39 protein-coding genes and 1 pseudogene (2 of these 40 only partly in view) are annotated in these 57,671 nt (G+C 53.7%); 15 read left to right on the forward strand and 25 right to left on the reverse strand.

Annotation, left to right across the window (positions count from 1 at the left end; genetic code table 11):
* The 4 genes from HG15A2_RS00685 to HG15A2_RS00700 form a co-directional block, all read left to right on the forward strand.
* On the forward strand, positions 1-214 hold the 3' portion of the coding sequence (locus HG15A2_RS00685; RefSeq protein ID WP_145056842.1) for a carbon storage regulator. 5 nt of this gene lie to the left of the window's left edge; the window shows 214 of its 219 coding nt (coding positions 6-219); its start codon lies beyond the left edge, outside the window; its stop codon occupies positions 212-214.
* 277 nt (positions 215-491) lie between these two features.
* Complete coding sequence (locus HG15A2_RS00690; RefSeq protein WP_145056844.1) at positions 492-1,670, forward strand: fasciclin domain-containing protein; 1,179 nt, start codon at positions 492-494, stop codon at positions 1,668-1,670.
* Positions 1,671-1,802: 132 nt separating this feature from the next.
* Entirely contained in the window at positions 1,803-3,080 is a 1,278-nt protein-coding gene (locus tag HG15A2_RS00695) for an NAD(P)/FAD-dependent oxidoreductase (RefSeq protein WP_145056846.1), read from the forward strand.
* Between the two features lie 3 nt (positions 3,081-3,083).
* Complete coding sequence (locus tag HG15A2_RS00700) at positions 3,084-4,658, forward strand: cryptochrome/photolyase family protein (protein WP_145056848.1); 1,575 nt, start codon at positions 3,084-3,086, stop codon at positions 4,656-4,658.
* 9 nt (positions 4,659-4,667) lie between these two features.
* Here HG15A2_RS00700 and HG15A2_RS00705 read toward each other — a convergent pair whose 3' ends face one another.
* The 17 genes and pseudogenes from HG15A2_RS00705 to HG15A2_RS00780 form a co-directional block, all read right to left on the reverse strand.
* Entirely contained in the window at positions 4,668-5,459 is a 792-nt protein-coding gene (locus HG15A2_RS00705) for an Fpg/Nei family DNA glycosylase (protein ID WP_145056850.1), read from the reverse strand.
* A 15-nt stretch (positions 5,460-5,474) separates the two neighbouring features.
* Positions 5,475-6,137, reverse strand: coding sequence for a PP2C family protein-serine/threonine phosphatase (locus HG15A2_RS00710; protein ID WP_218932221.1), 663 nt, complete (start codon positions 6,135-6,137; stop codon positions 5,475-5,477).
* 244 nt (positions 6,138-6,381) lie between these two features.
* On the reverse strand, positions 6,382-6,858 hold the full coding sequence (locus tag HG15A2_RS00715) for a 6-pyruvoyl trahydropterin synthase family protein (protein ID WP_145056854.1): 477 nt from the start codon (positions 6,856-6,858) through the stop codon (positions 6,382-6,384).
* Positions 6,859-6,876: 18 nt separating this feature from the next.
* A pseudogene (gene folE, locus HG15A2_RS00720) lies at positions 6,877-7,551 on the reverse strand (GTP cyclohydrolase I FolE).
* Between the two features lie 699 nt (positions 7,552-8,250).
* Positions 8,251-9,624 (reverse strand): sigma-54-dependent transcriptional regulator, encoded by a 1,374-nt coding sequence (locus HG15A2_RS00725; protein WP_145056856.1) that lies wholly within the window; start codon positions 9,622-9,624, stop codon positions 8,251-8,253.
* Positions 9,624-11,087 carry a sensor histidine kinase gene (locus tag HG15A2_RS00730; protein ID WP_145056858.1) on the reverse strand — a complete coding sequence of 488 codons (1,464 nt, stop codon included), beginning with the start codon at positions 11,085-11,087 and terminating at the stop codon, positions 9,624-9,626. Before HG15A2_RS00730 ends, HG15A2_RS00725 begins: the two co-directional genes overlap by 1 nt.
* Positions 11,088-11,187: 100 nt before the next feature.
* A complete protein-coding gene (locus HG15A2_RS23705) occupies positions 11,188-11,349 on the reverse strand; it encodes a hypothetical protein (RefSeq protein ID WP_218932222.1) in 162 nt (53 codons plus the stop codon).
* A 73-nt stretch (positions 11,350-11,422) separates the two neighbouring features.
* Entirely contained in the window at positions 11,423-13,219 is a 1,797-nt protein-coding gene (locus tag HG15A2_RS00735; RefSeq protein WP_218932223.1) for a Gfo/Idh/MocA family protein, read from the reverse strand.
* A 175-nt stretch (positions 13,220-13,394) separates the two neighbouring features.
* Positions 13,395-16,127 (reverse strand): BatD family protein, encoded by a 2,733-nt coding sequence (locus tag HG15A2_RS00740; RefSeq protein WP_218932224.1) that lies wholly within the window; start codon positions 16,125-16,127, stop codon positions 13,395-13,397.
* A 55-nt stretch (positions 16,128-16,182) separates the two neighbouring features.
* Positions 16,183-18,504 (reverse strand): VWA domain-containing protein, encoded by a 2,322-nt coding sequence (locus tag HG15A2_RS00745; RefSeq protein ID WP_145056864.1) that lies wholly within the window; start codon positions 18,502-18,504, stop codon positions 16,183-16,185.
* Positions 18,505-18,548: 44 nt separating this feature from the next.
* Positions 18,549-19,622, reverse strand: coding sequence for a vWA domain-containing protein (locus HG15A2_RS00750; RefSeq protein WP_145056866.1), 1,074 nt, complete (start codon positions 19,620-19,622; stop codon positions 18,549-18,551).
* Entirely contained in the window at positions 19,622-20,650 is a 1,029-nt protein-coding gene (locus HG15A2_RS00755) for a hypothetical protein (protein WP_145056868.1), read from the reverse strand. The genes HG15A2_RS00750 and HG15A2_RS00755 overlap by 1 nt, the downstream gene beginning before the upstream one ends.
* A complete protein-coding gene (locus tag HG15A2_RS00760; RefSeq protein ID WP_145056870.1) occupies positions 20,647-21,522 on the reverse strand; it encodes a DUF58 domain-containing protein in 876 nt (291 codons plus the stop codon). Before HG15A2_RS00760 ends, HG15A2_RS00755 begins: the two co-directional genes overlap by 4 nt.
* Positions 21,523-21,639: 117 nt before the next feature.
* Positions 21,640-22,653, reverse strand: coding sequence for an AAA family ATPase (locus HG15A2_RS00765; RefSeq protein WP_145056872.1), 1,014 nt, complete (start codon positions 22,651-22,653; stop codon positions 21,640-21,642).
* A gap of 387 nt (positions 22,654-23,040) precedes the next feature.
* Positions 23,041-23,151, reverse strand: a complete 111-nt coding sequence (locus tag HG15A2_RS24730) for a universal stress protein (protein WP_145056874.1) — start codon at positions 23,149-23,151, stop codon at positions 23,041-23,043.
* Between the two features lie 561 nt (positions 23,152-23,712).
* Complete coding sequence (locus HG15A2_RS00775) at positions 23,713-24,741, reverse strand: PEP-CTERM sorting domain-containing protein (protein WP_218932225.1); 1,029 nt, start codon at positions 24,739-24,741, stop codon at positions 23,713-23,715.
* 157 nt (positions 24,742-24,898) lie between these two features.
* Positions 24,899-25,894 carry a PEP-CTERM sorting domain-containing protein gene (locus HG15A2_RS00780; protein ID WP_145056878.1) on the reverse strand — a complete coding sequence of 332 codons (996 nt, stop codon included), beginning with the start codon at positions 25,892-25,894 and terminating at the stop codon, positions 24,899-24,901.
* A gap of 872 nt (positions 25,895-26,766) precedes the next feature.
* On the opposite strand from HG15A2_RS00780, the gene HG15A2_RS00785 reads away from it, so the two are divergent.
* From HG15A2_RS00785 to HG15A2_RS00795, 3 genes are all read left to right on the forward strand, one after another.
* On the forward strand, positions 26,767-28,719 hold the full coding sequence (locus HG15A2_RS00785) for a sodium:solute symporter family protein (RefSeq protein WP_145056880.1): 1,953 nt from the start codon (positions 26,767-26,769) through the stop codon (positions 28,717-28,719).
* Between the two features lie 594 nt (positions 28,720-29,313).
* Positions 29,314-30,345 (forward strand): NAD-dependent epimerase/dehydratase family protein, encoded by a 1,032-nt coding sequence (locus HG15A2_RS00790; protein WP_145056882.1) that lies wholly within the window; start codon positions 29,314-29,316, stop codon positions 30,343-30,345.
* Positions 30,332-31,441, forward strand: coding sequence for a dihydrodipicolinate synthase family protein (locus HG15A2_RS00795; RefSeq protein WP_246117845.1), 1,110 nt, complete (start codon positions 30,332-30,334; stop codon positions 31,439-31,441). Before HG15A2_RS00790 ends, HG15A2_RS00795 begins: the two co-directional genes overlap by 14 nt.
* Positions 31,442-31,498: 57 nt before the next feature.
* Here HG15A2_RS00795 and HG15A2_RS00800 read toward each other — a convergent pair whose 3' ends face one another.
* The 5 genes from HG15A2_RS00800 to HG15A2_RS00820 form a co-directional block, all read right to left on the reverse strand.
* A complete protein-coding gene (locus tag HG15A2_RS00800; RefSeq protein WP_218932226.1) occupies positions 31,499-32,863 on the reverse strand; it encodes a Gfo/Idh/MocA family oxidoreductase in 1,365 nt (454 codons plus the stop codon).
* Between the two features lie 63 nt (positions 32,864-32,926).
* The gene (locus HG15A2_RS00805) at positions 32,927-34,633 is read right to left on the reverse strand and encodes a right-handed parallel beta-helix repeat-containing protein (protein ID WP_145056885.1); all 1,707 of its coding nucleotides are present in this window, start codon (positions 34,631-34,633) and stop codon (positions 32,927-32,929) included.
* 33 nt (positions 34,634-34,666) lie between these two features.
* On the reverse strand, positions 34,667-35,983 hold the full coding sequence (locus HG15A2_RS00810) for a DUF5009 domain-containing protein (protein ID WP_145056887.1): 1,317 nt from the start codon (positions 35,981-35,983) through the stop codon (positions 34,667-34,669).
* Between the two features lie 58 nt (positions 35,984-36,041).
* Positions 36,042-36,491 (reverse strand): carboxypeptidase-like regulatory domain-containing protein, encoded by a 450-nt coding sequence (locus HG15A2_RS00815; protein ID WP_145056890.1) that lies wholly within the window; start codon positions 36,489-36,491, stop codon positions 36,042-36,044.
* The gene (locus HG15A2_RS00820) at positions 36,472-37,506 is read right to left on the reverse strand and encodes a DUF1559 family PulG-like putative transporter (protein WP_145056892.1); all 1,035 of its coding nucleotides are present in this window, start codon (positions 37,504-37,506) and stop codon (positions 36,472-36,474) included. Before HG15A2_RS00820 ends, HG15A2_RS00815 begins: the two co-directional genes overlap by 20 nt.
* 285 nt (positions 37,507-37,791) lie before the next feature.
* On the opposite strand from HG15A2_RS00820, the gene HG15A2_RS00825 reads away from it, so the two are divergent.
* Positions 37,792-39,567, forward strand: a complete 1,776-nt coding sequence (locus HG15A2_RS00825; protein ID WP_145056894.1) for a sodium:solute symporter family protein — start codon at positions 37,792-37,794, stop codon at positions 39,565-39,567.
* Between the two features lie 75 nt (positions 39,568-39,642).
* On the opposite strand, the gene HG15A2_RS00830 is transcribed toward HG15A2_RS00825, so the two are convergent.
* Positions 39,643-42,642 (reverse strand): GH36-type glycosyl hydrolase domain-containing protein, encoded by a 3,000-nt coding sequence (locus HG15A2_RS00830; RefSeq protein ID WP_145056896.1) that lies wholly within the window; start codon positions 42,640-42,642, stop codon positions 39,643-39,645.
* A gap of 264 nt (positions 42,643-42,906) precedes the next feature.
* Between HG15A2_RS00830 and HG15A2_RS00835 the strand changes: the two genes are divergently transcribed.
* The 6 genes from HG15A2_RS00835 (at position 42,907) to HG15A2_RS00860 (ending at position 52,324) form a co-directional block, all read left to right on the forward strand.
* Positions 42,907-44,064: an ROK family transcriptional regulator gene (locus tag HG15A2_RS00835; protein ID WP_145056898.1), complete on the forward strand. Its 1,158-nt coding sequence runs from the start codon at positions 42,907-42,909 to the stop codon at positions 44,062-44,064.
* 339 nt (positions 44,065-44,403) lie between these two features.
* Positions 44,404-45,156, forward strand: a complete 753-nt coding sequence (locus tag HG15A2_RS00840; protein WP_145056900.1) for a PEP-CTERM sorting domain-containing protein — start codon at positions 44,404-44,406, stop codon at positions 45,154-45,156.
* Between the two features lie 147 nt (positions 45,157-45,303).
* On the forward strand, positions 45,304-46,791 hold the full coding sequence (locus HG15A2_RS00845; RefSeq protein WP_145056902.1) for a hypothetical protein: 1,488 nt from the start codon (positions 45,304-45,306) through the stop codon (positions 46,789-46,791).
* A gap of 243 nt (positions 46,792-47,034) precedes the next feature.
* Positions 47,035-49,065, forward strand: a complete 2,031-nt coding sequence (locus tag HG15A2_RS00850) for a PEP-CTERM sorting domain-containing protein (protein WP_218932227.1) — start codon at positions 47,035-47,037, stop codon at positions 49,063-49,065.
* Between the two features lie 465 nt (positions 49,066-49,530).
* On the forward strand, positions 49,531-50,862 hold the full coding sequence (locus HG15A2_RS00855; RefSeq protein WP_145056906.1) for a Gfo/Idh/MocA family oxidoreductase: 1,332 nt from the start codon (positions 49,531-49,533) through the stop codon (positions 50,860-50,862).
* Between the two features lie 112 nt (positions 50,863-50,974).
* A complete protein-coding gene (locus HG15A2_RS00860) occupies positions 50,975-52,324 on the forward strand; it encodes an Nramp family divalent metal transporter (protein WP_145056908.1) in 1,350 nt (449 codons plus the stop codon).
* A 1,086-nt stretch (positions 52,325-53,410) separates the two neighbouring features.
* Here the strand turns inward: HG15A2_RS00860 and HG15A2_RS00870 are convergent.
* Complete coding sequence (locus HG15A2_RS00870; RefSeq protein WP_145056911.1) at positions 53,411-54,286, reverse strand: tetratricopeptide repeat protein; 876 nt, start codon at positions 54,284-54,286, stop codon at positions 53,411-53,413.
* Positions 54,283-56,313 (reverse strand): metallophosphoesterase, encoded by a 2,031-nt coding sequence (locus HG15A2_RS00875; protein ID WP_218932228.1) that lies wholly within the window; start codon positions 56,311-56,313, stop codon positions 54,283-54,285. The genes HG15A2_RS00870 and HG15A2_RS00875 overlap by 4 nt, the downstream gene beginning before the upstream one ends.
* A gap of 362 nt (positions 56,314-56,675) precedes the next feature.
* On the opposite strand from HG15A2_RS00875, the gene HG15A2_RS00880 reads away from it, so the two are divergent.
* On the forward strand, positions 56,676-57,671 hold the 5' portion of the coding sequence (locus tag HG15A2_RS00880; RefSeq protein WP_145056915.1) for a hypothetical protein. Its footprint extends 225 nt past the window's final position; only the first 996 of its 1,221 coding nucleotides appear in the window; the start codon lies at positions 56,676-56,678; the stop codon falls past the right edge of the window.

Here is a 57,671-nt window from a genome sequence, read left to right on the forward strand (position 1 = left end):
AGTCCTGAGTAGGAAGACAGATCAAACGATCCATATTGGGGATCAAATCAAAGTGACCATTTTGAAGATTCGGAATAACTGCGTCAAAGTTGGAGTGGAAGCACCTCAGCGTGTCAATATTCTGCGCGGTGAGTTAGAGTCCAACGAACTCGGGGAGGCCCACCCCCAAGGAAGCGATAAGGACTCGAATCGACTGCTGGTTTCTGTCAAATAGCAGTCAGGATCCACAGCCATCGATCTTGGGCTGCGAGGCATGCTGCATACCCAGTTGTCAGACGAGGGCTCTCTGCAGCAGTTGATGGCCCTTCAGTAGGCTGGGCCGGAACGCTTTGTTCTGTAAGCCCTAGATCTTTTTTGGCAGAAATCTCTAAGGATAGACTTGTCAACCAATCTCGCGACCCTTTAGTACCCGTGGTTCAGATCAGTTTGGCCAAACATCGAACCTCGTTATTTACGCAGCAATTCAAGAACAACCAAACAGGAACATCAAAATGAGCTATTTGTCCAAGCAAAGTCTAGTTTGCCTTGCGTTGGCAGCCGCGCTGGTGACTTCGAACAGCCACGCCGCTAGCAAGGACATCGTCGATACGGCCGTTGGAGCCGGTTCTTTCAAGACACTGGCAGCTGCTTTGCAAGCAGCCGATCTTGTTGGAGCACTTAAAGGGAAGGGGCCATTCACCGTTTTAGCCCCTACTGACGAGGCCTTCGCTAAGTTGCCGAAAGGTACTCTCGATACCTTACTTAAGCCTGAGAACAAGCAGAAGTTGATTGACGTGCTCACCTATCACGTCATTAAAGGCAAGGTGCCTGCCAAGCAAGTTGTCACCCTGTCAGGAGCCAAAACACTTAATGGTCAACAGGTCGATATCAAGGTGACTGATGGTAAGGTTTCCGTTGACAAAGCAAACGTCGTGAAAACAGACATCGATTGCACTAACGGTGTTATTCACGTCATCGACCAAGTGATTCTACCAGCGTCTGATAACATTCCCACCACTGCAACCAAGGCTGGAAATTTCAAGACCTTGCTAGCCGCTGCCCAAGCTGCCGGACTCGTTGACGCTCTTTCCGCTAAAGGTCCCCTGACCGTTTTTGCTCCGACTGATGAAGCCTTCGCGAACTTACCTGCCGGCACAGTAGAGTCACTTCTCAAGCCAGAGAACAAGGCGAAGCTTGTAGCAATTCTGAAGTACCACGTTGTGCCGGGGCGGGTGTACTCGTCCGACGCTCTAGCCGCTGGTTCTGCGAAGACACTCCAAGGCCAATCCGTGAACATCGCCCTGAAAGACAAAGTCGCCATGGTTAACGCTGCGAAGCTACTAGCGACTGACGTCGACGCCAGTAATGGTGTGATTCATGTGATCGATTCAGTCATCTTGCCGCCGGACGCAAAGCAGTCTGCCGTTGAGCCGCATCGTATGATTGAAACTGCAATTCACAAAGGTGCCCCGTTATTTAACGCAGGACATCCAAGTGAATGTGCCAGCGTCTATATGACCACCGTCAAAGATTTGCTGGAGATGGAAGGCCACGGGCTGTGTCCGACCACAACGCAAGCATTACAAACGGCGTTGACCCAAGCGGAGAGTACAGGCTGCAGCAACACTCAAGCCTGGACACTCCGTCACGCTTTAGACTCTGCATACAACAGCATGCAAGTCTCTCGCTAAACGGATAAGATATTTGAGTCGTTTGAAGTCGGCTTCCCATCGTTCGCGATTGGGAGCCGGCTTCTAGCATTTTATGGTAGAGTTTCGCCGTATTAGGCAAGCCCACGTTGTTCTACGAATCGAGCGCGGTCAATGGATTCGGTATTGGATGCGATTATCGTTGGCGGTGGTCTTGCTGGACTTACCTGTGCTCGCAAGCTGACGTCGGCCGGACTCTCTTGCCAGCTGCTAGAAGCAAGCGACCAGGTGGGCGGTCGCGCAAGAACAGACAATGTGGACGGATTTCTGCTTGACCGTGGATTTCAAGTTTTCTTGACTGCCTACCCAGAGGCTCAGGAGATTCTTAGCTACGACGAATTGGAGCTGAAGAGCTTCGAACCCGGCGCACTGATCCGCTTTCAAGGAAAGTTTCGGCGCCTCGCCGATCCTTGGCGAAGACCGCGACACTTTTTTTCTTCAGCGATTTCGCCAGCGATTTCGCCAGCGATTTCGCCAGTGGCTTCGCTGCGAGACAAGTTGAAGATTGCCAGTTTTCGCAGGCATACAACACACGGGAAGCTTCATGAGATTTATGGGCGACCAGAGCGCACGACGATCGACTTACTGCGAAGTCGTGGCTTCTCGGACATAGTCATTGAAAGGTTCTTCCGACCATTTCTTGGTGGCATCTTTCTAGATCGGGACTTGGCTACATCAAGCCGTATGTGTGAATTCGTCTTCCGCATGTTTTCCCTGGGCGACGCCGCTCTGCCTGCTCGGGGTATGGGAGAGATTGCTCGCCAGCTGGCCAGTCAATTACCAGCCGACGTTATAAACGTACATAGCCCCGTCGAAGCCATAGATCGACAATCCGTGGTGTTGTTATCAGGGGAAAAACTGACTACTCGAGCCGTGATCCTAGCTACCGAAGCGCCCGTTGCCAGCAAGCTCTTAGGAAACGAACTCAGGCCGACGGGGCAGAGTGTCACCAATCTCTACTTTACAGCGGACGAAGCACCAATCAAGGAACCCACCTTGGTACTCAACGGCGACGGCGAGGGGCCCATCAACAACCTGTGCGTACCAAGCATGGTGGCATGCGATTATGCCCCACCGGGCAAGTCGCTGATCTCGTTGACCTGCCTCGGCGAATACGCGGATCAGGAGATGCTCGAAGTGAAAGTACGGCTGCAACTCAGGGCGTGGTTTGGAGCAATTGTGGATAGCTGGGAGCATTTACGTAGTTATACGATACCCTACGCGCTCCCTAACCAAAAACCACCAGCACTACAGGTGCTGGAAAAACCTAGCCAGGTACGCGAGGGAGTATTTGTTTGCGGTGATTATCTTGATACGGCTTCAATCAACGGCGCAATGGCTTCAGGCCGAAGAGCCGCAGAAGCCGTGTTGAGCGATCTGCAAGAAAGGTAACCAATGGCAAAAAAACCACCAACAAAACAATGCCGCAACTTGGTGCTCGTCCTGGGTGATCAACTGAATATCGACTCCGCGGCATTCGATGGCTTTGACTGCGAGAAAGACTCCGTTTGGATGGCGGAGGTCGCCGAGGAATCAACTCATGTTTGGACACATAAAGCAAGAATCGTCATGTTCCTTGCTGCCATGCGACACTTCCGCGACGCTTTGCGCAAAAAACACATTGAAGTTCATTACCGCCAGCTCGATGATCGTGGCAAGCGAGGATCGCTCGCAGCAGAATTAGAAGCAACTATCAAGAAGCTTAAGCCGCAGCAGTTGATACTCGTCGAGCCAGGCGAGTGGCGAGTTCGAGAAAGTTTAATCAATGAAGCCGATAAACTGAATGTAGCACTTGAATTGCGCACAGATCGGCATTTTTTAAGCACAACGGAGGACTTCGCTCAGCATGCTCAAGGACGTAAGCAGCTAAGACTCGAGTACTATTACCGTGAGTTGCGTCGCAAGCACGATATTCTCATGGACGGTCGCGATCCTGTAGGCGGCAAGTGGAATTATGATCCTGACAATCGAGGTTCATTCGGGAGAAGCGGTCCAGGTGAGATTCCTGACACGAAGCGGTATAGCCTCGATGCTACAACCAGAGAAGTTATGAAACTAGTAAGCCGCAAGTTCCCAAAGCATCCTGGCAAACTAGAGCACTTTGACTGGCCCGTAACTGCCAAGCAAGCCCGTCAGGCACTCGATGATTTTGTGGCACATCGCCTACCTGAATTTGGGCAATATCAAGATGCCATGTGGAGTGACGAACCCTTCCTGTACCACTCGAGATTGTCGACCGCCCTGAATCTGAAATTAATTGACCCTCGTGAAGTGATTGACGAGGCGGTCATTGCTTATCGAACTGGCAAAGCCCCGCTCAATAGTGCCGAGGGCTTCATCCGGCAAATATTGGGATGGCGGGAATATGTACGAGGCATCTACTGGCTGTACATGCCCGGGTATCTCGAGTGCAACGAACTCGAAGCGATGCAGCCGCTGCCCGCGTTTTACTGGACCGGCGAGACCGAGATGCATTGCCTCAGCCAGGCAATCGGGCAAACACTCGACTACGGATATGCACACCACATACAGCGTTTGATGATTACCGGCCTGTTCGCCCTATTGCTAGGCGTCGATCCCCAGAAAGTCAATCAATGGTATTTGGCCATGTATGTCGATGCGGTGGAATGGGTCGAGCTGCCCAATTCCTTAGGCATGTCGCAATTCGCCGATGGCGGCGTCATGGCCAGTAAACCTTATGTCGCCACAGGCAAGTATATTCAGCGGATGAGCAACTATTGCTCGAGTTGCCGCTTTGATCCTAGTCAATCGACCGGTGAGGACGCCTGCCCCTTCACTACGCTCTATTGGGATTTTCTGGCGAGACACAAGAAACGCCTGCAGGGAAACAATCGCATGTCGATGCAACTCCGCAATCTCGATCGTAAGCAGCCGGACGAATTAAAAGCTATCCAGGAGCAGGTGGTGGAATTAAGAGCTTCGATTACTCCCGAGGATGTCACTCTCTAGAACAATTGCCTAGCGCAACTGACATTTCGGACAAGCAAAGACCTTGCGTGCTCCCAACAGCCAAGATTCGATCATCGAATTGCACTTGCTGCAGTGAGACCGTTTGTAAACGAGTAGCCGCTCCTCGCGATTCATTCTACTGCGCGGTTTGCCAATATCTTTCGGCTCCGGGATAATAATGCGATTGTACTTCACACCAATTCTGAGTAGCGACTGCAGTTTTGTCCAAAGCAAATCGACCTGTTCGCGAGCTAAGGATTGCCCAGGGATTTCTGGATGAATTCCCAGCAAGTACAAGACTTCGCTCCGGTAGATATTGCCAACTCCAGCAATGACCGACTGATTGAGCAAGAGACTGCCAATCGCCACTCGGCTGCGGCTGATCCTCTGCCAAACGAGCTCCACATCGCCATCAATACGCAACGGATCTGCTCCTAGCCGTTGCTGAACGGCGGCCCACTGCTCCTTGGTAAGGACTTCACACGTGCTTGGTCCATTGAGGTCAAAAGCCTTGTCCTTGCCTACGACACGTAAGCGGACTTGCCCGCGAGGCTCAGGGACAGGTATGGGATGTAAGCGAAACTTGCCGTAGAGCCCAAGATGAACGTGAAGAAGTTTCTCTCCCGACCAGTGATAGCACAGATGTTTACCGTGTGCTTCGACCGAGTGTAGAGTTGCGCCATCGAGTTGGCGTGCACCGTTCGCGAACCGTCCCTGCGGGGAAGATATTGCTAAGCATTGTCCACCAAACTCTTCGGTGTGATCGCGCGCAATCCGATGTAGCATATGGCCTTCAGGCATACGGTTTTTACCTCGCTAGTCCATGTATGTCTTGTCGGTTGCCCCCTGCAGGTACCTGAACGGCGCAAGTAGGTTGTCTAACCAAGGTACCGAGGTACTTGTTGCTTTACAGAGTAAAACCGTTGTATCATCGATGGCGAGATTCACAGGATCTTCGCTCTTAATTTGCTGAATAAGTCGCGCGAGGAGTTGATTTGGCTCATCAAAAGCGAGGCTTCGAACACGATCCAATAGGCCATGAATTCCAAGTGTTTGCCCTGTGGAAGTTTGGCACTGTGTGAGGGTATCACTGTAGCTCAAGATCATGTCCCCCGGCTGCAGTTTTGTTTGGAAGTGCTGGTACTCGTCGACGTTGACTACGCCCAACCATCCTGTAGTTTGCGGCGAACCGGCAGGTTTCTTTTTTAAAACAGACCACTTTTGCTCGGCAGCGCGAAACAGTAGTGGTGGTGGATGCCCGGTGTTACACAGCGAGAGAGATCGCGTCGGCGAAAAGTAAGTGCCGACCATCACCGTCGCAAAGCAACCCAGCTCCGAGCTTTCCTCTAATTGGTGGTTAATCTGCTGGACGATTCTTGTCTGCCGAATTGTGTTGATATTACGCTTCATCAATTCACGTAGCTCGTCCACCAGTTCCTCAAATTGAGAACCTTGGCTACAAATGTCTGCCATCATCATTCGCGTTACTCTTCCAGAAGAGCAAGACGAGAGCAAGTGAAGGTCACTACCTCCCGCCTCGCTATCGCTTACCGAATGACTCCGTATCCAAATGTCGAGTCCGGGCCTGGCCAGGTGATTTTCTCGGCTGCCGTGGCCTCCCCATACCTCCATGCATTTCATTTTAGAGTCGCTATTAGCCATTGAAGTCGTTGTTGACATAGTGGTCTATCTGGTTAGTGATAGGAGTAAGCGGAAGTTATGTTTAGGAGACCGATTCGCTTGGCGGTATCTGATAACTGGCAAAATATCGATTGTCGTTGACCCAATCCTCACGAGTGTAGCTGACAACCGAAGTATCAGTCTCGCGGATTTCTAAGCGGTTTAATCGAAAACCCATCTCGGTGATTTCGGTGAATAGCTGATGCGCGAGATTCTCGACGGTTGTGGGACAAGAGAAACATTTGAGCCGAAGCGTTTCGCCGGTTTCTTTCATATGCCGCAGTAAAGTTTGGTAAAGTGGGTCTTTGACATGAATCATCATCGCATGATCGTATTCTCGCTTCAGGTGGGGCTCAATACTGTCGTCGAAGTCGGCAAACAGGGTCGTAAGCGATCCGGTTCGCTCCACTTCAAAAAAACAGGTGACTCCATACCGGTGTCCATGCAAATTGCTGCATTTATCGTTTAGCTCCTCATTACGATGAGCTGCATAGAACTTGTACTGCTTTTGAATCATCATCGCGCCGACTCTGGGATTTTAGCGGTAAGAATTGGTGTCGATTAGCGACAGAAACTCGCTGCGGCTTGATAGGCTAGTTTTGAGCGTACCTCGCAGTGAGCTTGTAACTGTTGAGCTCCCATGTTTTTTTACGCCGCGAATCGACATGCAAGAGTGTTCCGCTTGAATTACCACGCCCACACCGGAGGTTTTCAGCTCTTTCTCGATGAGTTCAGCAATTGTATGCGTCATCCGTTCTTGTACCTGCGGTCGACGAGCCACTTCTTCGACCACACGAGCCAGCTAGCTCAGTCCTGTGACATGGCCTTCTGGGATGTAACTGACATGAGCAACCCCAGTGAAAGGCAACAAGTGATGCTCACACATGCTGGTAAAAGGGATATCACGAACGAGGACAAGCTCGTCATACTCTTCAGTAAAGGTGACATGCAAATGCCGTGCTGGATCGAGATGTAGCCCCGCAAACATTTCGGCATACATCTTGGCGACCCTACGTGGCGTCTCCTGCAAGCTAGGTCGCTTCGGGTCTTCGCCCGCCGCAATCAAGATGGTTTCCACCGCTGATTTGATGGCCTCAAGGGCGACTTCCTTGGTACTCCGAGATGTAGGTTGATGCGGTTGATGAGCAAGTGAGCTATGGCCTAATTGTGGTGCGTGACTGTTTGCTGCGGGCAGCTCAAGAACTGTGGACATGCTATCTGTGTCTCGCTGAGATCTAGTACGGGAGCGTATGCTGGCACTGTAGGCAAGAACTCCTTACTGACAATGAAAAAGACACCGACTTTCCACAAATTAGCTACCAATTGTCGACCGGAAGGCATGATTTCGCCAAGATGCGGCACTTGCAGACTCGAAGCAGATAGAAATGCCAGCTAGCCGTAGGCTGTTTGTGATTCCGACGGCACAGAATTTAGCCCACAGTTCTAAGTTTCAAGCATAAGAAGTGATACCGCTGCTAGGGCGGCAATCATTCCCCGGATACTCGCCTAGCTGGCTTGCCATTGAAGACTTGATCCATCGGTTGCGAAGGTTTCTAGAGCCCCGACATTCCCGGACGCGGCCACTTCCAAGGAGCGGTTTGGCCCCTCTCGTAGTATGTTTGTACTCGAAGAACTTCAGCTACGATCGGAGCAGCCAAAGAGTCGCGAATAATGTAGGCTCTTATCTTTTCCGCTATCGGTGTCCCCCTATGCCTGGGAAGACTCGCCGGAACATTTTCATAAAAGCTGCTTGACAGCCTGAGGTTTCGGATTGTTTCGAAAGTCAGCCATCAACGGTAGGTCGAGACGAGAGGGGAATTTGCAGGAGAAGTTTACCATACCGACGGTATCATGGATGTTTTGCAAAGAACGCGGTTAGTAGAATGGCCGAATGTGGCATTTTGTATTGTTATCAAGTGCGATACTCGTTCTCGATGTCATACTGCTTCAATTTCCGATATAGCGTCTTACGGTCTAGGCCCAGTGTGCGTGCTGCCAAGGTCTTGTTGTCGCCAACGACATGGAGCACGTGGGTAATGTACCGCCGTTCGACTTCCTCCATTGGCACTAGCTCGGAAGGATCTGCTCCGCCGATATAGACTTGGGCACTTTGGTAGTCACTTATTTTCTCAGGCAAATCGTCGACTGCCAATCTTTCGTACCGCGTCAAGGCGACAGCCCGCTCGATCACATTTCGCAACTCACGGACATTGCCGGGCCAACCGTAAGAGAGCAGCTTCTCCGCGGCTTGGTCAGACAGGCCTATGACCTCTTTAGTCGCTCGCTGGGCAAATTGCTGGACAAATTGCTGAGCCAACAGTAGAACGTCAGTGCCGCGACCGCGAAGGGGTGGCAGATGAAGTTGGATGACGTTGATGCGGTAGAATAGGTCTTCCCGAAAATGTTGTTCTTCTACGGCGGATTCCAGGTCTCGGTTCGTCGCGGTCAACAAACGAACATCGAACGAGACTTCTTGGTTGGCACCGACAGGTCGAACCTTGCCTTCTTCTAGTGCCCGCAGCAGCTTCGCCTGCATGGGCAGCGGCATCTCTCCGACCTCGTCCAGAAAAAGCGTTCCTCCGGACGCTTCCATAAATAAGCCTTTCCGCTCGGAGCGTGCATCGGTGAATGCTCCTTTCGCATGGCCGAACAGTTCGCTCTCTAGCAACGCCTCTGGCAGGGCCGCGCAGTTCACGGCGACAAAAGGTTGTTGCGAACGCCGGCTTCGTTTGTGAATTGATCGTGCGACGAGTTCTTTGCCGGTACCGCTCTCGCCAGTGATCAGGATCGAAGACTCTGAGTCGGCGATGCGATCAAGCTGGTCGTCGAGTTGCTGCATCGCGGGGCTCTCGCCAAGTAATTCTCCGCGCTCCGTCCTCGCCGCGAGTTGGCCAGTTAGCTTGGCGACTTGCTTTTGTAGTTGGTGATGGCTGATCGCTCGATTGAGCGTCACTGCCAGCAGATCTAGCTCCACAGGCTTCGTGACAAAGTCATATGCACCGGCGCGTATTGCACCCACCGCGGCCTCAAGACTGCCAAAAGCCGTCATCACGACCACCGGAATGTCAGGGCGATTGGCAACCACTTGTTCGCACAGTTGGAGGCCCGTTTTCTCCGGCATTTTGAGATCAGTCAGGACGACATCGAACTCATCGTCATGCAACGCGACCAAAGCTTCATCGGCAGAGGTAAACCAAGCGGAGGTGATACCGCGCTTGTCGAGGTCGGTGTGAATCAATTCACACATGCTGCGCTCGTCGTCAACGATCAAGACGTGGCCAGTCACTACTGGTTCTCCTGGGGTAAAAAGACGGTGAAACAACTGCCAGCTCCTGGCTGACTTTGCACATCAATCCAACCGTCATGCTCTTGGACAATGCCGTACGCGATAGAGAGCCCCAGCCCGGTCCCCTCGCCCACATCCTTGGTAGTAAAGAATGGCTCGAACAGATGTTCCTGGTTTTCGGCATCTACGCCAACACCATCGTCACATACTTCGACGAACGCATACTGTTTTGGGCTAGTCTCAGGTTGCTCGGGATTCACAAGTGTTCGAGTACCCATCGAGACGCTGATCCTACCCTCGGCAGCTATCGATTGAATCCCGTTCATAATGATGTTTGTTAGCACTTGTTGAATTTGCCCTTCATCAAGGTTAGCTCGCAGTGGACTAGCAGCGTCTTGTAGCTCCAACGTGACCCGATTAGACTTGGCGAACGACCGCAATAAACCAACGGTGCGCTCGACAACGGTACAGAGATCGGTCATGTGACTGTCCAGGGCGGTGCGTCGCGAAAAGTCGAGCAGTTGCCTGATGATGGCGGTAATCCGATCTGCCTCTTGTTTGATAGTCTCCGCGCTTTCATGAATCTCTTCCGAGGAAAGCCTGCCGCTGGCAATTAGGCCGGCTCGCCCAGCGACTACGTTGAGCGGGGTTCCGACTTCGTGGGCGATCCCAGCTGACAGTCTGCCGACGGTCTTCAATCGGTCTGCATGTCGTAGCTGGCTGACCGCGGCAATGCGATTGGTAGTTTCTGTCTCGATTGTTGCTTTTTGGTTCTGAATCTGGCTACTCATTTCATTCAAGGCGATTCCCAACTTCGACAGCTCATCATTGCCGCGAATTGCAATGGAATGCCCAAGATCACCCGTGCCGATCTGCTCAGTCTTTTCTACGAGCTGCTCGAGTGGCCTGCCGATGAGCCTGACGCCGGCGAACATGATCACGCCCAATGAAACTAGCGCCAATCCGGCAAGCGTGGCCAAAGTCGATCTGATCGTGTGTCGCCTTTGCTCATCGGGGAGAGACAGTGATTCGGAGAGTTCAACGCCGGTTGAAACCGGTTCATTCTCGTCGATAGGCACATAAGTGTGGAGCCATCCTTCACCGGAGTTACTTCGCGTCACAACGGACTCGATTTCACCAGTTACGACACGGCGAAGTGCCGTCTGTGAGACTTGCGGTGCGTCGGGATGACCTGATTCGACGCCGAACTCTACCCATCGCATTCTCGAATGACGCATCTCCATCGGCATGCCGGAGAGCGCATCTGCAACGCCAGGCCGACCATGCTCCTTCCACGCTTTGCTCAATTGATCTGTGATGATAGGCTTGAGGGCACGGGCTTTCTCTTCACGTTCTCTTTGGAAACTCTCGAACTGATGACGTACCGTGAGATACGCACTTGCACAGGTTAGCAAGGCTATTGCAACGAAGACAATTAATATAAGCTTGGCGGCTAACTTCATACTTCTATCATCCTACCCCGAACTTTGCCGTTTCTCGATGCTCCATAGTAATCGTTCAAAGCAGAGTGGCCCATAAGGAATTCATTGGGACCGGTCGACTCTACAAAAGAATCCGGCTACGAAACTTGAATTTCGCCGCCGGATCGAGTGCGATAGCGATTTCAATAGAACACTCCACGCCAAGGAACAGAAACCGTACCTTCTGGCGTTCCAGTTCTTTGATGATGTCAGTGAGTGTTGCGAGTTCCAGTTCCATGCCCATTGCTGTCAGGATTCTTCACGGCAACTTCGATTCTCTGCCCCTTTCTCCTTCGATGCACTTTCGCTCGACTCTCCTAACCCAGCTCGCTCGTGTCCCGTGGCGCGATACTTTCTGGCGTTTCAGGTGAGTCGATGTCAAACCACTCCGGCTTGAACTCAATTCGTCGTTGCTCTTTGATGGCGATGTTGGTCGTGAGTGCAATGATGGCGTCGGCCATGGCCACTTTGGGGCCGCACTTCACTTCGCCCTTGCCCGGGTTGCGGATGACCCAGGCCCAGTGCTCGATCTCTTCGCGATACCCACGGCTGACATCAACAGGTGTAGCCGCCGCGGCGACAGCAGCTTCTTGGCCACCGCTTTCGGTCGTGTCGAGTTGCGGACCGTCCCTGCCTTTGCCGACTTTGACGTTGGTTGCAGTGCTCGACCCCTTGTATAACATCACGTCCTTTTCTTTCTCAAGAATGAGCGTGCCTTTGGTTCCCATCACGACCTCGCCATATCCGCCGTAGCCGTTGCCGTTGATTGAGGAGTACGTTACGACGATCTTCTTGTTCGGGTCAGCAACCTCGCCGTCTTTCTGGTCGTGCTTGTAGTAACCGGGCGCGGGAAATTCGTAGGTGGCGTATACGTGATCGTCAACTTCACGATTGGGGGGGAAGATAGAACGTTGTCCCGCGGCCGTCACGTTGAGGGGATAGACCTTACCTCCACCTTCGTTTTGAGCACTGATGAAAATACTTGCCGCGTCAAGTTGATGGCTGCCGAGTTCTGCCATGAGGCCTGCTCCGGTGCGATTCCACAAACGCCAGCGAATAAGTTCTTCTAAGGCGGTGACTTTGTACCCACTGCCGTTTTCGAGTGTGTTATCCATATACCCGTAATCCTCGGCTTTCACCGGGAGGTCTTTGAGCTGCTCCCGCGCCTGTTGGGCATGTTGTTCCCAAATTTCCCGTTCGGCATAGCTGTAATTCTTAGTGTCTTTGGATTTCTTCACGAGTGAGAAATACTGTTCCAGAATCTTGTGCTCGGTGCGCAAAGCTCCTTCTGCCGCATCTCCCTGCTCCTTCTTCACTTTCCTTCTTAAATCAAGGTAAGTATTCTCTTCCATATACTCGGTCGGCATCGGCGGGCGCCAGCTGTCTTTACCGGGCATGTTGCCGCGATGCCACTGGGCGCGGATATGGTGGATGTCGCCAATGAAGCCGCGTTTGATGGTATCGACGGCGTTGGCGTAGAGGATGCTGTAGTGCCGTTGGTGGCCAGTGGCGAGGACCTTGTTCGTTTCCTTGGCAACGCGGCCCATCTCTTTGCATTGCCCCACAGTTTGGGCCATCAGCTTTTCAGTGAGCACATGCTTGCCTGCTTTCATCGCTTCAATCGATGCAACGTGGTGTAGCCACAGCGGAAGCGCAATGATCACCGCTTCGACACTGTCGTCTTCGTACATCTCTTGGTATTTGTCGGCATAGACCTTGATGTGCTTTTCCGCTTCGGTCCGATCTTTCCAGCCATACCTATCTTCATAGACCTTGAGCAGTCCTGGTCGCGCCTTCTTTGCATTGGGACTCGAAAGGTCACCATAGAATGCACGATGAAGGTTGTAAGGCCGAATATCGGCAATCGCGACGACATCGACAAAGTCGGGATTGAGCGCGCCGATCAGCACGCTCCCTTCGTCGCCAGTGCCGATAACCCCGATGCGCAACGGATCGTCGAGCTTCGCGCCGTAGTTGAAATACATCGAGCCCAGGCCAAATCCGGTAGCCCCAGCGGTGGCAACCGTCCCCACCAAGAAGTCGCGTCGAGTCGTGCCGATGACCTGGTTGAAATTGTCTTTGCCGATCTTTTTATCTTCGGGAGTGAGGTCCATGTTGATATACCCACTTGGGTTCTTGAGGGATGTCAGAAAAAATGACGTTGATATTTGAGCTTGTACTCATTCCCACAAAGGCGGGAAATCGGTTCCTTGGTGACACAGAGTGAATCCCCGCCTACGCGAGGAAGACGGGATTATTCGAACTGTGGCGAGTCATTGCTTCCTGCCGCTACGTTTCGACCACAGGTCGAACCGCAACATGCATCGCATCTCGCCCGTGAATCCATCCGCTCGTGCCCTCTGTTTGGACTTTCATCCAATCTCCGCGTTGCTCCAGCAGTTCATATCCAATGCCTTCGTGTACCACAGTATCGAGTTGCGTAAATGCTTCGCCATTCCCTTCTCGCAAATGCACCTCTGCCGTTACGACGACCACGCGGTCGTGAGGTTGAGGGCCAAACATGGGAAGGCACAGCGAAGCAACACAAACCGATGTCAGAATCACCGCAGGTACCTTAAAGGGCCTGACTCGCAGTCCACGGTGGAGAAACTGTGCACGTAACCCGAGCCAGAAAACAGCCCAGCCCATCAGTCCCAAGCCCATCATGACCGAGCGCGGCACTTGCTCATTCCAAGAGAGCAAGGCCTGAAAGAAACTTGGGGAGCCAGCGGATTGAATTGGGTTATTGGGTAGTGATTCGCGAGCTACTGCAAGATTCTGCCGAGCTGGACTGCCAGGGTTCATCGCCAGTGCGTGCTCGTAGTACGCAATAGCCAGTCCCGTGGACCCAGATTGCAAGTAGGCGTTTCCAAGGTTGAAATAGATCCGATCGTTCACAACGCCATCGTCAACCAAGGTTTGATATTTCTGAGCAGCCTGTGCGAATGCTTCCTTCGATTCCGCAGAATCGCTAGCCGCAGTAGTCTGGGCACGGGAGTAAGCAGCCTCCGCCTCAGCTAAAAGTAGTGACGACTGGTGCGGCGAAAGCTCTGCTGCGCTCGCACGGCTAGTTCCGCATAGCACCATAGTTGCAAGCACTGTAATCGCGGCAGCTTTGGCGGCTTTGCCTGTCAATCGCGGTGCAGCAAACCGATGCCCACTGTGGTGATTAGGCGCCGGCAATTCAGCGGCTAAATCTTGTAGGCAGATGGCAGCTTCATTCCTCAAAGCCGAGACATTGTTCAGATCGAGACCTGCGTAGCTTAGTTGTTCACAGCTTTGGACGATCGATTGAAATTTCGCTAGCGTTTCCGCACGAACGGTCTGATCCGCCTGTTCGATGATACGGTTCAAGTTGGGTAATGAACCATCCATACCTAGGCGTCCGGACACGAAGCTAGTCAATGCCTGAGCAATGCCGCTTGGTGACGTTGCTTTCTCTATCTGCAACTCTGCTGTCTTGAACTCGCCGCCACGTGAGATACCGAGGATGCTGCCTATTCGTCGTAGATTGCGAGTAGTTAAGGTCATGAGGAATACCAACGGTGGAAGCAACCACGCTAATGCAATTGGCCAATTCGAACTTGGCGTTTGTTGGCTCAGCACTTGTCCACCAGTGAAGTTGGTAAGGTTCAGATTGGGCGCCACCGTAGTATCGCTAGCTGAGGAGGAGTGGGTGTTGGCGGAACGCCCAACAATCGCGTCTAAAGCGAGTCGGTCGGGCGCAGCCACTTCAATCGCAACTGGCTTACTGTGAACGGTCACGAACTCTTTCGTTGCTGGATCAAAAAAGGAAAAAGGAATCGCCGGGATGTGGGTGATACCTTCTCGGCGGGGACGAATGCTTGTGGTGAACAGCTTTACGTCGTCTCGCACAATACCGGCGAGCGGTTGGTCCGCCACTTTGAAGTCAGCACTCAATTCTGGCAATTGCGACAGGGGCGGCGCTTGAACTAGGTCCATAGGACCATCGCCCTGAATTCCCAAGTGCAACGTGATTGGGTCGCCAGCTTTGACGCCGTCAGGCGTGGCTTGGCTGATGATTTGATAGTGCCCCACAGCGCCCCGGTAGTCCGCAGGCCGTCCTTCCGCGGGAATTGCCAGTACCTCAGTCGCGTTGACTTTCGCACTGGCAACAATTGGTCGAACGTCTGTAACAGATAGCCGCGAACCAAACGACGAAGGTATGCGATCTTGGAACATGCTAGTGAATCCGTTGTCGAAGAACGAGCCGAAAGGATCTCTTGTCTTGCCCAGGCGAGTCGGATAGTCCACGACAATCTGTACGGAATCACCGTCAATCTTGCCTGGGCGTTTGGGGTAAGTGTCCGCCTCAATCTCATACAAGAAATAGCGACGTTCTACGCCCGAGTCGTCGGCGCGCAGTACCTCCTCACCGCCAGGTCGCTGGCTATTGCTAGCAAGCTCGTTGATGCGGTCTTCAAACATTCCCCAACTCGACTTCGCCTGGGAGAGCATCTGCCACATGTCGCCTTCTGAAAGAGTGATATCCAAGTCACGATCCATGTAAGGTTTCACCCAAATGCGGAGCTTCAGCTTCATTGGCTGTCCGACATAGATATGGTCCTGGCTGCCGACGATTTCTGCGAAAAGCAAGTCGCCCGTCTCGCTCTTTGTAGCCGAGAAACGAAGTGGCATTGTCGTTTGCTTTTGCCCATCCACTTCGACACTGATAGGGGGAATCGTAAACACACCTTCTCGCCGGGGAATCAACTTCCAAGCGTGGGTTATCGAACTGTTTTCACTGCGGCGACCATTGATGATGGTGGTCTGAGTGCTTCGCCTGGGTGTTCCCGCGGAAATGACGTCGATTCCATCGATAGCTTGAATTTGCGGCGCATCGTGTTGGCCGGCATTCGCCACTTCGAGTCGCATCACGACCGGGTTACCAACGTACGCCTCGAGCGATGACAGCGAAGCCCTGACGCCTGCCGCCGTAGCTCCAGTAGCTAATGCGGTGAGTAGAATCGGGGTGATTGCAAGTATTCTATAGAGTTTCATAATGATTTCCTCATGGTCATGCAGGCACTTGAATGTCTCAGTAGGTGCTGCGTGGTTACCAATCTTTTGCTCCGGGAACATATTGCCTGGCGGCTCGTTGTTGTTTCTGCAAGCGACGCATCAAGTCACGGTCGCGTACCGACTGCAGCATCTTCATGGCTTCCTGCCGGGTCATTGGTTTCCCCGAGTCGATCAGGGCCGCTGCCTCAGCCCTATCAGTCGCTTGCGGAGCTTCGTCCAATTTGCCTTGAATCGATTGCGGTACCGAACCGTCGTGTTGTTCGTCCATTGGATCTTCTTTACCAGGCGATCCCGACGAATTTTCTGCCTGCGGTGGTTGCGACGCAGTTGGGCTTTGACTGTCTTGCGATGATTGCGGGTCCTGGCTGTTCTGCGTTTCGCTTTGTTCTCTCGCTTGGTTGTCCTCGTTGCTTTGTTCATTGTGGGCGCCTCCGCTGGCCTGTTGTTGTTGGGATGCATCCTCTTGCCCCGAGGCGTTTGAATCTTCGGAGTCGGACGATTCGGACTCTTTTTCTTGCTCACCAGTGTCGCCTGTCTTAGTTTCATCAGCCGATGATTCGTCCGTCTCGGTTTCAGAGGGTTCACCTTCGGACGGCTTTGGCGAACTGGTGTCCTGCGATTGAGGCTCTGAGGACTCGCCAGACGACGATTCGCCACCTTCCGGCTCTTCAGGCGGGTTTTGTGAATCTTTGCTGCCACTCTCTCCTTGTTGCTGGTCAGATTCCTCGCCTTGTGAGTCTTGTGACTGCTCAGATTCCTGCTCGCTGTTCTGTTGTTTCTGTTCTTGTTGCTGCTCCTTTTCTTGCTTTTCTTGTTCTTGCAATTGTCGTAGCAGCAATCCAGCCAGCTCGATATTTGCACGCGCATCGGCGTCGCTGGGGTTTGCAACTAGCGCGTCTCGGTAGTGAGAAATTGCCGAGCGTGCTTTTTCGGTGGCTAACTGTCGATCCTGCGTGGCTACTTGCAATGCTTCGGAATAGTCACAATTGGCCAAATTGAAACGAGCCTTTGCCTCCAAGCCGCGGTCAGAACCCGCAGCCGCGGCGAATAATTGACGCGCACCGTTCAAGTCGCCAGCGCGGTAGAGGGCTACCGCTTGGTTGTACTTCAGTTCGGCGCGATCAGGTGCTGACGTAACAGCGTGGGAGTATCGATCGGCGGCTTGCTCAAAATTTCCAGCGTCAATCGATTGATTCGCCTCAGCCGCCAACGCATACGCATTGGTTTCGTTAGCAAACGATGGCGAGGCTGCACCGAGGCTCAGGGAGAGAAAGCCAATCGCGGCGGCACTCTTGAGCACTGCCCGGCTGCCATTGGACAGAGGCAAGGTGTTCGAGGTTGCCGTCGTCTCACGCTTGCTGTCTGTCACGAGCACTTTCAAAACCGTGAGCAACAGGGCCACAGCTACGAACCACTGGTAGCGGGGCATGTAGGCGTTGATGCGAGCCGTTTCAAAGTCTTGCTGTTCGACCTGTGCTACGTAGTCGCGGTACACTTGCGCCATGTCCACTTGCTTGGTTCCTGCCGGAACATACGCTCCGTCAGTAGCCAAGGCGATGGATTTTAGCACGCTGCCGTCTAGCTTAGACCACACTTGCTCGCCTCCATATTCGAGGTAACCCTGTCCGCGTCCTGAGTTTGCCGTAGGTACGCGTGCCCCTTGGCTGGCATCGCCTAAGCCAACGGTGAAAATGCGAACACCTTCGTTTTCAAAAGCAGACTCAGCCACTTCTACCGGCTCGCTTTCGTGGTCTTCGCCATCGGTGAAGAGGACGATCGCCTTATGGTCAGCCGTTTTGGCGAGAAACGAGTCGGCAGCCACTTGAATGGCATCGCCTAAGCTGGAACCACCGTGCCGAATGTCTTGGGGCCCAACTGCGTCGAGCGAACGCTTAAAATCGTCGTAGTGGGTGGTCAGAGGAATCTTGCGTTTCGCATCGCCAGCAAACACAACCAGCCCTACGCGGTCTCCCGACAGTTCATCAACCATGTCTTTGATTTGTTGCTTGGCACGGCCAAGACGGTTTGGCACCACGTCTTCGGCGAGCATCGAGCGCGACACGTCCAGTGCGAAAACTACTTCAATCCCTTTTTGTGGCACCTCGTGCCAAGACTTTCCCCAGCGAACATCCACCAGTGCCCCGACCAGGGCGACCAGAGCGCCGAGAGACAAGACGGTTTGAATCCAGCGGCGTCTCACACTTCGTTTCGATACAAAAGCACTAAGCCTATTTTCCGTGGCAAAACGCCCCATTGCGCGGCGTTGTGCCACGATGGCGGAGCCCACCACAACCACGACGACGGCAATGAGCCACAAGTAGTTGAGATTGCTCAGGTTTCCGAAGTGCATATCCATCGTTCTCTTTCTAGATTTCTCGGGGTATGAAATGTGTTTAGCGATTAGCCAAGCTGTCGGAACGTAGTGTTAATAAGCAACTCGCGTGCCACCAACAGTAACAGGGCCAGTAAGGCCAACGGAGGCAGAGCGAAGCCGGCTACGTGAACCGGTTCGATTGCCCACTCGCGATAGTCCACATACTGCTTTTCTTCGAGGCGGCTTTTCTCTAGCTTGTCGATTTCTTGGTAAATGTTTTGCAGGGACTCGGTGTCGGTCGCACGGAAGTACTTTCCGCCCGTCACTTCGGCGACCTTCGTGAGCGTCTGCTCGTCGATCTTGACTTCCATCCAACGAACTACTTTCCGCCCGGTGAAGGGATCCACTACGGGCACCGGAGCTTGTCCATTGGTTCCCACGCCAATGGTGTAGATCTTCACGCCCAATGTTGCAGCAAGCTCCGCCGCTTGGATGGGATCGACATCACCCGCGTTGTTTTCCCCATCGGTGAGCAGGATGGCGACCTTGCTCTTGATGTTTCGGGTCTCACTATTCTCCAGAGAGGTGAGTTTCTCCACGGCTAGGCCGATCGCATCGCCGATGGCAGTCCCATCTTCGGACTGTTGTGTAACGATCTCTGATTGGTTCAATTGGCCAACGAGAAACGCATGGTCAAGCGTTGGCGGCGTCACCCCGTCGGCCTGCCCGGCAAAAGTAATCAGACCCACCAGGTCGCTCGTTCGGCCATCGAGCTTGTCACCACCGTTGACAAACTGGCCTGCCACGTTTTTGATCGCTGTGAGTCGATCGACGTGTTCGCCTTCGATCTTAAAGTCCATCGCCTGCATGCTGCCGGAGCGGTCCACCAGCAATTCGATAGCGATACCTTCGGACTCGCTGATTGTCTGCTTGCGACCTTCTTGAGGTCGGGCCAGGGCGACAATCATCAACATGATTGCCGCAAGCAGCATCGCCGGTGGCAGCCAACGTAGACGCTGTTTCCAAGTCGTTGGTAGCTTGCGGAGATTCTCTGTCGAGCTAAACGCAATCGCAGTTGTACGGCTGCGGAATAGTAGCCAGCCCAACGCGGGGACAAGCAATAGCAAGAGTAAGAACCAACTGGACGCTGTATGAAACATTATGCACTCTCCTTCAATGACGTTGCAGAACTCGCTTCGACAAAATTGCGTGCTTTGGCAATCGCTGCATCGCAGTCATTCCCTTGCGGTACCAACCCGGCAAACTTCACCATGTCAGCGGTTTCCAAGAACGATCGCAACGGTCGCAGGTACGGACTCAATTGATGATTCTGCTCGACAAGTTGAAAAAACTCAGCCGAGGTCAGTCGCGGTGCGGCAACGTCGAACCGTCGTTCAATGAAGTTCCGCACGATGTCTGTTACTTGGGTGTAGAATTCCGTGGGGCTCAGCTCAGCTGCCGAATGTTGGAGCGAGAGGCGATCCAGTTCAGCCAAAGCCCAATGGCTGGCCGACAAATCCCGATCTCGTCTCAGATAATAGGTCGCGGCAAAACCAGCACCGGCTAGCACCGAAGCTGCCACGATGCTGAGTAGTACGTAGTGGTGCTCTTGAGCAGGCGGAGAAATCTCGACGATACCCTTGATGTCGCGGAACTGCGTAGGGTCGGTTTGTCCCTCTAGCAAAGAACCGATTGAAATGCGTACCGGATCTGACATTGCTAGTTTTCGTGTATTGCTCGCCTCACGCGTGTCCAGATACGAAACTCCAACGGCGGGAACCTCCTGCTCTCCTGGGCTCAGGGATTCCAAGAAGTAGGTGCGAGTCGATTTACGCCCTTGGGCGACTGGGATGTCGAGCTGATCCTCTACTTTCCTGATATCGAAACTGCCCAACTGCTCGGTTCGTGCTGGAAAGGAAACCCGCACCCCGTCGGGTACTTCGGCTATAAGCGTAAGCTGGATCGCCTCCGCAACCTGGGCTGAATTGCGATCCACTCGTGTGGTCAATTGCACGGGGCCTTGGGTAGTGTGGAACTCTGAATGAGCTGCGGTCTTGCTCGCCTCCGTCGAAGCGGCACTACTAAACTCAACGTCAATCAAGCTCAGCAGCAGTGCGATCGCAACAACAGGAGAAAGAATGCGACAGAACCATACCGAGGCGAGCATTTTCATGTTTCGGATATTCATCTTCGTGCCTCCCGTTGGTGAAAGAATTTGCGGAGAGGATCGACAAAATCTTCGCCGGTTGAAAGCTGGATGGGGTCCATCCCTAATTTCTTAAACATTTGGTCGCGGGATTCTGCCGCCAGCTTGGCCCGCTCTTGATAAAGCCGTCGGTGCAGAGGGCTCGATGTATCGAGAAAAATCGTTTCCCCCGTTTCGCCATCTTGCAACTGCACTAGGCCGACATTGGGGATTGTCAGCTCGCGCTCATCTCCCACGACGATCGGGATCACATCGTGCCGCTGTTTGGCGAGACGAAGCGTCTGCTCGTACCCGGTGTCCTGGAAATCGCTGATCAAGAAAACAACGCTGCGGCGTTTAACGGTATTGTTGAGGTGCTGCAAAGCCTTAGTGATATCTGTACCACGACCGATCGGCTCGCAGTAAAGTAGCTCACGAATCAACCGCAACACGTGCCGCGATCCTTTGCGTGCTGGGACAGCTTTCTCAATACCATCGGTGAACAACTGCAAGCCGACCTTGTCATTGTTCTTGATTGCCGAAAAAGCCAACGTCGCTGCCAGGTCGGTAACGAGCTCTCGCTTGGTTTGGTAATGGGTGCCGAGCCCTTGCGAAGCGCTCAGGTCAACTAGCAGCAAGACTGTCAGCTCACGTTCTTCTCGGAACAACTTCACAAACGGGTCGCCGTACCGAGCCGTGACGTTCCAGTCAATCGATCGCACATCGTCGCCTACTTGGTACGGACGTACCTCCTCGAACTCGATGCCGCGACCTTTGAATGCGGAGTGGTATTGCCCGCTCAGCATGTCGTCAGCCAGGTGTGAGGTGCGTATCTGTATCCGGCGTATTTTCTTCATTAACTCTTGGGGGATCATGGTTTTGTCTCATAGGATTCGTGCTGGTATAAAAACGAGGTGCCAACGTGCCCTCCCGCTACGTGGGGCGGCGGGGAGGGCACGCGACTAGATTCGTCCAGGACACACAGACGAAGCCTAGGGCACCTCGACATGGTCGAGGATCGCCTCGACCACCTCTTCTGAACTCTTTTCTTCCGCTTCCGCTTCGTAGGTCACGATGACACGGTGGCGAAGCACATCGAGTGCAATGTCTTTCACGTCCTGCGGAGTGACGTAGCCACGTCCCTTGAGGAACGCCATCGCCTTGGCGGCCAGCGTTAGGTTGATCGTCGCACGTGGCGAACCGCCATACTGAATCAGATGACCGATTTCCAAGCCGCATGACTTGGGATCTCGCGTGGCCATCACCAGATCGACGATGTAATTGCGAACCTTGTCGTCAACATAGATTTCGTCCACGAGGCCGCGAGCCCTGACGATGTCCGCCGGAGTCATCACTGGAGTGACGCTATGTTGGGCTCCTGTTCTCGACATGCGGTCAAGGATTTGAAGCTCTTCCTCACGATTGGGATAGCCAACCACGACCTTGAGCATGAAGCGGTCCATTTGCGCTTCGGGCAACGGGTACGTGCCCTCCTGCTCAACTGGGTTTTGAGTGGCCATCACTAGAAACGGATCGTCGAGTGGAAACGTCCTCGATCCGATCGTCACTTGCCGTTCCTGCATCGCTTCCAACAGGGCACTTTGCACCTTGGCTGGAGCCCGATTGATCTCGTCCGCCAAAATGAGGTTCGAGAAAATAGGACCTTTTTGAATGACGAATTTCTGTTCTTTCGGCTGATAGATCAGCGTGCCCAGCAGATCCGCGGGCAATAGGTCGGGCGTAAACTGCAATCGCTGAAACCCGGTGTCGATACCTTTTGCCAGACTCGCCACGGCTGTTGTTTTCGCCAGACCAGGAACGCCTTCGATCAACAGATGGCCGTTGCCCAACAAGCCGACGAACATTCTCTCGATCAACTGACGCTGACCGACGATGACATGGCCAACTTCGTCGAGAAGTCTTGAGAAGGGCTGACTGCGAATTTTGATTTCTTCGGTGAGTTGGTTCACACGTTGATTCACGGTTGTCTTGGTTTCGATAGTCATCTGATTTACCTCGTTCAGTTGGATTGCTTGGAGCTGGTCGACACTTGTGTCGGGTTGAGATGTCGACAAATGACAATCGCAAGCTCCGTGCCAAAGTGCACGTCGCGACGAACCTGAGACAGTTCGTACGAGGAATCGAGGAAGAATGCTCGGGTGGCTTGTTTGCCCAGCCATGCAGCAGTTCGCTGAGTCGTGGCACCTTGCCCCACTGTGGACTTTTGCCCCACGAAAGCTCTATCAACGACGGTCCATCAATCCACTATGGCGAAGTTTGAGCGCACTTCGGTTCGCTCTAGAGGGTGTTCGGCTGGTTTGAGACTGCAATACGAGCGCCAGTCCCGCTACACGTCCGTGCGACACGCAATAGAACACACGTAGCCAACTGCACTATTCGCTTGGCCTCACAACCAAAACGGGACAGGGACTTGAACGCAGCGCGCGTTCGGTCGCACTTCCCATCAGCAGATGCTCTAAACCCGAACGACCATGAGTCGCCATGACGAGCAAGAGCGTATTTCAAAGCTTCGATTTGCTAGCTGAATGTAAGTTCGCGAGCTTTGTAGTAGTGGTCGAGCGTTGCGCCACTATCGGCTGCGTTGGAATATCAAACGCACCATCGCTCACCTGCAAAGCTTCCACAGAATCATTGTGCGGCACGAGTTCTACCAGCCGCGTTTAACTTAAGTGCCTTCGAGCACCAGGCTTCCGTTGGCTGGGTTACAGTTTCCTGCAGACATTCGACAGTGCGGCCCCATGTCGGTGCTAAGAATTGGCTGGACGGCAAAAACGGCATTAACCATTTTTCAAATAACACGGGAGTTTCGCGCTATGGCATGGTCTAGAAACCGCGTTCCCAAGTGCCGCAAGCACCGAGCTAGCGGCCAAGCAATCGTTACCCTCAGCGGTAGCGATCACTACCTAGGCCCACGCGGCACGAAAGCCAGCTGTCTTGCTTCGCTCAGGGGTTCGTCAATCCAGCCGCAGCAAGCTGAAATCTACCTAGCTCCATTTGGAGGGGATCCTGAGGAGAGACAGGCTTACCAGTGGGGGGAGGGATCTTTAGATATTCACTCGCTTCGTTTTCGCCATCCATTTTCTGACGAACACGACGCCGCCAACTAGTGCCATCATCATCCACGCGCCTGGCTCGGGGACAGCAGCGACGTAATTCACTCTTAACGTTCCGGCGCTTAAGGCGAGATCAGACCAAGTACCACTGATGTCCTGATCGTCAAGAATGAAATCACCGAGTGTCGTTCCGGAATACAGACTGCCATAAGTCAGGATTGTATACTCTCCGTCAGCTAGTGAGCCCAATGCACTTGGTCTAATCGTCATGGTAGAACCAAGCCGAAGAGTACCTACAGAGACCATATCTAAGTCACCGTCGATGGCCGCCTGGAAAGTACCACCACTACTCAAGGTGCGAAATTCGCCAATGAAATCAACCTCCGAGTTGCTTCCGCTAACACTCAGAGTCCAGTCATCATAGAGTAGGGAATTTCCGGATACTGAGAGGTTTCCGCCATTTTCTATGTGGATCTCAGAGTTTGCGGTTGTGCCTCCGCTAGAAGATCCGATTGTGAGTCCCTGGCTAGAAGAAAAACTACTGCCCGATCCAACAACCGAGAGGGAGCCTGTGGCACCAGCGAAAGGGGCAATCTGGAAACCAGTTGTTCCCGTATGAGTGTAAGTGCCACCCGTACTCACGCTCAGCACCCCTGTGCTGACATTTGCGCCTATCTTGACTTTCCCAGTGCTAGTTAGAGATCCATTCGATTCGACGTTGATGGTTCCGCTGCTGCCGGAAGATTCGCCGATGGTAATGTCCATGGTGTTCTGAGCACCTTGCGGACCGTCAACAGTCGCAATTGCTGGAGAAATACCACTGCCGGAAGTTGTGCCAACTATTGCGATATCATCTGAGTCAGGAGGCGTGTCCACAACACCACCATTGTCCCAGTTGGTTCCAACATTCCAATTGCCCGACGTATCCATCCGAACATTAACAATTACTGCCTGAGCTGAATGAGCAACAAGTCCGTAGCTCATAAGCCCCAGTACAATCACACTTAGTTGCTTTTGCATGACGTTTATCATATCGCTGAAAATGCTGCGGCGAGTTGCTCATGTCTGAGCGGAAAACCGCGTAGGCAAATGAAGTATTTAGGTCTTACTGCAAATTCAATGCTTCAAAATGAAATCCTCGGCCTACCACACAAGGTGGCGGACCGAGGAGGTTTGTCTAACGTCGCTTGCGAACCGTCAGGCCCAGGCCGGCGGCCAAGGTCAGCATGACCAAGGAGGTCGGCTCGGGTATAGTCGCCGCAGCGTAGTTTAGGACCAAGGCGTTTGAACCAACACTCTGGATGGTCCAAGTACCGCTGGGGTCGACATCGTTTAGTGCCATATCGCTGGCATCGGTACCACTGGCCAAGCTACTGTATCGCATGACGGTGTAGTCACCGCTAGCCAACGCACCCAATGCCATCGGTTCGATTGTCATCGTGTGGGCATCGAGACGCAGTGAGTTGGCCAAATCGACGTTTAGGTCTCCATCCACGCCTACCTTGTAGGTGCCGCTATTGAGAGCGCGTAACTGGCCGGCGAAATCGACATCGGCACTGCTTCCGCTCACGCTCAAGGTCCAATCGTCGTAAAGTAGCGATTGTTGGTTGACCGTCACATTGAGAGTTCCGCCGTTCTTGACTTCAACCAAGCCCGTGGCGTTGGCGCCACCAGAAGAGGAACCAATTGACACGCCCTGGGTGGTGGAAATCACGGTTCCACCATCGACAGATAGCGTGCCATTGCTGCCAGCTCCATTCCCCACGACAAATCCACCAGTTCCGCTGTGGGTGAAAGTGCCACCGGAGTACACGTTAAGCGTGCCAGTGCTCGTTGGGCCTGCAGCAATTTGCGTGCGGTTGAAGTCCGTCAGACTTCCGCCTGACTGAACATTAATGGTGCCAGTGGTGCTAGTGCTCTCTCCAAGGATGATGCGGCTAGCATCCTGAGCGTCGGTGACTTCTGCGGTAGCGGGTGAAATTCCGCCACCGGAGCTCGAACCTACATTGGCGAGATCGGAAGTGCCGTTGGTCGGTACTGCGCCACCGTCCCAGTTGGCTGCAACATTCCAGTTGCCTGAGGTGCTCATTCGCAACGTTGCTGCCTGGGAAGTCCCGGCGAGCATGCCGATAATTGCGAACCCAAAACAAATGTCTCTTAAGTGCGTTCTCATAATTTCTCCCTCAAATGATTGGTGCTGGAAAAGGAAACGTGCGTCTGTCCGAGCCCTACGCCCTGTGACGGAGGAGCAATTGGCAAATCTGCTTGCGGCCGCTCAGCAATGTCAGTCTGCTACTGAGCCGATGGATCGCGGAAGTTGACTCAAGCCTTCTGAAAAGTAAGGAAAAGGAGGCACTCCCTAGGGAGCAAAACAAGCAAGATCCCGCAGATTTGTTGGACCCGCGCCTGATCACAACTAGATAGTTAACTTACCTAACTAGAGATTTTGCTGTAATCCGCAAGCTTTGTCAATCCTTTTTGGAATTGTTTTCAGCCGTGTTTCTAGGCCTTAACGCGAGATTCGATATAAGTGCTTTTGTCACTGCAGTTTGCGGAAAGCCGCTTTCATCGGCCCACGACTTACAAACAGCTGGGGGGCAGGTTTTCTACTACGCCGACCATGTCGTGTCATATTCGGGTGCGACTGTGTCGGGAGTCGATTGGTCGAGCGTCTGGTGTTGCCTCTGGCAATTTTGATAGTTAGTCGACCTGCAAGAAAACACAGCCTTGTCGCTTCTAGGTCGAGCCAAGATCCAGAGCGAGAGCTTGCTCTGGAGAAAATGTCGACGGGGACAAGTAGCCCGATGTAGCGCTCCAGATTGTTGTGTCTGCAAGTGCAGGAACTCTGTCGTGCGTAGGCACGATCGCAATGCTCGGTCCTTGGGGATTCATGCGAGAACCTTCTCTGTCCACGGAGCCTTTACCAGATGGCTGTCATCTGGGGGCCACAGAACTCAGCAGCGGTGTTATCGTTTCCCGATTGCCCTACACTATCACGGGGCAATAGCCATTCGGACCATCCTCATTCGAAATATTGAGCACTGAATGATACTCTCACCACTGGATTGGTGCATCGTCACTGGCTTCCTGTTGCTTACCTTGGCGATTGGGGTGGGAGTCTCCAAACGTGCGGGGAAGAACACCGGCGAATTCTTTCTCTCAGGTCGGTCTATGCCGTGGTGGCTGCTCGGCATGTCTATGGTAGCCACGACATTCTCGACGGACACACCTAATCTAGTAACCGATATCGTGCGGCAAAACGGAGTCGCTGGCAATTGGACTTGGTGGGCATTTCTGCTGACTGGAATGTTGACCGTGTTTGTTTACGCCAAGTTGTGGCGTCGCACGGGCATCATGACGGATATGGAATTCTATGAGATACGATATTCTGGCAAGTCGGCTGCTTTCCTGCGTGGGTTTCGAGCCATCTACCTAGGCCTGGTCTTCAATGTGATAACGATGGCCGGAATTACGCTGGCTGCAATAAAAATGGGGGAGGTGCTCTTTGGCATGCAGCCATTGCAAACCATTCTCGTTGCTTCGATTGTCACGGTCTTTTTTACAAGTTTGGGCGGTTTTCGGGGCGTTGTACTTACCGATTGCATATTGTTTTTCACTGCGATGATCGGTTCCCTAGCGGCAGCCTACTACGCTGTGAGTGAGGAGAGCGTAGGTGGTTTGTCCGGTCTCGCTTCGAACGATTCCCTTCAATCACATCTAGCAATTCTTCCCGACCCATCTAACAAGACGCTGTTAATTGAGGCAATGATTCTCCCATTGTCCGTGCAGTGGTGGGCGAGTTGGTATCCGGGTGCGGAACCGGGCGGTGGTGGATTCATCGCTCAGCGTATGCTGGCAGCGCGCAATTCCGAACATGCGATCGCGGCTACGCTCTTCTTCAACGTGGCTCATTATGCATTACGACCTTGGCCATGGATTGTCGTAGCGCTCTCATCCCTAGTTATTTTCCCATTAGATAGTCCATCCGAGAGAGACCGTGCCCAGAACGTACTCCGTACAGAACCACTTCAGTCCCAAGTAGCAAGGTGGCAATTAGACCCAGAGTCCGTTTCTCCCGCGCTCCGTCAAGAAATCGAAGACTTAAAGATCCAGGAGCAAGGCCTGACAACCCTTCGAGCTTCCTACCAAGACGTGGCATTCGACAAGTTTGGGCATGACCTAGCTTATTCTGCGATGCTCACGAAAATACCATCGGGCTGGCGAGGAATAGTCGTTGCCTCTCTAGTGGCCGCTTACATGTCCACGATATCGACGATGCTCAATTGGGGAGCGTCGTATGCGGTGCACGACTTCTACAAGCGATTCTTGAGAGCGGAGGCATCTGAAAAGGAGCAGGTTTGGGTAGGCCGCTTGTTCACCGTTATCTTAATGGTTCTCTCGGCTACGATGGCACTCGCCTTAACCAATGCGAAGCAGTTGTTTGACATCCTTATCATGTTCGGCGCCGGGACTGGGCTGATATTCTTACTGCGATGGTTCTGGTGGAGAATCAACGCTTGGACTGAAATTGCCGGCATGGTTCTCTCGGGCGTGGTCTCTTTGGCTTTTACAGTAGGGACATTCAACGGTGAGAACCTTGGTGCAAGTCTAGGGATTTGGAAGTTCCCCACGATCGTTGCACTTACAACGCTAGGATGGCTTGCCGTAACGTGGGCCACGCCAGCGACTGACATGGGAACACTTAAGAAATTTTATGCTGGGACTCGTCCTGGGGGGCCTGGTTGGGCTCCGATTCGACAAGCACTATATCAAGAAAACGATGCGGCAGTGGGAGGTGATTCAGGACTAGGTGCTGGATTGATCTGCACATTGCTGGGCATTTCCACGGTCTACTGCGCTCTGTTTGCTACTGGCTATTGGATCTTTGGTCATTTGGTCTCGGCAGCAATCTTCACTGGTATTTCTGTTCTCTCTGCAATAGGAGTAGCCAAGTTGTGGCATGCGATGAGTCGCGAAGCAGCCGAAGAAGAAAGTTAGCGTCTTTCGCACTGGTTGAATCTAGAATTTGCCGTTGGAATTCTTCTAATTCGAATGAATGAACAATGCCAAAAGGAATGAGTTTGCGGTCGCTCAATGGCGGCCTCGCTGGTGCTCTCCCCTCTGTGCTCCCCAGGGGTATGAGAATCTCGTAGCAGTTTGTGGCCGAAACGAGATTCTCGTTGTCGGAACCCGCACGGAATAGGCCGAACAGGTAGTGAAGCTTCTCGAATAGGAATAGGCGGCGCTGACCAGCCCAGCCAGTGACGGTAGTCCCGCAGTTCTCGGTGATGGACGCCTGGTGTGGCTGAAGGTGAATTGAGATTGGTCTCAACAATCTTGGAGCCGGCTGGGGAGTAGTGATCTGACCGAAACGATGGCGAAACCCTAGTTCTAGAGAGCAAGCCACCCAGGCTAGCTGTGAAGATTGTTTGCTATTTCATTGTCTCTCGCTTGCTGATGACAGCAGAACGTTTAGAATTAGTTAATATTCTGAATTAAAGGCTCCGGACCTTTAGGTGACCCTCTGGATATTAGTTCCGATGGTGCCGGATCGCCCCGCCGTATTAGCCTAGCCTCCACTGTGAGTTTCCGATGATCTTCCCCGTCAGCAGCGTGAACCAACTTGAGCAACATGTCAGCCAACCTAGTGACGAAACGGTTGAGGCGCTGCGTTCGCTGCCCGGAGATTTGATGGTGCTAGGGGCGGGTGGGAAGATGGGTCCTACGCTTACAAGAATGGCCAGAGAGGTATGGTCCCGCCTGGGAAAGAACCGGCGCGTCTTTGCCGTGAGCCGATTTGGGGACCAACAAGCCAGGCAAACCCTGGAAGCGCTGGGGGTTGATATCTTGGCCGGTGACCTACTGGACGAGACTTTTGTGCGATCATTGCCTGAGTGTGAGAATATCATGTTCATGGCCGGGATGAAGTTTGGCACACAAGGCCAGCAGCCGACCACATGGGCGACCAATGTTTATCTGCCCGGGTTGGTTTGTGAAAAGTTTGCCAAGAGCCGAATTGCCGCCTTTTCGACCGGTAACATTTATGGGTTGGTTCCAGTCGAGGGAAATCAAGGCTCGCGCGAAGCCGACGCTCCGAACCCCTCGGGCGAGTACGCGATGAGTTGCCTGGGGCGAGAGCGCATGTTTCAGTACTTCAGCAGCAAGAATCAAACGCCCGTTTCGATCCTGCGACTCAACTACGCCAGCGAACTCCGCTATGGCGTGCTTGTAGATCTCGCCATGCAGGTGCAAGCGGAAACTCCTATTTCGCTGGCAATGGGGCACTGCAATGTCATCTGGCAAGGCGATGCCTGCGAGATGGCGCTGCGCAGCTTGCTGCACACGGAGAGTCCGGCCAGAATTTTCAACATGACCGGTCCCGAGGTGGTTTCTTGCCGAGACGTTTGCGAGCGGTTTGGCAAACTGCTGGACAAGCCCGTTCAATTCACTGAAACCGAGTCGGAAACGGCCCTGCTCAATAATTCGCATGACGCTTATGAATTGCTTGGGCGACCGCAGGTTTCCCTCGACGCGATGATTAAAGGCGTTGCGCATTGGATCGATCAGGTGGGCGACACCTGGAACAAACCAACCCATTTTGAGGTTCGCGATGGCAAATTCTGATCTTTCCAACCCATCTCAAGAGTCGCAGTCGGGACCGACGCAGCAGCAATTCCGCCAGCAGCTTCAGCGAGGCATGGCGATTCCCGCGCATCCACTAGCCCTCACGGCGGAACGAAAGTTGGATGAGCGGCGGCAGCGAGGGTTAAGCCGTTATTACATCGACAGTGGTGCCGGGGGGTTGGCAGTCGGGGTGCATACCACGCAGTTTCAAATCCACGATCCGAAGTGCGGTTTGCTAGAACCTGTCTTGGCATTGGCCGCTGAGGAGATCAGCCGCGCGAACCTCTCGCGCGAAACCCCTCTGGTGCCCATCGCTGGGATTTGCGGACCGACAGAGCAAGCCGTTCAGGAAGCTAGCCTTGCGCGGGACCTAGGGTACCGTTTTGGTTTGGTTTCCCTTGCCGCACTCAAGGGGCAAACACACGAGCAACTGATCGACCATTGCCGTGCTGTTTCAGAGGTGATCGACGTGTTCGGCTTTTACCTACAACCGAGCGTCGGCGGGATGGACCTGCCGTTTAGTTTCTGGCGAGATTTTTGCGATATCCCGAATGTCGCGGCCATCAAGATTGCTGCGTTCAATCGTTACAGTACGTCCGAGGTGATTCGCGCGGTCACGGAGAGTGGTCGCGAAGACATCGCTCTGTACACCGGCAATGACGACAACATAGTTTGCGATTTGCTCACGGAGTATCAATTTCTAGCCGACGGGAAGAACGTCTCACGCCGCTTTTGCGGAGGTCTTCTCGGCCAGTGGGCCGTTTGGACTTCGCTGGCGGTTCGCCTGCAAGCCGAGTGCCAGCAGGTCATTGATGCCCGCGAAGGTGTACCTCACGAACTGCTGGCTACCGCGACAGCATTGACCGATGCCAACGCCGCCATCTTCGATGTGGCCCATGATTTTCATGGCTGCGTACCCGGCATACACGAAGTGCTGCGCCGGCAAGGATTGCTGGAAGGTATCTGGTGCTTGGACGAGAACGAAACACTGAGCCCAGGCCAGGCGAAGCAGCTTGATCGCGTGATGCAAAGCTATCCGGAGCTCTCTGACGATGCGTTTGTTGCCGAGAACCTAGACCGTTGGCTCAGCGTTTGAGTTTGTAGAGTAGAGCCGAGCCGAGCGAGGCACTACGCAACACAATTCCGAAACCGCCTAACTCAAGTCAATCATATCCGCCACGCGCATCGTTTCGCCTGTCTCGATGGATCGGACAGCGGCGATACCCAGGATGGAAGACATGATTCCCGCACGGCTATCGGCACGCTGGCCGAGTGGGTCGGGTGTATCTGGATAGAGGACAGACCTCTTGATTGCGGGGTCGGCGCCACCGTGGCCGCCTTCGCCTTGCTCGGGGGTGAGCAGCTGCATGGCGTAAGGGTCGTTGGTGATGAGCCGTAGTTCAGTGTCCATCTCAGGATTCCAAGGCTGGCGATGATAACTGCGCAGCTCAATTCGCCCTCGACTGCCATTGAAGGCGATAATCTGTCCTTCAATCGGCGAAGTGACATTCAGTGAGTAATTGAACATCACACCATTGTCGTAGCGACACTGGACAGCCATCGTGTCGTAAATGTCGATATCTTCGCGATACAGACAAGCATCTCGCAGGTAGCCATCCGCTTGCTCGCACTGGACGTACAGCTGCATAGCACGCTTGTCCTTCGTAATATCCCAATAGAGCTCGCACTCACTCTTGTGATTGCACCCACGACAGTGAGTACTTCGGAATGGGCCATTTCTTCCGTACTTTCTAAGGTCGCCGAGTGCTGTGATTTCCACTGGCTCTGCATCGAGCCACCAGTTGACTTGGTCGAAAATGTGACTCCCCTTTTGCACCAGCAGCGTCCCCGAGTTGGCCTTGTAAGCATGCCAACGGCGGAAGTAGGAGGCCCCATGATCGAGGTCGAGCATTTCACTGCAATCGACCGAATAGATATCTCCGATCGCGCCAGCTGCGATCAGCTCCTTGATTCTGATCGTTCTAGGGGAATAACGGGCGTTAAAGGTAACAATCACCTTCTTGCCGGTCTGCTTCTCCGCGTCGTGGATCGCTTGGCAATCCTTAGCCGTGGTCGCAAGCGGTTTTTCGCAGATTACATCACAACCCAGTTGCATCGCAGCAATCGCATACTGCGCGTGCGTAGCGTCGGGCGAAGTGACGATTACGACATCCGGTTTCGTCGCCCGGATCATCGTCTCGAAATCAGTAAAGACTGCCGGAGGATCTTTGTACAAAGATTGTGCATACTCCACCCGCAGTGGGTTGATATCGCAAAGGCCAACCGTATCGACCCGATCAGGGAATTCTTGCTCGAGGGATTCCCCCCACATGTAGGTGCCTCGGCTACCCGTACCGACCAACGCGACGCGCAGTTTTTGTGAGGGAGTTGCCTCCAACGCAAGGACTTGGGGGGCGATTGCCGCGAGCGTGGCACCGACGGTCAACTTCGCCGTTGCCCCGGGTAGTGAGCTTTGGAGGAACTCGCGCCGCGACTCTTTCGTGCTGGAGGTAGGCATCGCTACTCTACGGGAGGGTTTCGGAAAGTGTGAATTTAGGTTCTGAGCCTGGACCAAGTTCATCTAGTTCTCACCGCGTAGTCGGGGGCCATAATGGGGTAGGTCACGCCCTGCTTCGTAGGCTCCGATATCTGGGGCGTCCCCTAAATAATCATCGTTGATGTTAGGGAGACGCACTCCTGCGTCTACTACCGCGGAAGCTGCCCGGGGGCGTAAGTCGGGCGCTGGCCGGCCGGGGAGCGGCGGGTAGGGAAACTCGACCTTGTTGAACACGCTCATGTCAATCTGGATACCGTGGGGTTCCACTTCTGCGAATGGTTTCCCGTCGATCTTTGCCCAGAACGGTTCTTTGTAGACGCCTACGGCGTCGTAGTCGAAGCTACTGCGCTCGCCGGGGGAGCGGATATCGGCAGCCGCCGGGGCACCTCCGCCGTAACCGCCCCATTGGTTGTCGCCGACAGGCCCACCGATACACAGGTTGTTGCGGAAGTAAGCGTGCTCCATCGGGGAGTTCCCGCCGAGTCCCGTTCCCAGTTTGATGACGGTGTTGTGGATGACTACATCGCCGACGCTGTCACGTTTCAGTTTGAAGGCCGCATGGGTGATGTTGTAAGCCACATTGCGAATGAAGTAGTTTGGCCCCCCTAGCCCAGGCTGGGAGCTGAGCGCCACGAAGCAGTTGGTCATGCGGTTTCGCATGATACGGCAATTGTGATGGCAGAAGTCGGCTTCGATGCCGTCGTCGGCTCCGGTGTAGATGTCGTTGTTGTAGATGTCGATGCAAGACTGGTCGGCGATGCGGCCTTCCATCGTCGAAATGCAATCGCGATAGCCGGTCACTCGGTTGTAGCAAATTACATTGCCGGGACCGGTGAGTTGGATTCCCTCGCCGATATTGTCACCGTGAGCCCCCATGGATTCAGCGGTCCAGGGAGTGGTGCCCTCAACGATGTTGTCCGCGATGTAGCAGGACGTCGCTCCTGGCGGCACTGGAGCGCAGATTGCATACATGGCGTTCACCTTGCAGTGCTGCACGACGCAATCGACCGCACCAACGAGATTGACTCCCTTACCGTGTTTGTCTTCGTTCTTAATCGTTAGCCCGTCTAAGTGAACGTGTTTGCGATTGACCAGTAAGATCGTCTTGAAGACCGCGTCGCCCTTCTCTGAACGATAGACAATCGGCTTACCCGGTTCGCCATCTCTGGGAGCATGAAACTCGCCATAGTTGCCTGCGGCCAACAGGAGAATTTCACCCGGCTTGGCGGTGCCGATGGTCTCGGGCGTGACTTTGCGTTGCAGCGCGTTGGGGGCGGGGCCTGGCACGGGACGCGTGCGAGCGGTGACCACTTTTTCCGCCGTGCCACCATCAGGGTCATTTAGTGTTAGCTTGATTTCATATTGGGTGTCGGGCTCCAAATGGAATAGGCTGCCAGAGTGCTTGTTTTTCCAGGCGTGGGGCACTTTTTCATGTTCGAAGTAACGCTTTTTCGCAGCCACTCGACTGAGCGGCATTGCTTCACGCCAAGTGGTTTCTCCGACGGCCCGATATTGGGTGGTGACAACGCCGTTGAGGTTGTCGTCGCCGTCGATTTCCCATTCCACTGCCAATTGGTGCAGTGTCGGGTAGGGGGTAGTCACTTCGCCGGGGGTGGTAGCGTTTCTTGGTGAGGATCCCTGCCCCCAAGCACTAGGACAGGAAAGGGATAGCACGAGCAGGCTGCCCATCAGGAGACGAAATCGCGATGCGCTACTTGGCGGTTGATTCATTGCATGCTTCTCATATTAAGTGTTCAAAAAAAGTTATAGCCTGACCCGTACGCCGTTACGAGCGAGCAGACCTGTCAGTGCGGCTACGGTAGCCACCATCAGTGTTGAACGTAGGACGCCCATCGCAGGGCTGATTTCGCCCAACCGCTGGTAACCCTCGAATCTCACGACTTCCATGACATGAATGAGAATCGGTTGCAGGAAATATGCAAGCAGGGGATTGGCCCCCACGGGTTGAAGCCAACGTGCTGGAGCGACCCAGCCTGCGAGGTCGATAGATGCGTAGAGCAACATCCAGGTAGCGGTGGTAAAGGCCATCGACCAAAGTACCCAGCTCGGAGTCGAGCGAATCTTGTTGATCCCAAATGTGCCGTCCAGCGCAAGAGCAGCCATCGCAGCGAAGAAACAAAGACTAGCTGCCCAACGCAAGCGAGGCAGCCCGGGCGGTAGTCCGACTGGGGAGGTCGCCGTTTCGGTTGGCATTGTGGTGCTCAGCATCGTCGTCCCCAACGCGGCCCCAGCCATTGTCAAGGCATAGAGGCTACCATGCCAAACCACAAACGCGTGTATTTGTGCCGAAAGCCATTGGGCGCTCTCGACCAGCGGGCTGATAGGTTCCAGCCAAGGTTTATCCGCTACCTTGGAGAAAAGCCCAACTTGATCGCCGTAGTAGCTTGCCATGCAAACCGCCGCACCCGCCAGTAGCCACTCGCGTCTAGGTCCAAAGCATTGGTAAATCAAACAACTAAAGAAATAGGCCCAGCCAATTTGCCCAAGGATACCCCACCAGCGATGCTGCAATCCTTGTCCCGTAGCGTCGCGGTAGCAAAGGGCGAGCACGACTAGCGCAAGGGCTCCACAGATTTTCACCGCCCAATAAATGCGTTTCTTTTTTTGGCCCGCGTCGTCATCATCCACCCTCGGAACCGAAACCCAAGTTGCTACAAATGCCAGCAGAAAAAGTAGCGACCAGAGACTCTCCGGCCAACCCGTTGCTTCGTGGGTCATGTTCACCATGAACAGTCCCATGACGAGCAGTGAAACGGTACGGATGGCGATATGTAGCCACTGCTGGCCAAAGGAGATACCGCGTTGGGCGCTCGCTTGGAACGCTAAAGGTATCGATACTCCGACAATGAACAGGAACGCCGGATAGACCCAATCCGCGAGCGTCATCGCGTCTTGAGATTTCTCTGCATGCAAGAACGCGTCTGGAACTCCCGGGGCAGTCCACACATCGTTGACGAAAACCATCAACAAGATGATCAAAGCCCGTAACACATCGACCGACAGAATGCGCTCGGGCGTGGTAGCTATTGGCTGATTATCTACTCGGGGAGAAGACGACACATCGAGCCTGGTGGTGGTCAGAAGAGATTGGCCCGCAATGTGGGGATGGGTGGGAGAGCTACTTCTTTCGACGCTTTTCAGCCGAGTCGAGCACGATGTCGAAAGTGCCGCTCTCCGTAGGCACGGTAACAACTAGGCCGGACTTTTTTGCACTGGCGTACTTAACGTGAGCTACTCTTGGGGCCGGATTTTCAGGGTCCCCCGTATATTCCATGATGGAAACACGATAGGTGCCCGCAGGTGCTCCTTCACCTTTACCCGCGATACTCACCGTATAGTTGCCCTCCTCGTCAGTATTCGCGCGACAAGTATGCTCATCAGAGCGAAACTGTAGGCTCGCGGCTACGACCGGCTCACCTGCTTCGGTCGTTACGCGACCGGTGAGGGGATGCTTGTCGCTATTGCTACACCCAACGAAAGTCGTCAAGCCTAGGGCAAAGCATAGGGCCATACGTCGCAATAGCTCGGGCGAACCTAGGGAAGGCAACTCAGTCAGGTTCAACTGCATATTCAACCTCTCCTCCGTCACGAGATGCTTTTGCTGCCAGAATCAGCGGGTCGGTATCCAGACTCATCGTGTTGACACTCGCATCAGCTGCGGCAAAAAGGACAATACCTGGGTGGATACTGCCGAAACTTGAGTCGGTGTAACCAAGGCCTGCTCGTAAACCGTAGAAATTCTGAGCTTGAAAGTCTGGTTCGGCCATGGGGTAGTTATATCCAACAAAGGCACCATAGCGATAATCGGTGCTGTATGCATGAGATCGCTCCGCCATGATCTTAGCAACTTCGCCACAGAGAAAGGTGTTGGAGAGCCCATCGGTGATTTGCCGGAAGGACGTTTGGGACGACCATCGGCCGTTAACTTCATACCATTTCACGCCCTGATTGTTACAGTTGGCATCATAAGGACCGTCGCCAGGCCAAGTCGCTTGATTGAAAGCCCCGTTGCGTTCATCTGGGCAGGGACGCGGGTAAGCTTGCAACGAACCGTTCTCAAGAATCGCAGTTCCTTGGCAGGCTGTGTAGTCCGAAGCGGCCCCTTCAAACTCTTGCCCGTCGTCAGGTGTCGCGCCGGACTCAGCCGACGTGCTATCTGCCGCACGTTTCACAAGCGGCGAATCTCGCTGGCGTGAAGGACACAGGTAGATCTCAACGACGTGGGTGCGACACTCGTAGGACTGTTGATAGAAACCAGGGAGCGTATCATCCCACAGGTCGGCAGCAGACCCCTGCTCTAGGTAGGGCAGGATCAACTGCAACCAGGTTGGGCCGTAGCTAATGACTCGATCGGGTGGCAATTCCTGGTGGCTATCGTGGTAATTGTGTACCGAAAGGGCTATGTTTTTTAAGTTGTTCGTACACTGGGTACGTCTAGCGGCTTCACGAGCGGCCTGAACGGCCGGCAAGAGAAGCCCGACAAGGACACCGATGATCGCAATCACGACCAGTAATTCGACGAGCGTAAAACCCACTCGGCGGATTCGCAATTGGTCATCTGTATTGTGCAAATTCTTATTCATGCTGTTCCCTCATGATCTTTCTCGGCTTGGATATGGAGCTTAGCAATGCAGGATAGTGGCCGAAAAAACAATTCTCTTAGCAGGATAGTTCTAGCTTACCCAATCGCTTGCAATTGCTCATGAGCCTGTTTACACCGCCTCTGAGAGATAATAAACTAACTTAACTAATTCGTCAACTAAAAATCACTCGCACGAGATAACGTTTTCTAATGATTTGTGCGTCTTAGTCTTCCCGTCCACAATAGTTGCTTGGCAACTAGTCTATTACAGCGAAAACAAGCACCCATGCACTGGCTCGATTGGTCAGTGATCGCCCTTTATATGGGGATGGTCACTCTCATCGGTTTCCTGTTTGTCCGCAAGGCTAATGCTAGTGTTGCGGACTACTTTGTCGCGGGCCGCAGCTTACCCTGGTGGCTGGCGGGAACCTCGTTAGTCGCAACCTCATTTGCAGCAGATACCCCGTTGTTCGTGGCTGGCCTATTGGCCACCAAGGGCATCGCCGGGAACTGGATTTGGTGGAATCAAGCCATTGCATGGGCGTTGGCGATCGTCTTCTTTGCGCGCCTCTGGCGCCGCTCTGGGGTGACCACGGACGCGGAGTTTATCGAGCTACGGTATGGCGGCAAGTCGGGCGCTTTTCTGCGGGGCTTCCGTGCTCTCTTCATGTCCGCCATTGTCAGCACTTGCACTCTGGCTTGGGTGATGTTGGCAATGCAGAAAATCGTGCAGGCGACACTTGCCCGGCCCGAGTGGGTAGAGAGTTTGCAACTTAGTATCGAACAGTCATTCGATCTTGCCCCAGGGGCCATTGATCTCTGGAAATGGACGGTCCTGGTCAGTCTCTTCCTGATAGCCACTTTCTACACGGTGCTTGCCGGTTTCTGGGGAATTGTGGTGACCGATCTCGTTCAGTTTGTCATCGCCATCGTAGGCGCCATTGTTTTCGCATTTTACGCACTCGACTCCGTAGGCGGCATGACCGGATTGCAAGCTGGGCTTCTCGAGGAGTATGGACCCCAGCGGGTGTCCGATATGCTGCGTTTTTTCCCGGAGTTCGTCTCCCTACGCGCGGGTTTGAGCTTCGTGGTGGTTTACTTTTCGATGCTCTGGTGGACCGACTGCAATGGCTACGCAGCCCAAAGGATGTTTAGCACCCGCGACGAGCGGCAATCTACGCTGGCTTCACTATGGTTTAGTATCGCGCACTTCGCACTCCGACCTTGGCCGTGGATTGTCGTTGGGTTGGTGGCGCTCGTGCAGTATCCGGGGCTCGAAGATCCCGAGACCGGTTACCCCAAGCTGCTGATGGAGATCATGCCACCGGGTCTAAAAGGAATGCTCGTGGCGTCGCTACTGGCGGCTTTCATGTCTACCGTCGATACGCACCTGAACTGGAACGCATCCTACTTCGTGACCGACATCTACAAGCGATTCCTAGTGCCAGATGCGGACGAGGCAAAGTGCTTGCAGGTCTCTCGAATGTCTGTCTTGGTCTATGCGGTAATGGCGATTGTGGTGGCTTACTTCATGACGAGCATCGAGTCGGGTGTGCTTATATTCTTCAATCTCACCTCTTCGATTGGCTTGGTGTTGATCCTGCGATGGTTCTGGTGGCGGGTGAATGCTTGGTCTGAGATTTCAGCGATGATCGCTTCGGTCGTGTTCACGACGATGCTTCCGATTATCAGTGATCGCTATGATTTGGGCTGGAGCTTTGAGACCCGGATCTTGCTAACGGTTGCGTTGGTCACACCGACCTGGCTCGTTGTTACACTGCTCACCGCACCGGTAGAAGCGAAGCATTTGGACAAATTCTATCGCGGTGTACAGCCGCCCGATCTTTGGTGGGGGCCGGTCGCCGCGCGTTGCCCCGAAGTCCTCAGCCAAGGTGGGCTAGTTCGTCCGGCGATGAGCTGGGTTTCTTGCGCGGTCATGCTGTATGCACTTCTCTTCACGATCGGGAATTCAGTACTACTACAATGGTCAGAGGCAGCGGTTAGTGCCGCAGTCGTTTGCATCGCCAGCCTGACGATGTGGAAGACCTATCCACGAAGTTGAGCCCATTTGGTTGAGAGCTCGTCGTCTCTGGTCAGCTGAACACTCCCAACAACCAGGCGATTCACAGAGTCGGACTCAGCGGGCGTTTGGCTCGACAATCCGGATTTGGTTCACCGTATTTTTGGAGAGTTCCGCGTACGGAATCCGCGCGTGACGTAAGCCGCTCAGCTCGTCGGGCGTTTCGAGGTTCAACTGCTTGCCGTCCAAGTAGATTTCGCGGCGTTGCAGTGCCTGATCCGCTGCTGGGCGCTCCAGGCAGAGTTTCACGCGGCGGCCCTGCGCCGTTGCCTGAAACTCGAACGCAGCAAACGGGAACCCCTCGGCAGGAGCAATTTCCAAAGCGTCTAGGGTTGGTTGGAACCCGAAGACGTACCGAATGAACAGCTTGAGCAGCACGTTGGAACTCCCGGTTTGCCAATCGTCCATGCTCTGGCCGGTAAGATTGAATTCGGGGTTCTCTGAGTAGGAGTTGGGCATCACAAACGGAGAGTGGCTGAGTGTCTTGTGATGGGCAGCAAAGGGGAGGATTTTATGGATTTGTTCCCAGGCCTTCTCGGACTCTCCGATCTTAAAGAGGGCGGCAATCGCGAAAGTTGTGGCGTGTACGTAGGTGGCACCGTTTTCTGCCGAACCAACGGGCAATTTGCCAATGCGTCCAACCCCTTCGTCGGCGCGTGTAAAACCAGGCTCGAAAGTCTTCATTCCGTAGGTTGAGTCCAGCCGCTCCATCGCGGCCAGTACCGGCTCTCGCAGTGACAATTCAGTACGAATCATGTCGGAGAGGATCCAGTAGGCATTCGAGGTCAGGCCGTCTCTCGCTGCTCCATCAGGGTCGCAAAAACTACCGACGTAGTAAGAGCGGCGATCTCCCCAACCGTGGACGATTCGGCTCTCGCCATCCTGACGAACGACGGCGTGCTTCAGCAGCCCTTCGTGTAGTTGCCTTTCGAGCAGGCGGTACCGTTGCACGGGATTGTCGGATCCGAGCTGTTCGGAATCCGCATGACCGAATGCATGAAGCATCTCGATCATTTCTCGACAGTTCTGGTACAACTGCAAGCTGACCATCACGCTTACGCCAGTGCCAAACTTTTCGTTGGGGTCGGTCGTCAGTCCAAGGCCATCAATGGCGTCGTTCCAATCCCCGTAAAGAGCAAGGACAAGCCCTGTCTGCGGGTCGCGTTGGCGAGTGAGGTAGTCCATGATGAGGTTCAAGTGGTCGAGTACCGTATCTCGGCGCTCGGACTCCTCAATGACCAGCGGGTCAGCGGGCGACACTCGGTGGTAGCCGGCGATCTCCGCTAAGAGGGAAGCGTCGCCGGTGGCTGCTAAGTAGGTGTGAATTGCTGAAACGACCCAAACGCCTTGATCAATGTACTCGCGCAAATCGGCGCGCCCCGGCTTGCCATTCTCGGGCAACGAATACTGCCGAGGACAACGACCGTCCTCGAGTACGTATGCCAACGCTTCAAGGATCTTCTCCCTGGACTCCAGCGGGCGATCGAAGAGGTGCCCTTCGATCGCTTGGAAGACATCCCGAATGCCGATCAAGGAATTTGGCGTGGGATTCATATAGCCTTTTAGCAAGGCACAAATCGCGACCTGTTTCTTCAAGTAGCCAAAGAAATGATTGACCGATTCTTCGGCAAGCCCGCCAGGACCAGCTCCCACGACACTGAGCTTCAAGTCACCCGGTTCTTGGATTTTCCGACGCACCCTCGACATCGCGGCTGAAGGGTCTGCCAGCCCGAGGGGCACGGTTTTCTCTTCCTCCAAAGCGGCTTCACTAGTTGGCATAGAAAGGCTGTACTCCATCGACAGATACGTGTCTGGCGGAAGCACGAAACGAAGCAGATCTCCGGCGACTGCGTTGTCGGTAAATACTGTCAGCGGCACATCCTCTTCGAAGTGTCCCTGAGTAAGGAACTTAGAGCTGCCGAGGGTGCGCCGTCGAGCGCCGACATAGGCTTGTCGAGAAGTACATACCTGGGCTGTCATTTCGCCACTAGCAAGCGGTGCATCCGCGTCCTGTTTGGCAGGCTTCATGGAGAGATCGACCGGATGCCCCGTGATGGCGTTGGTCATTCCTACAGCTCGTCGCAGGAGTGCGAAGTTGCTGATCGATTGCAGGCGATTCAACTCCTCATTCACGCGGACGATAAATGACGGTAAGTAAATATCGCCAGGGGCGGCCGGGGAATGCCCCTTTGATGAGTCTTCATGCGACGGAGCCGCTGTCTGGGAAGCCCCTTCGTGCGAATCCACCCACACCTGCTTGTACCAACGATCCTCGTTGCTCTCGCCAAAGCTATGGCGACAGAAGGGGTTGAAGTAGGCTGAGGAGTAAGTCTCCAGTGGTCGGCCGGTTCGATTTTCGACGTGGGTCGAAAAGTGTAGACGGGCTGCCGACGCGATGCCTTCCTGGCCTTCCTGTTGAGCATGTGTTTGATCGACAAACACTCGGACTATGGTGAGTAGCTCTGGGGTTTCCGAGACAAAATAGGCCGCATCGTGCCCAAAAACGGTGTATCTATCAACCGTACGCCCTTCGCTCTGGTCTATCACCGGAGTCGGTAGGAGCGAATGCGGCGCATAGAGATCGCCGTCTATGAACTCACTATCTTCTGGGCGGCACCCAGCAAAGAAGGCAATCGGTGGTTCGCGACCTTCCGGAGTAGGCAAAAAGAGGAAGAATAGACCCTGATTGGCGTGCATCGCGCCCGTGGCACTGACCCAAAAATTAAAGCCCTCTAATCCATAGGGGTAGCGGCTCTCCCCTATTTTGCGTTCTCGACACAGTACCCTGCCATCAGCAAGGAACGCTGTATTGCCGGGCAATCGACGCGCGTCACCTCGTTGGATTTGGTTTTCGCAATCAGCGACTAGCTCTCGAATTACTGCCAGTTCAGAGGCTAAACTGCTCGTTGGACTTTGCAGATTTTCCTGAGGAGACTTGCAAGCATCTCCTACCGCAGGTGTCTTGCTGCTGCGTAGTGCATCTCTCGCCTGAGTAGTTTGCCCTAATTCAGTGCGACCAGCGGCATTATCATCGAGGGTTATAGGTTCCTGTGGCATACCCAACTCTTCCCAATACGCAGAAATTGACCATGCGACTGGCAGTAAGCCAGTGGGTGAACGATTATTATGGCGTCGAAGCGAGCAAGAACGTCTATGATATGATGCAAGTGTCGGGGAGAACCCGACAGGCCCTTATCAGCAGATGTTCCTAACTCATTTCACAAGCAGCAAGTAGCTAGCAGGACGTTGCCCCAGGCAATCTAGGGCAAGCCGCAAGGGAGCAGCTTGATTTAATTCACTATCCTAACTAATGTAAATTTCATGTCAACATTATTGACCGGCAAGCCTGAACTGAACCGCTTTATCAATCGACGTCTGATTCTCGACAAGATCAGGCGGGACGGTGAAATCTCTCGTGCTGATCTAGCCAAACAGATTGCAATACGGCCTCCCACGGTGTCAGCGGTTGTTAAAGAGTTGATCGAAGAAGGACTCGTCGAGGAAGTTGGCCTGGGAACAACCGCAAGGGGTAGGTCTCCGAGGATGATCGCCCTGGCTCAAACCAAGCCCAGGGCGCTGGGTTTCGAGTTGAGCGAACGTAGTTTGTTAGCTGGACTCTGCGGACTGACAGGCGATCTGTGTACTCAAGTAAAAGTGCCGTTTACGCCGAGTTCCCCCCAGGATGCTATTGAAGAACTGCATGAGGTGGGCTCCAGGCTACTCAACCTCGCTGACATGCAATGGGACGAACTGCAGGGAGTTGGGGTCGCCATGCCGGGTTGCTTAGGTGGACCGGCGGGGGATGTGCGGTGGAGCAAGGCGTTTGGTTGGCAGGATATTCCATTCAAGAAGCTCTGCGAAGATCGCTGGAAACTACCTACCGACGTTGTGAACGACTCTTTGGCGGGCGGGATGGCTGCCCAGCTCTTTGACACAGCCGAGTCAGTTAACCACCTCGTTTTCATGTTTATTCGCTTCGACGATGTTTCTTCGAAAGAAGTCGGCTTGGGCGTTGGGATTATCATCAACGGCGAGCCGTTCCACGGCCAGTTCGGAGCGGCAGGGGAAATGAGGACTAAAATCACCCACCCGCTCGTTCACGCTCAAGAATTGCTGGAAGAGTCTGGCCACCAGGGCAAGGTGGATTTGACCAAGGACGTGGCTTCCCTCTGCAAGGCAATGCAGGAGGGCGACCCCATCGCCCTGAAAGCCGTCTCGCGACTCGGCGACCATCTTTCTCAAGTCGTCTTGAGTATTCTGTGCCTCATCGAACCTGGGGTTCTCATGATCGATTCGGACGAGCCTGCACTACGCGATGCCCTCTTAGAGCAGATTGAAAACTTTCTCGCTAGCAACGAACTCACTTTCAAGCCCGCGCAGACACGCGTGGTTGCTTCTTCATTGGGTGAATTTGGCGTCGTTCGCGGGGCCGTGGTGCCGACGCTGCAGCGCATTTTTCGCATCCCGCAGTGGTCTTGATCGCAGCTCTCCGACTGCCTCTTCTAGCACTGCGTGTCGCTTCCTAGCACGGGCTGTTCGGCCGCGTAAGTCACCCGACCGGCGAAATCGACAAAATGCTTGACAGATTCTAACGGTTGCATTAGTTTCGTTTATTAGGAAGGTTAATTATCTAGCAAAAAGGCTAGCGGCGAAGCATCATGGGGCATGGTTTCGTCTAAATGACTGGCCTTTTTGCTAGATAAGAGATCAGAGTTGAGGTGGCAAACGTTGTGTGTCCTAACGTTAGGGCATCGTTGGAGGGGTGGATTGCTGTCCAACGGATCCAATTCCGAGTTACTTATCCTAGGAGAAGTTCTCATGAAGTGTGTTAAGAAATGTAGCCTATCGTTTAGTTGTCTCTTCCTGCTCGCCACCTTCGTCGTTGTTCAATCAGTAGACGCTGCACCGGTAAGCTTTTCAGTTACGCCGCTGTTCGACGATGGGCTCGGTGGTGGGATTCCTGAGTCCTCGGTACTCAACGACAATATCGTTGCCGCCGTCAACGCCGGTCAAGCCGCGGATCGTACTGTCAATGGTGTGCTCTTTGCCGGTACCATCGATGGCGACGGAGGTGACGTCCCAACGACCGGTGGGTCAGTGTCGGTTACCACAGGTCCCATAACGATTGCTTACGAGACAGGTTACTCGGACCGTGTGTTCCCAAATGCGCTACCCTCGGGTGATTTCCGCGAACTCCTACGGTCCAACGCTACTAGTGCGGGCGATGGCACGACGGAAATGACTATTAGTGGGCTCACGATCGGAAGCGATTACCGCGCACAATTCCTTATGTCCACAGATAATGGTTCGAGTCGCTCGCAGAAAATTGTATCTGGTGTAGACGAATCTGCCGAGTTCACCACCGGTACTGGCGGCACATTTTCGGTGTTGGCAAACTTTACCGCGGATAGCGTTACACAAGCGTTTTCACTAGCTTCCACCATGGGCCAACGGTCAACCATGGCTAGCATTTCACTTGCTGAGTTCGGCGCACCTGTGCCCGAACCAACATCGCTCGCTCTACTAGGCATGGTTGGTGTGCTGGGGCTAGGTGCTCGCCGCAGAATTTAAGTAACTGAATAGTACTTTTAAGAGTCCAGAGTACGGAAAAAGCATGGCGAGCATTTTGTAGGACAATCCCTGCAAAATGCTCGTCGAGCTTGGACCCCCCCCAGCATTTTCCTTTTTCGAATTTACCAAGAGTGGGAGTGGAACAAGATGAAAAAACTATCTCAGCGGTGCTTGTCGCTTGCCTGCATCGTAGCGTTGGGCGTTTCGCCTGCCTTCGGACTGAGCTTTGTCCCAAATAACGATTCACCCGCCGATTGGAATACAACGGCAGATTGGGTCGATCTTGGGGGCATTCCCTACGCCGCTCCTCCCGGGGGTTCAAGTAGCGACGATGTCAAAATAGGTCGTGTGATTGGCGGCGGTAGTGGCGTAGTCGGTGCCGGTGACGATGTGGTTATTAATCTCAATGGCGTGGCAGGCAGTTCCAACCAGATTGGCGTTTTAGAAATTGCTACTTACAACGACCTATCACCTCCTCCCGGCTTGACTGCCACACTGAACATTCAAGGTACCGGTGTAAGTACTTTGATGGTCGGTGGTAACACCCAGCTCGGGCGGCAAGGGTCGGGTGTAGCGACATTGCACCAATCGGGCGGATCGGTCGACTTTACGGGAGGCATCTTCGCACCCAGTGGACTTGATACGCTTGCCGAATTCTCAGGTGGTATTGCAACAATGAGGCGGGTCTTTCTCGGAGCGACTACAGGGCAAGTTGCGGCCGGAGCGGGAACTAGCAACAAACTTCTGGTTTCCGGAGGCGAACTTACTCTTGGCATCAGCAGCGCAAGTGACGTTTCAGACCTCAAGCTCTTCGCAGGAAGCTCACTCGACATTTCCGGTGGCTCAGTAACGGCTGTCTACAACTTAGCCAGAAGTGAGCCCTATCAAATCCTTGATCGCTCGCCGACCAGCGGTGCTGACAAGGCAAGCATCAATATCACTGGTGGAGTACTGACGGGCATTGATAGGTTCAGCGGCCCCACAGTTACCAATAGTGGCGGTACTCTTATCCTCGGTGACGGAGTTTTATCGGGGACTAGCGACCGTACGTTGTTTGAGTTCAGCAATGCGACTGGCGCGCAGTCGAGCTACACGCAGACCGGTACGGGCAAAGTCGTATTCCCTGTCCTCAGCAACGGCGAAACCACCCAGCTCCGCATGAATGATAGCTCCACAATCGACCTCTCGGGCGGTATCGTGGAAGTCGATTTCTCAAACTACACGCCTTCACTTGGTGAGAACTTTAATTTGATTCAACCTAATGGCTCGACTCAACCAACGGTCTCAGCGGCCAACGTTGCTCCTGCTCCGGCAGGCTTCGATTGGGACTACAGCCGATGGGGTGTCGATTCTGGTGGTGGATTTGAGTACATCTTGGAATTAATCGAAGGTGCTACTGGACAACCAGGCGACTTCACTGGCGAAGGCGATGTCGATGGAGCCGACTTCCTCGCTTGGCAGCGGGGCGAGGCAAGCAACCCACCTAGTGCTGGTGATTTGCAGTTGTTCCAAGATAACTATGGCACTGTTGCTTCGGGAGCCGCCTCAGTCTCTCAGGTCCCCGAACCGACGTCCGCTGTAATGCTCTTGATGGGAATGATGCTGTTAGGAAATCGCAGCAGCAAGAAGAGCTAATTTTATCTCAACCGTTATTGAGACGATTTTACAATCGTCCGAATTAACCTCTCTGCGATCAGCTTTCGCAGAGAGAGATCAACCCCTCATGTCTCTGTCCTTGCATCGGCCACCAAAGTGCCGATGCAAGGGCGGCGACGGAGGGGCTTTGTATTCACCCATCGGGTAAACAGCGTCCTAGCTGATGTACCCGCGTTTCATCCAAGCCACCTAATCTCGGCGCGAGATAGAGAACCGAATCTTATGTTGAAGTCAAACCCAGTGCGAGAATCCTTGGGGTCGGTTGTCGCCCCTAGCAGGCTCTGGCCGCGAATGTTCAAGGTAGCAACACCTAGGCTCAAAGCAGTTCCGTTCTTGGGGCTGTGTTCTCTCGTTCTAGCGCTAACCTTCTCGCTGAGTCACGTTAAGGCAATCGATTCCATCACGGCGGGCTCTCTTACCGCACCGTTTCCCACCTTCGAAAATCTCTCCTTCGAGTGGGAATTCAGTGGGGACGACAACAACAATGCTTCGGTTGACATTCAGTACCGTCCTGTTGGCTCAACGACCTGGTCCCAGGGAATGCCGCTCCGTCGCGTCGAGGGTGGAACCAACAACAACGCTGGGGGACAAAGTTGGACCACCAAGTACTCGGGCAGCCTCTTCGGTCTCGATCCAGGCACTAACTACGAAGTTCAATTGGACCTCACCGATCCCAATGGAGGCTCCCAGCAGCAGTCGATTAATGTTGGCACACGTGCGCTTCCCGACTTCACCCAAGGGACGCTCGTTGAGCTCGCCCCGGGGTTTCACGGAGAATTGGTCGTTGAAAGTGGTACGCCTGGCAATCCGATGATCTACCGCAGTCAGCAGTTTGATAATCCGGCTCAGTTCTCTAGCATCGATCTCCAAGGTAAAAGCAACGTGATCATCATGGGGCTGGAAGTGAACAGCCCTAACGGGCATGGGATCAAAGCTAACGGGGCGAGCGATTTTGTCATCGCCCGCAACACGATCAACGCCCGACACGGCATTCGCGCACTGAGTGACGCCACCAACGGTTACATCGTGGACAACATCGTCCAGGGGCAAACCGTTTGGGCTGAAAACTCGCTGGGGGCCTCGGGCAATAATGTCGGTGAAGGAATCGAGATCAGCGGCCCGGGCAATGTTATTGCGTACAATACCGTGCGTGGCTTTCGTGATAACATCTCCACCCTGGAATTCGAGGGCGGTACAGCCGACCAGCGGAGCATCGACATCCACAACAACGAGATTCTCGTCGCGGGCGATGATGGCGTTGAAGCAGATTTCACGCAAGGTAATGTCCGCGTCTACGAGAATCGCATCACCGACGCATTCATCGGTATAAGTACCCAGCCAACGCTGGGGGGACCGACCTACATCATGCGCAACGTCATGTACAATGTCACCAGCGTGCCCTTCAAACCGAATCGATTTAGCACTGGTGATGTGATTATGCACAACACTGTTGTCAAAGTGGGCTCGGGTTTGTTTACCAACAGTGGCAATGAGTATTCGAACGCACTGTTCCGTAATAACTTAGCAATCGGTGGCGTGGACGTGGGGGATATCAATGGTTACAGTGCTGGGAATAGTCGTCCGGCTGACCTGCGCAATTGTGATGGGTCGTGTGATTACGATTACGACGCGGTCGGAATCACCACCGCAGCGAGCCCCATCAACAGCGCTCGTATTTACAATCCCAACTCCACGCCTTTTCTCACCGTCGAGCAGAACGGAATGATCCTCACTGGGATTAGCGCCGCGGATATGGGGCCCTTGTTTCCGGGCGTTAGCCAACCTACGACCAAAACTCAGGTACTTACCGAGCACATGCCGCAGGACTTGCGACTAGGAAACTCGGCTCCCGTTATTGATCAGGCAGAAGTCATACCAGGCGTGAACGACGATTTCCTCGGCAGCGGTCCCGACATGGGCGCTTACGAGGCGGGGCAAGAACTTCCCACCTACGGTCAACGAGCTTTGGTAGTTGGAGACTTCAACTACGATTTCGATGTCGATTCGGGCGATCTCTCGGTATTTCAAACTAGCTACGGGGTGAACTCCCTCGGCGATACCAACGGGAATGGAAGTACCGATGGATTAGACTTTCTAGTCTTTCAGCGTGCTCTCTCCGCTTCGGGGGCCACTGCTACGCAGAGCGTGTCTGTCGTGCCAGAGCCCAGTGGCTTGCTGCTGATGATCGTAGCTGGGATCATGGGGCTAGGTCGTCGTCGCTCGCTGGCTCCTGCATGCCAACTAAAATATTGAGGACTCGCCTCTCGCGGGAGGCTACAACCCATGGCAAGTAGGTCACTTTCGCGTCGCAAAATGATTACCGTGACCTCAAACCTTGCACTTGGCACCGCCAACTCCCGACTCTTCGTAGTGCTTGGTGAACCGAAAGCCATTCCCGCTGAAAGCTTTCCTCAGCGAATCTACCCACGTATTTATCCATAGCGCTCCTACAAGCCCGTTGAGTAGGGTAGGATTAGCACCGCGGGTTGGCTGCTGGAAACAATCCCGTCCTGTGGGGCACGCACCTGCGATGGCGGCATTCATTTGCCAACGATGCGACGAGCCCCATCACCAACTACATTTCCCGCTTGGTCCATTACCGAAGTTCCCATCAGGGCCCTCGACTGAGTCACCGATAAAGCCAATCGTATGCCGCATGAGCTAGCGTTGGCCTGTTAAGTAATTCAACGAGAACGAGATTCAACCGGAGAATAGTTCATGTCTGAAAACATCCCTACACGCCGCAACTTCCTTAAAGCCTCGGGAGCCACTGCCGGCGTGGCCGCAGGTTTAACCACGCTGGGCAGCACCTTCGCCGCGACGAGCAAGGTGGAAGCGGGCAATGTCCACTCTGGCGGCAACGAAACACTCCGTGTGGGCCTAGTGGGTTGCGGAGGTCGTGGCACCGGGGCTGCACTAGATGCCTTGTCGGCTGATCCCCATGCGAAGCTAGTCGCCCTAGGAGATACGTTCCGCGATCGGGCGGAAACGTGCTTGAGTGACTTGCGTGAGGATGAAGAGCTTGGTAGTCGCGTGTTAGTTGATGAGGAGCATATCTTTGACGGGTTCGACAATTACCGCCATGTGATCGACGCCTGTGATGTAGTGCTGCTCACGACGCCAACCCACTTCCGCCCGCAACACCTTGCCTACGCTGTGCAACAGGGGAAGCACTCTTTCGTCGAGAAACCGATCGCCGTCGATGCACCCGGCGTGCGTAGCGTGATGGAAACTTGCCGGCTCGCGAAGGAAAAAAACCTAGCGGTGGTCTCCGGTCTGTGCTGGCGCTACGACCTAGGTGTCAGAGAAACCATGCGTAAGATTCTCGAAGAAAAGGCCATCGGCGAGATTGTCTCTATCGAGTCGAGCTACAACAGTGGCCAGCTCTGGCACCGCGGAAACAATCCCGAGTGGAGTCAGATGGAGTATCAAGTTCGCAATTGGATCTACTACACTTGGTTATCAGGCGATCACATTCTCGAACAGGCAATTCACTCGCTCGACAAGACTGCTTGGCTGCTGGGTGACATTCAGCCTACCCAGGCAATGGGACTAGGAGGGCGACAACAACGAACTGACGCGAAGTACGGGAACGTCTACGATCACTTTACAGTCTTCTACGAGTACCCTACTGGACAGCGAGTCTACTTCACCTGTCGCCAGCAAGATGGCACCGATACGCACGTGGATGAAACCGTCCTCGGTACCAATGGGCAGGCGGAAATCCTCCGCAATCGACTGGAGAGCAAGCCAATCGGAAGCGCAACAGGGAAGAAGTGGCGTTATCGCGGCCCGAAGCCAAGTATGTATCGACAAGAGCACAAGGAGATGTTTGAGAGTATTCGCGCCGGCGAGCCAATCAACAACGGCCACTACATGTGCAACAGCACAATGATCGGTGTGATGGGTCGCATGGCAGCCTACTCGGGAAAGACCGTTACTTGGGACGAGTGCTTCAACAGCGAGCAGCGACTCGGCCCCACGGAGTTCGCTTGGACAGATATCCCAGTGCAGCCGGTTGCTATCCCAGGAACCAAACAAGTATCTTAGCTACATCCCTGAAGCGATCTGCAACTTCTTTCCTCGGCGATCGAGCGACCTGACCAGTCTAGCACCTCATGACGCTTCGATTCGCTATAGATATGAAAACTGTGATCTGGCAATGTCTAGTACTAACCCGACGCCGACCGCATCCAAGCTCCGGCCGCAGGGCTTCCGCCGTTACTCCCAATCATTGGGTCCGGCCATCATTGTCGCTTGTGTGGTACTCGGGCCTGGGAGCATTCTTACTAGTTCCAAGGTTGGTTGTCAGTTTGGATACCAACTCGTCTGGCTATTGCTAGGCGCGGGCATCCTCATGATGGCAACCGTTGCGCTGGCCGCTCGCGTCGGCGTGGCGGCCAAGGAATCTCCCTGTACAGAGATTTCCAGGTGCTTAGGCAGGCCCATCGGCATTCTCGCCGGCGTGAGTGTGTTTCTGATTGCTTCTTGCTTTCAGTTTAGCAACAACTTGGGAGTCTTGGCGGCACTTGAACCGCTGATCTCAGCCGAGCAAGGTTGGCAGAAGCCGGTTCTCATAGGGATGAATCTGTTTCTGATCGCCTCACTTTATAGTTTTAAGAGTCTCTATAAGCCACTGGAAACGATGATGGTCGTTCTGGTTGGCGTAATGCTGCTCGCTTTTGCCGCAAACTTATTAATGGCTAAGCCTTCTGTCGTTAGTTTCTTGCAGGGCCTTATCCCACAAATTCCCGATTCACTTGCGGGCGGATTATGGCCCAAGCTGGCCCCTGCTAATCCTGCGCTGCCCGACGCTGGTCGAATCATTATCGACCCGTGGCTTGCTGTGCAAGGTTTGATTGCAACGACTTTTTCGGTTGCTGGAGCTTTCTATCAGTTCTATCTAGTGAGAGAAAAAGGCTGGACCGTTACTGACCTGCGGCGTGGACTTGCCGATTCGGTCTTGGGTACGACTATCTTGGTCTGCATCTCATTGATGATTATGGTCACTTCGGCGGCGGTTCTTTCAGGGAGCGTTGATGTAGATCAACTGAATAGCGTTGCGGATGTCGCACGACAACTGGAACCTTTGTTCGGTTCGTCGGCAACCGCGCTGTTTTGCCTAGGCATTTTTGGTGGGGCCGTCAGTTCGTTTCTCGTCAATTCGATCATCGGCGGCACCATGCTCGCCGACGGGTTGGGCCTCGATGCGCGGCTTGACTCTCGCTGGACCAAGCTGTTCACCATCGCCACGCTACTCGTGGGCATGGCCGTCAGCTTAATTCCGACGCCTGCCGCACGCGTGCCCTTAATTATCTTCGCACAAGCGATCACAGTTCTAGGCGGTCCACTACTTGCTGCGTCTCTTTGGTTGGTAGCTTTTAAATACCGGCGAGAAAATCGCATCGAAATATCGAAGAGGCTACTAGCGATATCAGCCCTTGGGTGCCTAGTGATCTTTGGTTTAGCCATTAGAACCGCTTGGCGAATTTATCTGACTTTATCGCTTTGAAGTGTGAGATGGCCGACGCTAGCTTGCGAAGGAAAAATTCTGCGGCGCAGTATCTGGGCGTTGCTTATGCCCCAGAAGGCGTCATCGCCAAATGAGTCTTTTTGAATAGCAAAGTGACTCAAGAAAATAAGAATCCTGTGCGGTCAAGTTGGACTCAGCTTCTTCGTGTCTTGGGTCTTGTTTCGAAGGCGATATCACTGGAGATACATCGCTCCACAGCTTGAAAACAATCCACGAGTTTGTTCTCCACTTAGCAATAGCGATACCAAATGCTGCTTCACCCAAGCCCGAAACACATTACCATTGATCGCCCCCTCGACACGTTACGGCGCTGCAAAGCCCGTAGAACGCATCGCTCCTAAGAAGGTCGTCGTTTGCCACCGACTGTTGGGGATGCGCTGGATGAGCCGAGTTCCACGATGGCTGTGTCCAAAAGTCCGTGTCATATTGGTCTTGGCCCACGTTTCGTCGAGAAACACAACACGATAGGGATCGATGTTTAGTTGCTCACCAGCCCACTGGCGTCTTTTTTTCGAGTTCGTTTCAACGCGGTGCAGGCGAGACTGAGCGTTACGTCGGAAACCGCTCAGTCGAGTTCTTTGATCGCAGCGGCTTGCAACTCTCGCAGATAGAGTTAGGGTTGCGCATCAAACGCAGCCAAGATCCCCCCTGCATCCGGCTCCCAAATCTTGTGCCGGTTGCGTGTATTCGAGGGAGCAATTTTCCGTACTTCTCGTCGCTCTTGCTTGAGACGTCGAATCGCAATGCGACTTGGCGGCTACCTCCACCAGCACCACAAGCGGCGAGTACATCTCGTCGAAGTTCTTTCGAATACGGTTGCATCGATTCACCTCCTTGGTTGAAGTGAACCTAACTTAACTAGCTCGCCTAGAGGGCGCTAGAGCTAGTCGAAGGATGCACTAGGCATTGCCAAACTGGCGTGGGAGCGATCTTCCAAATAACATCCGTGGAGTAGACTCGCCGTGACACTGCATCGATACCAATTACTTCAACTTCTTTTGCATTGCTAGCGCTGAGCAACTTGAATGAGTGCCCCCTCAAGTTGCAGGAGCCAGGTAACGGGCTCTAGTTGCCAGATGAATTCGAAATAGGTCCAGCTTGGCTGAGTTTCAAGACTAAACTCTGTGCCACGTGCTGTTGTTGTTCTAAAAGTGGATTCTCTACATCGGGCGTCGTACGGATGGCAATCTCCTTGAGAGCCGCAGCGGCATCTTGGCGAGCGAGAATCAGTTCGTTTCTTGCAACTCGTAACTTGGCCCTCTGCAGCAGCCAGGAACTCTTCCAGTGAGATCGCTGCAATCCAGCGTCAATTTGTCTTTCGGCGATCTGGAAATCACCACACAGGATGAGTGAATCGATCCACGCACGTTGCAAGACGACACTCGGGTTTCTGTTTCTGGCTGCAAGCAAAGCATCACGGGCTGCTGGGTGAAGACCGAGATTATTCAGGGTGCGGGCTTGGCCCAAAAACCAGTCGACTTCTGGACGCTCGCAGTCGATCGCTGCCTTCCAAGCAACAAGTGCCGATGGATGGTTATTCATTTCAGCGTGGGCGGATGCGACTATTGCATGAAAGGCTGCTTGAGCATCAGGTGTATCAACGAGCGCAACACCTCGTTTCGCCATCTTGATTGCATCACGATAGCGCTTTTGACTGATACGAGTGCGAGCGAGTCCCAAGTAAGCAAGAGGATTCATCGCCTCAAGTTTCAATGCGTGCTCGTAATCATTTGCAGCCTTGGAAGGCTCACCCAAAACACGCCATTCGTCTGCTCGTCGCAGTAGCAAGGTCGTGTTGTTGCCATGTGTTTCTAGACGAGATGATAGATGAGCAATCACCTCTTCAGGACTGTGATGCGCCGCAATTGGTACCAGAGGCGCATTCACACCTAAGCTATACATTAAGGTCATTAAGCAAACGCTTCTGTAATTAGACGTCATGGTCTTGCTTTCTCGATTGTGAAGCCTGCAAAGCGAATTTTCGCTCCTCGCTCTGCCTCAATGCCAAGGCGCCCAGCCTTAAGTGGTTGGTCCAAGTTGACCGTGTATTCAATTTCGTCGTTGATTTGAACTTCGACAATCTGATTGACGGGCTCGAGCTCGATCTTCAGCGGTTCCGAAAAATCAACATCGATCTTGCGATCGGACAATGCCTTACGTTCTCCACCTCGTACGACGTAGAACAGCGCTCGTTCGGTTGTCTGGTCGATATGAAGACTGCAGTAATTGTTTGCATCTTGCCAACCGAGCACTAGTCCGGCAGGGGCTTCAGAACGCACGAACTCTAGATAGACCTGACATTCATTGATTGGTCCGTCAATCCCGTCATAGATTGCAATCAGATTGCCTTCCGCCGCGGTCACGACTGCTTGGTAATAAGGGGTCCCTGCACGCCGCTCAATGCTCATACGTCCTGCTCGATCGTCAAGCAGTTGCCACTTGGGTGGAAGTCGGCCTTCGAAACTGGAATCCCAAGTGACTACGTGTTCGGTAATCTGCGAGAGATCATGTTTCGGCTGCCACGGATTACTAATTGGCGAGTGCTCAACCACACCTCGTTTAATGATCTGAAATTGATCTCGCTTATTACCACTTCGGTCGATCATCGTGCCCGTGAGTGTGTCTTCGTGAAGATCAATGATTAGCGAACCGTTCTCGACTACAATCTCTCGCATGATCGGCATCGTCCCTTTGCGACTCACTCCCCCTCCGCCATGACCCGCGACGATTGCCACTGTGCCATTGTGTGGCTGTAACCCAGCGCTTTTTCGGTAGGGTCCATCGCCGCTTGGATTTCCGTCGCCATCATCAACCACCACCCCTTCTGCTACAGTAGGCGTGTCGTAAGCTCCGTCAATAAGCATGCTCCGCTCGTAAATATGCGAATGTCCCGCGAGCACTAGGTCAACGCCTGCCGCCTCCAATAGGGGCATGATGAAAGTCCGCATCTCTACGAGCTGCTGTTCGCGATCGCTATCGTGCGACCCCTTGGTATAGGGCGGATGGTGCCAGAACGCGATTAGCCAATCGGCCTGAACTACTTCTAAATCGGACATCAACCATTGAGCCATTGCGCCGTTGGGTGATCGATCGAGGTCGTGGGAATCTAAACAGATAAAATGCGTACGACCAATGTCGAACGAGTAATAGGCTTCGGTTCCCGAAGAGACACCTCCAGCTTCGGAGGCTGTCGGTACGATGTAGGCATCGTAGTAGGGACCAAATTGTGAAATGCCGCGCGATGTATGGCCCTCGTGGTTGCCCATTGCTGGCCAGCACACCGTATTGCGTAGCGTCGATTGATAGATGTCAAAAAAATTGCTTTGGAATTCCTCATCGGCTCCGTCTCCGTAGGCCATGTCTCCCACGTGTAAGAAGTAATCGGGTATGCGCGACGACGCTGAAAATTCGCGCATGGCTTGGAAAACTAGTTTCTGATCGGAACCACCTGTTCCAGAATCTCCCACCACCCAAAGTCTCAGGTCAGTCGCCTCATCAGTCTTCGGAAGCGTCTGGAAGTGGTGCTCAGCATCGGCACCAGCGAGCAGTTCGTCGCCGTCGTAAACTCCATAGTAGTAACGCGTTCCGATCGCGAGTCCTGTTGCGAATGCCTCGTACTGGCGAGTGCCTGGACGTGTGGAGGGATCGCGGTCGTTTGGGCTTCGATCAGCTCCGAGACCTAGCGGTTCGTCGTAAAGCAAATTAGCCCTCGCGATGGGTGCATCACTTACTGCAGCAACGTCGACAGACATGCGACGGATGATTTGGTCGCCTTGCAACTCAAACTCTAAGTTGTCTGGAGAAACGCCATAGCGTACGACGGGATCAATATCCGTGCTCGTTCGCCAGACGATCGCTATCGACTCGGTAGTCGCACACTGTAAATAGGGACCACGGTAGATCTTGGGTTGGTCCGATTTGGCGCTCGCGGTCCCGTCAGCACAAACAAGATGAGATCGGGCACTCACGAGGACAAATGCAAAGCACACTGCAACGAATAAACACTTACGCACGGTGGGGCTCCTTACGGCTTAAAAGTTAATGCCAATTCCGACGCGAACACTCTCTTGTCTCGCGCAATTAGTTGGATCATTGTTCCCAAGAAAATCACTTGTCTCGAATCAGAATTAGTTTTCTAGCGAACGTGTGTGAGCTTGTTCTAGCGAACTAAATTCAGAAGTCTACCTAGGTTTCGAGAACTCACTGAAACTTCACAGGAGGTTCATTGGTTGCCAACATGGATGCATTCAATTAGGCACACAAGCAGAGCAGCCTCCGTACGGCCAAGTACCTTTTTGTCTGTCAACTAACTTCGTAGGAAAAGAGCACCATGTCACGAAATCTCGCAGTACTAATGATTGCAGTCCTAAGTGCGTCTCCCAGTTTCGGCCAAGGTGTAGCCTTGTTTCAAGACGGTGTCACTGATGTGCCCGGCGGTGGAAAGTATGAAGGAACGATCGACACGGAATTCCGTGCTGCTGCTCCAACAACACCTCAATTCGAGAACATTGAGTTGTCCATTGATCAATTCGACGGCGGCTTTCAAACGCAAGGAGCTATTCGTTTTGACAATCTGCTGGTCAGCAACGGCGGATTAGTGCCCGATGAGTTAGGTCGCGGTCAAATTCTCTTCGCCGAATTTAGACTTTGGAAGACGAGCCCTTCAGAGTCCGATGCGAACATTGATTTCAGTCGCGTTGTTGGCCCAGACACAAGCACTGGCGCGTTCTGGGATGAGGAAGACACGTGGGCTTCGCTGGGTGGCGATCTGATTCCTGACGAATTCGGACTTCTCGATGGCGATCCAATTAGTCGTGATGGCGTTGAAGCCGCAACGACTCCAGATTTCCAAGATAGTCCGAGTCGCTTCGGTCCTGGTGAGGTTGTCGTAGTGGATCCCAACGATGGTCCGGTAGCATCCAGTTTGGTCTACGGTGCAGACATTGATTCGGCAGACATATTCGGAGATGCATGGGATGGCTCACCTGAGGATCTCGATCGTGCGATTGATGTGTCGTTCTTCCGCTTTGACGTCACTGAAGCTGTTCGTGACTGGATTGCTGATACGAACACAGGAGTACCAGGCACGCAAGCACTGCAGCAGAACTTTGGCTGGGCAATTACCAACGACACTGGCGATGGTTGGGACATACTGTCGTCTGAGTCAGATGAAATTCCTGAAGCCGAGTTCGAGGGCATGGATGCAGGTCTATTTCGTCCCGCGTTGACGATCATCTTCGACGATGGTAGTGCCGGACCACTTGATATCGACAAAGACAGCGATATCGACGTGACTGATTTTAACTTGTTCGTTGACTTGCTTGGA

Origin of the sequence: Adhaeretor mobilis (assembly GCF_007741515.1) — a bacterium.
Classification (GTDB): Bacteria; Planctomycetota; Planctomycetia; order Pirellulales; family Lacipirellulaceae; genus Adhaeretor; species Adhaeretor mobilis.

Excerpts from the sequence above, each read along its gene's own strand:
- HG15A2_RS00790 (WP_145056882.1), top strand. The coding sequence starts at position 29,314 with ATGATCTTCCCCGTCAGCAGCGTGAACCAACTTGAGCAACATGTCAGC.
- HG15A2_RS00795 (WP_246117845.1), top strand. The coding sequence starts at position 30,332 with ATGGCAAATTCTGATCTTTCCAACCCATCTCAAGAGTCGCAGTCGGGA.
- HG15A2_RS00750 (WP_145056866.1), bottom strand. The coding sequence starts at position 19,622 with ATGTTTCATACAGCGTCCAGTTGGTTCTTACTCTTGCTATTGCTTGTC.
- HG15A2_RS00780 (WP_145056878.1), bottom strand. The coding sequence starts at position 25,894 with ATGAGAACGCACTTAAGAGACATTTGTTTTGGGTTCGCAATTATCGGC.
- HG15A2_RS00870 (WP_145056911.1), bottom strand. The coding sequence starts at position 54,286 with ATGACGTCTAATTACAGAAGCGTTTGCTTAATGACCTTAATGTATAGC.
- HG15A2_RS00740 (WP_218932224.1), bottom strand. The coding sequence starts at position 16,127 with ATGAAACTCTATAGAATACTTGCAATCACCCCGATTCTACTCACCGCA.
- HG15A2_RS00825 (WP_145056894.1), top strand. The coding sequence starts at position 37,792 with ATGCACTGGCTCGATTGGTCAGTGATCGCCCTTTATATGGGGATGGTC.
- HG15A2_RS00715 (WP_145056854.1), bottom strand. The coding sequence starts at position 6,858 with ATGATGATTCAAAAGCAGTACAAGTTCTATGCAGCTCATCGTAATGAG.
- HG15A2_RS00690 (WP_145056844.1), top strand. The coding sequence starts at position 492 with ATGAGCTATTTGTCCAAGCAAAGTCTAGTTTGCCTTGCGTTGGCAGCC.
- HG15A2_RS00755 (WP_145056868.1), bottom strand. The coding sequence starts at position 20,650 with ATGAATATCCGAAACATGAAAATGCTCGCCTCGGTATGGTTCTGTCGC.
- HG15A2_RS00835 (WP_145056898.1), top strand. The coding sequence starts at position 42,907 with ATGTCAACATTATTGACCGGCAAGCCTGAACTGAACCGCTTTATCAAT.
- HG15A2_RS00840 (WP_145056900.1), top strand. The coding sequence starts at position 44,404 with ATGAAGTGTGTTAAGAAATGTAGCCTATCGTTTAGTTGTCTCTTCCTG.
- HG15A2_RS00710 (WP_218932221.1), bottom strand. The coding sequence starts at position 6,137 with ATGATGATGGCAGACATTTGTAGCCAAGGTTCTCAATTTGAGGAACTG.
- HG15A2_RS00735 (WP_218932223.1), bottom strand. The coding sequence starts at position 13,219 with ATGGACCTCACTCCCGAAGATAAAAAGATCGGCAAAGACAATTTCAAC.
- HG15A2_RS00695 (WP_145056846.1), top strand. The coding sequence starts at position 1,803 with ATGGATTCGGTATTGGATGCGATTATCGTTGGCGGTGGTCTTGCTGGA.
- HG15A2_RS00785 (WP_145056880.1), top strand. The coding sequence starts at position 26,767 with ATGATACTCTCACCACTGGATTGGTGCATCGTCACTGGCTTCCTGTTG.
- HG15A2_RS00815 (WP_145056890.1), bottom strand. The coding sequence starts at position 36,491 with ATGCAGTTGAACCTGACTGAGTTGCCTTCCCTAGGTTCGCCCGAGCTA.
- HG15A2_RS00800 (WP_218932226.1), bottom strand. The coding sequence starts at position 32,863 with ATGCCTACCTCCAGCACGAAAGAGTCGCGGCGCGAGTTCCTCCAAAGC.
- HG15A2_RS00705 (WP_145056850.1), bottom strand. The coding sequence starts at position 5,459 with ATGCCTGAAGGCCATATGCTACATCGGATTGCGCGCGATCACACCGAA.
- HG15A2_RS00765 (WP_145056872.1), bottom strand. The coding sequence starts at position 22,653 with ATGACTATCGAAACCAAGACAACCGTGAATCAACGTGTGAACCAACTC.
- HG15A2_RS00775 (WP_218932225.1), bottom strand. The coding sequence starts at position 24,741 with ATGCAAAAGCAACTAAGTGTGATTGTACTGGGGCTTATGAGCTACGGA.
- HG15A2_RS00855 (WP_145056906.1), top strand. The coding sequence starts at position 49,531 with ATGTCTGAAAACATCCCTACACGCCGCAACTTCCTTAAAGCCTCGGGA.
- HG15A2_RS24730 (WP_145056874.1), bottom strand. The coding sequence starts at position 23,151 with ATGGCGACTCATGGTCGTTCGGGTTTAGAGCATCTGCTGATGGGAAGT.
- HG15A2_RS00760 (WP_145056870.1), bottom strand. The coding sequence starts at position 21,522 with ATGATCCCCCAAGAGTTAATGAAGAAAATACGCCGGATACAGATACGC.
- HG15A2_RS00805 (WP_145056885.1), bottom strand. The coding sequence starts at position 34,633 with ATGAATCAACCGCCAAGTAGCGCATCGCGATTTCGTCTCCTGATGGGC.
- HG15A2_RS23705 (WP_218932222.1), bottom strand. The coding sequence starts at position 11,349 with ATGGGCATGGAACTGGAACTCGCAACACTCACTGACATCATCAAAGAA.
- HG15A2_RS00700 (WP_145056848.1), top strand. The coding sequence starts at position 3,084 with ATGGCAAAAAAACCACCAACAAAACAATGCCGCAACTTGGTGCTCGTC.
- HG15A2_RS00730 (WP_145056858.1), bottom strand. The coding sequence starts at position 11,087 with ATGAAGTTAGCCGCCAAGCTTATATTAATTGTCTTCGTTGCAATAGCC.
- HG15A2_RS00820 (WP_145056892.1), bottom strand. The coding sequence starts at position 37,506 with ATGAATAAGAATTTGCACAATACAGATGACCAATTGCGAATCCGCCGA.
- HG15A2_RS00850 (WP_218932227.1), top strand. The coding sequence starts at position 47,035 with ATGTTGAAGTCAAACCCAGTGCGAGAATCCTTGGGGTCGGTTGTCGCC.
- HG15A2_RS00745 (WP_145056864.1), bottom strand. The coding sequence starts at position 18,504 with ATGGATATGCACTTCGGAAACCTGAGCAATCTCAACTACTTGTGGCTC.
- HG15A2_RS00830 (WP_145056896.1), bottom strand. The coding sequence starts at position 42,642 with ATGCCACAGGAACCTATAACCCTCGATGATAATGCCGCTGGTCGCACT.
- HG15A2_RS00845 (WP_145056902.1), top strand. The coding sequence starts at position 45,304 with ATGAAAAAACTATCTCAGCGGTGCTTGTCGCTTGCCTGCATCGTAGCG.
- HG15A2_RS00860 (WP_145056908.1), top strand. The coding sequence starts at position 50,975 with ATGTCTAGTACTAACCCGACGCCGACCGCATCCAAGCTCCGGCCGCAG.